The organism is Ruminococcus flavefaciens (genome assembly GCF_900116855.1).
GTDB classification, from domain to species: domain Bacteria; phylum Bacillota; class Clostridia; order Oscillospirales; family Ruminococcaceae; genus Ruminococcus; species Ruminococcus flavefaciens_R.
Window position 1 is genome coordinate 46,221 of the sequence record NZ_UETD01000016.1, and the last position, 44,192, is coordinate 90,412.

The 44,192-nt window shown below is 39.6% G+C and carries 26 protein-coding genes and 1 pseudogene; 3 read left to right on the forward strand and 24 right to left on the reverse strand.

The annotated features are described in order from the left end of the window. Nucleotides 1-438, forward strand: a pseudogene (locus DSZ37_RS15700) (hypothetical protein); the annotation flags it as partial. A 60-nt stretch (nucleotides 439-498) separates the two neighbouring features. On the opposite strand, the gene aepY reads toward DSZ37_RS15700, so the two are convergent. The 9 genes from aepY to DSZ37_RS15745 form a co-directional block, all read right to left on the reverse strand. Beyond that, nucleotides 499-1,611, reverse strand: a complete 1,113-nt coding sequence (gene aepY, locus DSZ37_RS15705; protein WP_109727811.1) for a phosphonopyruvate decarboxylase — start codon at nucleotides 1,609-1,611, stop codon at nucleotides 499-501. A gap of 1 nt (nucleotide 1,612) precedes the next feature. After that, nucleotides 1,613-3,634: a phosphoenolpyruvate mutase gene (gene aepX / locus DSZ37_RS15710; RefSeq protein ID WP_109727812.1), complete on the reverse strand. Its 2,022-nt coding sequence runs from the start codon at nucleotides 3,632-3,634 to the stop codon at nucleotides 1,613-1,615. 92 nt (nucleotides 3,635-3,726) lie between these two features. Beyond that, complete coding sequence (locus DSZ37_RS15715) at nucleotides 3,727-11,490, reverse strand: SpaA isopeptide-forming pilin-related protein (protein ID WP_181380342.1); 7,764 nt, start codon at nucleotides 11,488-11,490, stop codon at nucleotides 3,727-3,729. Nucleotides 11,491-11,522: 32 nt separating this feature from the next. Continuing rightward, nucleotides 11,523-12,191 carry a hypothetical protein gene (locus DSZ37_RS15720; protein ID WP_109727814.1) on the reverse strand — a complete coding sequence of 223 codons (669 nt, stop codon included), beginning with the start codon at nucleotides 12,189-12,191 and terminating at the stop codon, nucleotides 11,523-11,525. Between the two features lie 13 nt (nucleotides 12,192-12,204). Further along, a complete protein-coding gene (locus DSZ37_RS15725; protein WP_109727815.1) occupies nucleotides 12,205-12,900 on the reverse strand; it encodes a SipW-dependent-type signal peptide-containing protein in 696 nt (231 codons plus the stop codon). A gap of 17 nt (nucleotides 12,901-12,917) precedes the next feature. Next, nucleotides 12,918-13,430 (reverse strand): signal peptidase I, encoded by a 513-nt coding sequence (locus DSZ37_RS15730; RefSeq protein WP_109727816.1) that lies wholly within the window; start codon nucleotides 13,428-13,430, stop codon nucleotides 12,918-12,920. Beyond that, nucleotides 13,427-14,146, reverse strand: a complete 720-nt coding sequence (locus tag DSZ37_RS15735) for a hypothetical protein (RefSeq protein WP_146198206.1) — start codon at nucleotides 14,144-14,146, stop codon at nucleotides 13,427-13,429. The genes DSZ37_RS15730 and DSZ37_RS15735 overlap by 4 nt, the downstream gene beginning before the upstream one ends. 590 nt (nucleotides 14,147-14,736) lie before the next feature. Next, complete coding sequence (locus DSZ37_RS15740) at nucleotides 14,737-15,267, reverse strand: hypothetical protein (RefSeq protein ID WP_109727818.1); 531 nt, start codon at nucleotides 15,265-15,267, stop codon at nucleotides 14,737-14,739. A gap of 1 nt (nucleotide 15,268) precedes the next feature. Continuing rightward, complete coding sequence (locus tag DSZ37_RS15745) at nucleotides 15,269-15,760, reverse strand: GNAT family N-acetyltransferase (RefSeq protein ID WP_109727819.1); 492 nt, start codon at nucleotides 15,758-15,760, stop codon at nucleotides 15,269-15,271. Between the two features lie 196 nt (nucleotides 15,761-15,956). On the opposite strand from DSZ37_RS15745, the gene DSZ37_RS15750 reads away from it, so the two are divergent. Next, nucleotides 15,957-16,382, forward strand: a complete 426-nt coding sequence (locus DSZ37_RS15750) for a hypothetical protein (RefSeq protein WP_109727820.1) — start codon at nucleotides 15,957-15,959, stop codon at nucleotides 16,380-16,382. Nucleotides 16,383-17,141: 759 nt separating this feature from the next. Here DSZ37_RS15750 and DSZ37_RS15760 read toward each other — a convergent pair. The 14 genes from DSZ37_RS15760 to DSZ37_RS15825 all read right to left on the reverse strand — a co-directional run bounded on the left by DSZ37_RS15760 (nucleotide 17,142) and on the right by DSZ37_RS15825 (nucleotide 39,809). Continuing rightward, nucleotides 17,142-17,333, reverse strand: a complete 192-nt coding sequence (locus DSZ37_RS15760; protein WP_109727821.1) for a hypothetical protein — start codon at nucleotides 17,331-17,333, stop codon at nucleotides 17,142-17,144. Between the two features lie 309 nt (nucleotides 17,334-17,642). Next, nucleotides 17,643-18,269 carry an FAD-dependent thymidylate synthase gene (gene thyX, locus DSZ37_RS15765; RefSeq protein ID WP_109727822.1) on the reverse strand — a complete coding sequence of 209 codons (627 nt, stop codon included), beginning with the start codon at nucleotides 18,267-18,269 and terminating at the stop codon, nucleotides 17,643-17,645. Between the two features lie 216 nt (nucleotides 18,270-18,485). Beyond that, nucleotides 18,486-19,445, reverse strand: coding sequence for a hypothetical protein (locus DSZ37_RS15770; protein WP_109727823.1), 960 nt, complete (start codon nucleotides 19,443-19,445; stop codon nucleotides 18,486-18,488). 1 nt (nucleotide 19,446) lies between these two features. Then, a complete protein-coding gene (locus DSZ37_RS15775) occupies nucleotides 19,447-21,249 on the reverse strand; it encodes a hypothetical protein (protein ID WP_109727824.1) in 1,803 nt (600 codons plus the stop codon). A gap of 3 nt (nucleotides 21,250-21,252) precedes the next feature. Next, on the reverse strand, nucleotides 21,253-22,308 hold the full coding sequence (locus DSZ37_RS15780; protein ID WP_109727825.1) for an HD domain-containing protein: 1,056 nt from the start codon (nucleotides 22,306-22,308) through the stop codon (nucleotides 21,253-21,255). 9 nt (nucleotides 22,309-22,317) lie between these two features. Then, on the reverse strand, nucleotides 22,318-23,376 hold the full coding sequence (locus DSZ37_RS15785) for a DNA cytosine methyltransferase (protein WP_109727826.1): 1,059 nt from the start codon (nucleotides 23,374-23,376) through the stop codon (nucleotides 22,318-22,320). An 828-nt stretch (nucleotides 23,377-24,204) separates the two neighbouring features. Continuing rightward, entirely contained in the window at nucleotides 24,205-24,897 is a 693-nt protein-coding gene (gene tnpA / locus DSZ37_RS15790) for an IS66 family insertion sequence element accessory protein TnpA (RefSeq protein WP_109727827.1), read from the reverse strand. Between the two features lie 550 nt (nucleotides 24,898-25,447). After that, on the reverse strand, nucleotides 25,448-25,918 hold the full coding sequence (locus tag DSZ37_RS15795) for a hypothetical protein (RefSeq protein WP_109727828.1): 471 nt from the start codon (nucleotides 25,916-25,918) through the stop codon (nucleotides 25,448-25,450). After that, nucleotides 25,915-29,565 (reverse strand): cellulose binding domain-containing protein, encoded by a 3,651-nt coding sequence (locus DSZ37_RS15800; RefSeq protein WP_109727829.1) that lies wholly within the window; start codon nucleotides 29,563-29,565, stop codon nucleotides 25,915-25,917. Before DSZ37_RS15800 ends, DSZ37_RS15795 begins: the two co-directional genes overlap by 4 nt. 633 nt (nucleotides 29,566-30,198) lie before the next feature. Next, nucleotides 30,199-30,951, reverse strand: a complete 753-nt coding sequence (locus DSZ37_RS15805) for a hypothetical protein (RefSeq protein ID WP_109727830.1) — start codon at nucleotides 30,949-30,951, stop codon at nucleotides 30,199-30,201. A gap of 16 nt (nucleotides 30,952-30,967) precedes the next feature. Then, a complete protein-coding gene (locus tag DSZ37_RS15810) occupies nucleotides 30,968-33,568 on the reverse strand; it encodes an AAA family ATPase (protein WP_109727831.1) in 2,601 nt (866 codons plus the stop codon). Nucleotides 33,569-33,594: 26 nt separating this feature from the next. After that, nucleotides 33,595-36,186: a DEAD/DEAH box helicase gene (locus tag DSZ37_RS15815; protein WP_109727832.1), complete on the reverse strand. Its 2,592-nt coding sequence runs from the start codon at nucleotides 36,184-36,186 to the stop codon at nucleotides 33,595-33,597. A gap of 1 nt (nucleotide 36,187) precedes the next feature. Next, nucleotides 36,188-37,096 carry a HamA C-terminal domain-containing protein gene (locus DSZ37_RS15820; protein WP_109727833.1) on the reverse strand — a complete coding sequence of 303 codons (909 nt, stop codon included), beginning with the start codon at nucleotides 37,094-37,096 and terminating at the stop codon, nucleotides 36,188-36,190. A gap of 508 nt (nucleotides 37,097-37,604) precedes the next feature. Then, the gene (locus DSZ37_RS15825) at nucleotides 37,605-39,809 is read right to left on the reverse strand and encodes a P-loop ATPase, Sll1717 family (RefSeq protein ID WP_181380343.1); all 2,205 of its coding nucleotides are present in this window, start codon (nucleotides 39,807-39,809) and stop codon (nucleotides 37,605-37,607) included. A gap of 647 nt (nucleotides 39,810-40,456) precedes the next feature. On the opposite strand from DSZ37_RS15825, the gene DSZ37_RS15835 reads away from it, so the two are divergent. Beyond that, nucleotides 40,457-43,882 carry an AAA domain-containing protein gene (locus DSZ37_RS15835; protein WP_109727836.1) on the forward strand — a complete coding sequence of 1,142 codons (3,426 nt, stop codon included), beginning with the start codon at nucleotides 40,457-40,459 and terminating at the stop codon, nucleotides 43,880-43,882. Between the two features lie 104 nt (nucleotides 43,883-43,986). Here DSZ37_RS15835 and DSZ37_RS15840 read toward each other — a convergent pair. Continuing rightward, on the reverse strand, nucleotides 43,987-44,192 hold a 206-nt coding region (locus tag DSZ37_RS15840; protein ID WP_146198208.1), incomplete at its 5' end, for a winged helix-turn-helix domain-containing protein.

Below are 44,192 nucleotides of genomic sequence, written 5' to 3' on the forward strand. Positions count from 1 at the left end.
TGGGCAACAGGTGCAGGCGGACCTCCCCCTTGGGCAACAGGCGCAGGTGGACCTCCCCCCTGGGCACAGCCCGGTCCTAACGGCGAGCCTCCTATTGGACCTCCTCCCGGAGCTCCTATCATGAGATGGATGGAAAAGCTCAAGCCCGAGGCTATGATGAGATACGGCAGAACTATGCACCTGCCCAAGCTCTATGTTGACAACAAGAAGCTGGACGGCTTCCTTGAGCACTTCATCAATAACAACAACTGTGCAAATTCACTCTGTGTTAACGACATCCTCGAAGAGGGTCAGACCGCTCCCAATGCTTGTGCACACTGCAGCACATGGGCTAAGAAGGTCATCTCCTACGATGAGGCTGAGGTAGCACAGTGGAAGGAGCTCTGTGCGACCGTACTCCAGAGCCTTGAAGACGGCTCTATCTACTACGACGCCTGATAATAAATGTACATACGAATAAAGCGCTGCACTGCGGTAATCCGCGGTGCAGCGCTTTTTTTACAAATACGACATGAAGCTCTGCTTATTTTCCATGGCGGTGGTGGTAGGTCTGCCCAGCTCCGGACGGGCTCCCACATCGCATATGACCTCTATGAAACTGAGCTGTCCGCGGTCCCTTGCGGCGGCAAGCTCTCTGTCAAGCCCCTCAGGACTGTCCACGGTGACGGTGTAGGGATAGCCGCAGGCGGCGGCTATATCCGCAAGCCTGAGCTTTGCCGCCGCAGTGGGCATATCGCCCACGGACTCGTGGGCTCCGTTGTTTATGACTATATGCACCAGATTTGGCGGAGCTGTGGTGCCTATGACCGCCAGTGCTCCCATGTGCATGAGAGCTGCTCCGTCGCCGTCAATGCACCAGAAGCGCTTATGGGGCTGCTGCAAGGCTGCTCCGAGAGCTATTGAGGAGCTGTGCCCCATGGAGCCTACGGTGAGGAAATCGCGATGGTGTCCCTGATGAGCGCCCTCGCGGAGCTCGAACAGCTCGCGGCTTGCCTTGCCTGTAGTGGAGATGACAGGGTCATCGCCCGACACTGCTGTGATACGGCGTATAGCCTCCTCGCGGAGCATGGCAGCCTTTCTGCGGCGTTTACTTCCGCCCTCATAGGAAAGAGCTCCCTTGCGAACCACTATGGCAGCCTGTCTGCCCTGTGCGAACACCTCGCGGAAGCCCTCCAAAGCTGCACCGAGCTCCTCGGCAGCGGTGGAGCTGTCCATGATGAAATAGTCTATATCCATGACCTCAAGGAGCTTCAGAGTGACTCTGCCCTGATATATGTGCTGAGGCTCGTCGTGAACCCCGGGCTCTCCCCTCCAGCCTATAATGAACAGCACGGGTATGCCATAGACCTCCCTGCTCAGCAGCGAAGCCGCAGGGTTTATCATGTTGCCCTCACCCGAGTTCTGCATATACACCACGGGCACCTTTCCCGTTGCAAGGTGATAGCCTGCCGCCAGAGCCGCACAGCAGCCCTCATTTGCCGCGATAAGGTGGTGGTGAGGGTCGTTGCCCCATCTGTCCTCAAGGCAGCTGCAAAGGGGCTTTAAAAGGCTGTCAGGGACTCCTGTGTAGAAGTCCGCGCCTATGATATCCATAAATGCTTTTGCGTCCATGTCAATCCTCCTCGGGTATGAGCCTGATTATCTCGCGGAATGGCAAACATATGTCGTCGCACTCCCTTGCACGGTGGTTTTCCAGTATGAGCTGCGCCGCCCTCTGCATTGCAGGAAAGCCCGACCGTGTCAGCTGATTTGCGTATATCACCACGTTTATGCCGCAGGCGCTCAGCTCCTCCTCGGTAACACTGCTGTATGATGTGGGAACTGCCACAAGGGGCGTGGTGCTGTCCTTTTCACGGAAGCGCCCTGCGAACTCCATGACCTCCTCGGGACTCTTGCTGCGGCTGTGTATCATTATGGCATCGGCACCTGCCTCCGTATAGGCGAAAGCTCGCTCAAGAGCGTCCTCCATGCCCTTTTCGAGGATAAGGCTCTCTATTCTGGCGCAAATCATCAGGTCGGCAGTCTTCTGCGCCTTCTTGCCTGCCCTTATCTTCTCGCAGAATGACGATATATCCGCTTGTGTCTGCTTCACCTCGTTGCCGAAAAGGCTGTTCTTTTTCAGTCCCGTCTTGTCCTCGATTATCACCATGGAAACGCCAATTCGTTCAAGTGTCCTTACGGTGTAGACGAAATGCTCCGTAAGTCCGCCCGTATCCCCGTCGAAAATGATAGGCTTGGTAGTGACCTCCATTATATCATCGATGGTCCTGTATCGGCTGGTCATGTCCACAAGCTCTATATCGGGCTTTCCCTTGGCTGTGGAGTCGCAGAGGGAGCTTATCCACATGGCGTCGAACTGCCGTGCTCCGCCATTCTGATATACCACGGTATTCTCGGCGATAAGTCCCGTAAGTCCGCTGTGTGCTTCTATGGCTGTGACCGGCTTCTTCATGCCGAGGAGCTTTTTCAGCCTGCCCCGTCGGAAGTTGGGGAGAGACAGCTCCGCCCTTGCTCTCTTGTCAAGCTCTCTGTACTTCTTGTCATTGGAGTATGGGTACTCCACCAGTCTGCCGCCGTAGCTGCCGAGAAGCTTTTTTACCTCGTCACGGATGGGCTTCTGGAAGCCCTCTGTCCAGTCATCGCCGTGTACCACTATATCGGGACGGTATTTCAGTATATTCTCTCTGTAGCTCAGCTGTCTCTGCTCAACAGCCCGTTCAACTCCCTTGATATTGGCGAACATGGTCCTGCGCTCCTCAAAGGGCAGCAGCGGATAGCGCTTGTAGCTTGCTACGGCTTCATCGGAAAGCACTCCAATGGTTAGCTTTCCCAGCCTTGATGCGCGCTTCACCATAGCTATGTGGGCACTGTGTATGATATCCGTGGAAAAGCACATATATACCGTTCTCTCCTCTGCCTTTCGCAGCGCTTCCTTTACGGCTGCAAGATCCTCGGGAGTATCTATCTCCGCGCAGAGCAGCTCTCCCGTATCAAGGGGAGCAATGTCCTTTATAACTATTTCATTAAGGGCATTCTCCGCGTAACAGCGGCGCTTTTCGGAGTCACCGCTCTGACAGTATGCACATATCCTGTCAAGCCACCGCTCCCACTCACGGGCGGTGAGCCTGTACAGCGGCTGCGCCGCTGCAGCTCCCTTGCCAAAGAACTCGATCCCCACTTTTTTCACTCTGCCGTCAGCTATGACCGCCTTGAAATCTTTCTCGGGGAGCTGTGCCGACAGGCTCACCGCCATGCAGCTGCCGTCGCAGGAGACGACCTCATCGAAAACCGCTCTCTCAAAAACAAGGTCGCCGTGCATAAGTATGACATCATCGCCGCGGAGAAGCTTCTCCGCAAGAAAGATCGAATATATGTAATTGGTCTGTGCAAAATCGGGATTATGTACGAATTTTATATCAAGAGGAAGTCCCAGATCATCGCAATAGCTGATCAGCTCGCCGCTGAAAGCCCCCGTAGTTATTACAACATCTGTGATACCTGCTTCTGCCAGCATTGTGAGCTGACGGCTGAGTATAGTCTCGCTGTCAGATATCTCCGTCATGCATTTCGGCTGTGCGGCAGTAAGGCTGCCCATGCGGCTGCCTCTGCCCGAATTAAGTATAATAGCTCTCATATCCTTTACCTCCTACTATATAATAATATATATCCTCGCAAAAATCAAGCCAAAAGAAAAACACCCCCTCGGTTTCCCGAGGGGGTAAGTGATCAGTAATTGCTGAAACTCATCTGACCGCTGCTGTTTATTGTTACCGTAACACCGTCAGCTGTCGTATAAGTACCTGCAATATCCGTTTTGCCTGTGCTTCTGGCGGTATTGCCCTGAGTCAGCAGTCTTGAACCCTTAAGCTTCCATGTGCTTATGAGAGCAGCTGCATCGACCTGCCCCTGAACACCACTAAATATGTTCTGCATGGTCTGAACATTGGTAAGCTCTCCGCCGAACATGATCTCAGAAAGATGTGTATTGTAACTGCCTCTGAACATATCATTCATTTTCGTTACATTTGAAAGATCCCAGTTGCTCAGATCAAACCCTGTATAGTAAACTCTTTGGCTATTAGAGTTATAGAACATTCCTTCCATATCTGTAACGCTGGAAGTATCCCAGTTCTGTATGGGAGTCATATCTATAGGAGTATCTGCCGTAGTATTTGAATACAATGCCAAATCCTTGAACATTTGCTTCATATTGGTCACCTGTGAGGTATCCCAGTATTCAAGTCCCGAAAGATCCTTGATCTTTCTTACCTTTATGAACATGTTGTAACAATTTGAAGGCAACAGTATCTTTGAATCTATTCCTTCTGTAAAGATATACAGTGTATACATATCCGTTGCGGGATCAAGTACTGTATAACCCTTTACTGGAACAGGATACTCGGGATCGTAGTCTGCCGCTCCCTCAGCAGGCGACAGATATACTTCTCTGTAAATAAGACCATTAGCAAGGTCTCTCTGATAATCGCTCTCAGTGCAGTGCTGTATAGAAGCAAGGCGCCAGTCTATAGCATAACCCTTTCTTACACCTGACTGCTCAGGATCAAGACTGGAAGTATAAGTAGAATCATCGTCTCTTGCACAGAGCCAGCTCATCCTGCTCTTTATATCTGCACCGTTCTGGTTCTTTGACTTGTTGTCAAATCCGTTATTGCTTCCCACAAGGAACTTTGCCATAGTTCTCGGAACGTATTCCAGCTGAGCCACAAAGGTGAAAGTGGAGACACCCTCGTTTTCGCTGCTGAATATGAAGTCCTGTATCTCCTGCTCATTATTGAATATCATGTCGGTGAGCTGTCCGTCCTCGTCCTCGTACTGCCAGTACATGAACTTGTATCCCGGAGCGATGATATTCAGCTTGTTCCCGGGATCGGACATATTGCTTGTGATATCTCCCGTATCAGCGCTCTTTGTGAATATAACGTCAGCTGAGGTCTCATCCTCACCGAATACGGAACAGTTGTCACTGTCCTGTCTCAGAGTCACATACTTCTTTATATCGGACTTTGCGCCCTCGTAGCTTATCTGGAGCTCCGCGGCTATGCCGTTTGTTCCGTCAGTGACCGTTATGCTCCTGCCTGCAAGGCTGTAGTCCTTGGTGTTGGGCACCTCAAGATAATATGTGCCGCCGTCATTCACCAGCTGAACGCTGTATCCGTCATTGCCCGTATAGGTCAGGGCAGCCTTCTGCGCGGCGGTGAGTATCTCTGTCTCGTCCTTGCTGTCCGTGCGGCTGATGACGATATCATCAAGAGGTATTCTGTATGTTGATGTTTCGGCGCCCGAAACGGGTACAAATCCGTCGTAAACAGCTCTCAGTCCCGTGATGTACCTGTTTGCCGCAGGGAAGCGGTTCTGCGCCGCCGTAACGTGGCTGAGGGTGTCATAGCGCTCTATCTTGTTGCTGTATTCAGCTCTGTACTGTGGGACAGTATCGCTGCCGGGCTCCTCACGCAGGTCGCAATAGGCGATCTTTGAGTCTGTCTGAGCAGTTCCCGCAGCAGGTGAATAGCTGCTGATATTGGTGTCGCTGTCCACTGTCCTGAGCTGCATGAATTCATAGCGTGAAACGCTTACCTCCTCGATCATATAGACGCCCTGTGCAACAGATACCGATGTATGTCCCTCGGTATCACCTTCGGCAAAGCTCATGAACTCGGTATAGGTCATTCCGTTCGCCTTCGGAGTATGATCTGTCATACTGTTGATCTCGGTTATCCTGAATATGAATGTGGGAGTTCCGAATGCGTCGGAGTAGTCCACGCCCTCGGGAAGCACCTTGTCTATGAGGATATTCGCCTTTGCTCTGGGCTCCTCGCACTTGCGGTATATCTGCGAACCGCAGCTGTCTCTGTCAACAGTGAAGCTGTCAACTACCGCTGCCGCATAGCCCTGAGGAGGCTCTGTCTCGATGAACTCATAGGTGCCCCACTCAAGCCCCTCAACGCTGATCTTTCCGTCAGCATCTGTGATAAGCTCTGTGACCGCTCCTGCATCTGTGCTGTCGGCAATTCTGTAAACACCGCCGCTGAGTATGACGCTGCAGCGCTTTGATGTGCCGTCTGCAAGCTTACGGAGCAGTCCGAACTTCGCCCCTGCAAGCTTTACCTCGGGTCTGTCCTTTTCGTACTTCTCAAGCACAGCACTTCCGCTCTTGGGATCGTCGTCCATAAAGAGACGGTTTACCGAGCCTGAGGTCTTTGCGCTTATCCTGAACTCTCTTGTCTCGCTGCTGAGCTCAAAGCCTATGGGAGCACTTATCTCCTTGAAGTAGTATGTGCCCCAGTCCAGATTGTCTATGACCTTTGTCCAGCCGTCGCTGTCTGTGGGGAAGTCGTATGAACCGCTGTGGTAGATGACCGTGTCGTAGCTGTCCTTGTCCGCCAGCTGATCGTAATTGCTCAGCGGAGGAGGATTTTGTGTATCACCCAGCTTTTTCAGCAGTGCGAACCGTGCTCCTGCGAGAGGAGTCCCGTCGGCTGCGCTGAGCTTCTGTATCTGTGCCTTTCCCTTCTTGCGGACGTCGTTATGAGTTACCGAGAAGGTCTTGTCGGCTGCATTGGCGTGGCTCGCAGCGCTCTCTGCGCTGACGGTGAATATGCCCTCATCCACAAAGGCATCGCTGCTGATGTAGCCGTTTCTGTTATTGTTTCTCTTGTATCCCGAGGGAGCGAGCTCCTCATAAAGGAAATATGTGCCGAACAGCACCTCGTCGATAGTGCCTGCTCCGGAAGCGTCTGTAATGAGCTCCTTGTTTGTCTTTGTCCAGTATGTGAGCGTTTTCTTGCCGTCCCAGCCGTATATCTCGGACTTGGCTGCCGCAAGGAAGGCTTCCTCATCGGTGAAGTCGCTGAACTCCGAGATATCTTTAAGCTGATACAGCGAATATCTTGCGCCCGCAAGATTTTTCTCCTGATCGGGTTCGTTCTCGTCGTGCTTTACCAGTCTGAGCTCCGAGCGTATCTCTTTGTTGCCTATAACGGAAACATCCCTGAGCTGTCCCTCGTCTGTAAGATCAACCATACCGTCTGCGCCGATGTTGCCCAGTCTCACCTGAAAAGCCGTAAAGCTGTCAGGCTCGGAATAACCTGTGGGCACCTTTGTCTCCTCAAGGGCATATGTGCCCACCGTGAGACCTGAGACAGCAAATCTGCCATCCTCGTCGGAGGTTATGGTATCCGTGCCGTTCTCGTCGCAGTGATACGATCTGTCAGAATTATCGTATCTGACACCCACTGTCTGGAGCTCGCCGTTGTCGTCATAGCGCATGAGTCTGAACTCCGCGCCCTCAAGCGCCTTGCCTGAGTCTGAGTCTTCTTTGGTAAATTCCGCCTTGCCAAATGTATTCGCTCTGTTTCTTACGCTTATAAGTCCCTGAACGCCGTCTGTGTCGTCCACCAGCATTGCACCGCTGCTGAACTCCTCCAGCATATCGTCCTCGGTGATGTCATAAGTATTCTTCAGTGTTGCTCTCCCCTTATCGTCAAAATAGATAAGGTAGTAGAGCTCACAGTCTCCGTCATAGCCCTTGGGAGTCTCTGTCTCCCTGATGAAGTAAAATCCGGGAGGGAGATTGAGCTCAATGATGCCCTTGGGGTCAACCTCAAGCTCTGAAATCACCTTTCTGCTGTAAGTATAGGTATTCTCATCGAACACCGTATATTGAACAGCCCCTATCTCGTCGAGTCTGAAGCTGTCATTGTCGGCGTTATACTCCGCCATAGTCTTTGGAGTATTGAATGTCAGCACCTCAAACTTGGCACCGCTCAGACCCTTGCTGCGGTTGTCATAGTCCACCTTCTTGATCTTCAATGAATTAAGAAGGGTGACATAAGTCTCGTTGCTGTCGTCATAGCCGTAATCATCGGAGGTGCCCTCCTCGAAAGCATCGATGGTAGTCATAGCCGAGAAGCTGTTTACAGCCATACGGCTGATGGTCTCATCAGACGCCTCGGGTGCCTCCATATTTACATAAACAGCCGAGTTGAACACATATCCGCCGCCTATGCTGTCCATGGAAGCCTTGGTGTCAGCCGAGGTTATGAGCACAGCAGCTATGGCGTAAACGTCCTCTGTCTCGCTGTCGGGAACAGTCCATATCCTGCTGTCGCTGCTCTCCATGAGCTTCCAGCCGTTTGCAGCGTCAAGGTGAGCTGTCATATCAGCTGCCTGCTCCGAGGTCATTGCTCTGTCGGTGATATATGCATTCTCGTCCGTGGTATAGTATACTCTTGCATTTTCGGGCATTCCCATCTTATCGTATGCCTCTCCGATATCCACATATCTGAGAGTACCGCGCCACTGGGTATTGTATCCCGAATCGGGATCACCGTTTTTCCTGTGATCCTCGAGCCTGTCTATGAGCACAGCTTCTTTCAGTGAGCCGTTCTCGCTTCCGTAAATATGGAATCCCAGTCTGTATGTATAATCCGACGGGTTTTCCTCAGTGCTTCCGCGCACCATTGAGCTGTGTACATAGAGTCCGCTGCTGAATTCAGTGAGCACTCTCTTGTCAAGCTCTGTACGCATTACGATATCGGTAGTACCGATGTAGCTGTCGGCGCGAGAGGTGACTGTCCTGCTGTCAAGAAGGCTTCCGTTGTTCCAGCCTGAGCCCACTGTGACCTTTCTGCCCTGATCTCCCAGCCTTGTGAACGAATTGACTCTGAACGGATTTCCCCTGTTTATATAAGGATTATCGTCCTCTGCGTAAACGTCATAGCTGAACTCCACTGATGTCAGTGCGCTTGCAAGGAGAGGATTTCCCGTAAAGTCAAAGTCCACCTCTATGGTCTTGGTGCCGTCGGCATTCTCCACCAGCCTGAATGTGGTATTCTCGCTGGTGAGTATGTCTGCGCTGAATGCAGCCTTGTTGCCGAAGTCGGTACCCGAGAATACCATGGACTCCCTGACGGAAGCCAGAGTCGGGTCCCTCAGCTCAAGGTACTTTGGCAGCGCTGCGCTGACAGTGAACTTCTTCAGTGTACCGGGATTCTCGGAAACAAGAGTGCCCTTGGTGGTGACTGTACCGTACCATCTGTCCATGCTGCCTGCTGTATCATCGTCCCAGTGTCTTCCTCTTGCAAGAGGAGTTGTGAACTCGGTGCGCGAGGTAAGCTCGGTAACGTCCGTCCTCAGATAGACGTTGGAATAGCTCCTGCGGAGATAGGCTCCGCTTTCAAGGTCGCCTGTGCGGCTGTTGACCGTATCCTCAATGACAGAATTGCCGTTTACGCTGTTGCTGTAACGTTCTGTTCCTGCCGCAAGGTCATAGAGCCTTCCGTCCTTCTCGTATATCATCTGCATATAGCCGTAGTTGACTACTCTTGCAGCCGACTCCTCAAAGGTGCTGTCGCTTCTGAGGAGTATCTGATTTTCTTCCTTGTCGGGATCGAGAGTGAATTTTATATTGGTCCTGAACTTCTTGTTGTCCACTACCTTGTCGAGGTCCTTTATGACGAGATAGAATGCATCGCCGCCCACACTGACGGTCTGGGCTGCGGTCTTTGATGTGACGCCCTCCGCAGTCTTTGCAAAGGTCTCGCCGCCGTCATTGCTGACGTAAAGCTCATAGTCATAGCCGTCGCCCTCGCTGTATTCGCCGTCGGGAGCATCACTTGCATGGAATATGCCGGCAGGTATGACTACATTGAGTATGGTGTACTCGCCCTTGTCCAGCACTCTCGGCTCCTCGCCCGAAGCGTATGCCAGTCCGAGAGTATCATCGCCCACAACAAGGTCATATCTTGTGCTGTCGGGAATGGTCTCGCCGCCATAGCTTATGTCTCCGCTGACAGCCTTCCTTACCATATCGGCTGAGGTCACCGCCATTGCGGGAGCGCCCTTTCTCGCGGTGGTCTTCTTCACGGAAACTCCCAGATCGTAGGTCACTACCTGTCCGTTGAAAAGATTTCCCGAAAGGAGCTTCTTTGCCGTATTTGTACCGGGGTCTGTATGATTGCCGTTTTCATACTTTGAGCCGTTGCTCTTGTCAAATGCTATATGCTCGGGGTCATAGAACTGATCGCCGTAATCGGGTACGGAAATAACAGTTCCCTCGTCGATATCCCCCGACTCAAATGCAGTCTTGGCGGTATCGTCCTTGTACTCCGACTCCTTCTCGTCATTGTAGAGAACTCTTGATACGCCTGTGAACCTGAGGATATTGTCCTCGGGCTCGTCGGTTATCTTGCTCCTGAGTACGCCAACGCGATAGTTTGCGGAATAACTGTTTATATCGCCTTTTCTGTTCTTGTATTCGTAGAAGCCCAGCCGCTCCACGCCGTTTATCACCTGAGTTGTCAGGGTAACGGGATTGCCGTTCCTGTCAAGAACAGACACATCGGAGGGAGTAACTCCCTCGGGAAGATCAAGGGCTATGAACAGATCGGAGTCATGAACTCCTCTTGCGTTCTTCTCCTGATTGAGCTTTACATTGAAGTTGTACCATGAGTACTTATTGTTAAGGTCCTCAGCCTCGAGAGCTGTGACCTCCCTGCCGCTTACTTCTATATCGACTTCGTCATGCTTTGAGAAGTACTCGAAGTCGAGGGTATTTGTAGCCACAGGCTCTCCGTCATAAGCCAGCACGGGAACTCCGTACTGTGCTGAACCGGAAACGGGCGTACCCATAACGGGCCCGTCCAGAGGCTCTCCGTTTTCGTCAACTCTTATGTAATCGCCGTCTGAGTTTTTGAAAAGTCTGTTGCCGCTGCTGTCGCGGTAGTAGCCGTCGCTGTCTATGAGGAGACCGTTCCGCGGATCGTCCTCATTATCGGGAATGATCCCAAGCAGCACGCCGTTTTCGTCCTTGCGTGCATATCTTCCGTCGGCGTCTCTTAGATAGCCGTCCTCGTCTATGACATTTCCGTCCTCGTCAAGGAGCTGACCGTAGGAGTCTCTGCTATACCTGTTTATCTCATAGTCAGCGCTTATAGTCCTCATGAAGTGCTGCAAGGTCTCGTCGTCGCCCTCCTCAAGAGCCACTGCGTCACGGGAATTTATCTCCCAGTGGAGAGTCGAGAGCACCTGCTTGGTTATAGGTCTCTTGTTCACAAGAACGTAGCTGCTGCCGTCAGCAGCCATGCTTACGACCTCCCAGTTCTCGGCGAAAACAGGGTCATCGACCGCAAGGAACAGTCTGCCGTCACGCCTGAGCCCTGCAAGGCTGGAGATATTCAGCGTGAATTCTCCCGGCATAAGGCTCATTGAATTGGCGTTCTTTATATTTATTCCCAGATAGATATAATCGCGCCTGCTCTCCTCATCATAGATGACATAAGGGTTCTCGGCGTTGCCCGAGTTGTCCTCCTTACGCCATGTCAGTGATGCGGAATACTTCTCTCCCTCATCGGAAAGCTCCTCTGCAAAGCCGTTTACAGCCTCCATGACGGAGCTGCTCCCCAGCATCACAGCAATGCTCAGCATAAGCGCTATAAATCTGAAAAATACATTTCTTCTGTTAGCAGTCAATCTTCTCCCTCCCTTCGAGAGATAATTCACCTTCAATTCAGGAAGGCATTCCATGCGGAGGCATAGTCCGCGTAAGTCTTTGCCTGACCGCTTTCCTCATATACGCAGTCCACCGATTCCGCATAGACCACAAGGTCAAGGGACTCGGGAGCCTCCCCTGTCTTTATCATTACATTCGTGAACAGGTCGGGAGTACTCTCCCCTACCTTCACGGGTTCCTTATAATAGAAATATCCTCTGAGCTTTTCGCTGCTGTCGTCATCGGGGACGAATATCCATTCTCCGTCCCGACTGTTGAGCATATTCACAAAGCTCTGCGTGTGGAGCGTCCTGCCGTTGTCATCGGTCTGTGTATCCCCTGAAAGCTCCGCGTCCCTTACGGCGCTGTAATAGTTCACGCCGTCTGCGGAGTAATATGACTCTGCTGCTGTGCGGGAGTCGGGAAAGTCCGCGTAAACTCTCACATAGCAGTCCACATTGCCCGTATTGGCGACAGCGACCTCCTTGGTATAATAGTTGTTGGAATTGCTTGAAAGGTCGGAAGGCTTCGGAAAGTTCTCCGTGACCGTTATCTTGTCGTGGGCGACCTCCACGGTATTCTCGGCATCGTCGGAAGCTCCGAGATATGCCATAATGCCCCCTGCCGCCGCAAGCACGGCGAGCAGAACAGCCGAGCCCGTTAAGACTTTTCTTTTTTTCATATCCCGCCTCCGCTCAGTTCTGTTTGTTTCTGCATATCTCAAATATGTCCCTGAGATTTTGTTCCGAAAGGCTGCCGCTCTCGGGAAGTCCGCTGACTCCGTCGAGACTGTCTGCCTGTATCCCGTAGGCATTTACGGGTATCTTCAGCTTTGTACCGCCCTCTATCTCCTCCTCGATGAACTTTCTGAGTGCGAATTTATCGAAAAGGCTTATGGTCTCATCTCCCGATGAGAGCGCGGAGCTGTATCCGAAAACGTAAGTGTCCTCCTTTTCGGCTGAGGTCTTTTCAAGGAATACCCAGCCGTCGGATGAGGAGGTGCTGCTGTTATATGCGAAATTATCACTGCCGCTGACAGTCTGTGCTCCGCTGCCGCCGAAGAAGCTGAAAAGCTCCTGCAAGGACTTAGCCGCCGAGGGCTTTCCGTCGCTGCCAAGCAGGGTTATCTCCCCCTTAGGCACCTTTACCTCAAGGAAAACGAACTCGTCGTTTACTCCCGTATTCTTCACGGTGGGGTCCTTATCCAGCTTCACGTCTGCACGGGCAAGCTGTCCGTCGGTGAAGTGCTCCTCATTGAGCTCCAGTGAAACGTTACCCACAGTGAAAACGTTGTTTTTAGTATCGTAATCGGTGAAGTAGGCAACGGCAAGGCTGCACAGCACCAGCAAAGAACCTGCTGCGGCAGCAGCTATGAGCTTTTTCTTATCCATATGCCTTTCACCCCCTGTTATTTCTTCTTTTTCTCCTTTTTTTCGGAGACAGCGGCACCGAAAAGTATGAATGCCGCCAGTACTGCCGCCGCTGTTATCAGTCCTCGGCGAGTGTGTACAAATCTGATAATATAACCAATCTTTGGTATGGAGAACACTGTCCTCCCCACAAAGTTTTCATCTGTGACGAGAGCTGAGTCCTCGGTGTTGTTGGCGTCGCCCTTGGTGACTATGCCATCGGGCGTTATACTGACAGCCCTGTGTGTCACGAGTGTATCGCTGCCTGCTTTAAAAGCGATTATGTCGTTCTTTGCCACATCCTTGAAGGAAGCGTGCTGATCGACTATACAAACGCTGCCCACATGGATAGCAGGCTCCATCGAGCCCGAAATCACAGCGTAGGGACGTATGCCGCATATCCACAGCACAGCGACTATAGCCGCAAGAGCTATGATCAGTGTAGCTATAATGTCATATATACGCCTTATGATGCTCATAAGGGAAAGCCCCTGCTTTTTTTCCTCCATCATGTTCCATCACCGAGTCCGTTGAGCACCTGCCAGACCTTTTCGGGATCGGTCTCTGTTTCTGAATCGGACTTCAGGTATTCCGTCTGTATCCCACGAGCGGAAACCATTACATTTACAGACCTGTTCTCGATAAAGGGCTCTGTGTCGGAAATGCTCTCACGGGCATTGCAGAACTTTATGCTGTCAAAGAGCTGACCCGTTACCGCCTCGGGAGGAACAGCCTCCATGGAATCCGGGTCGGCTCCCACATAGGCGTAGGTATAAGTGAAGGTTTTGTTCTCCTCGTCCTTCGAGGGACTTCCGCTTAGCTCCAGCCAGCCGTCGCTGACTGTCTGTGCAGGTGTTGCGGTGCTGTCGAAAGCAGGCTCTTTGCCGCTGCACACGAATTTCACCACAGGGAGAGAAAGTTTAGCTGCACCCGTACCGTCAAGGCTCTCGGTAATTAGCTCGTCATAGTACGGCACAGTCACCTCAACGAAAACAAATGCGTCAACTTCGCCCTTGTTGCGGACCTGCGGGTCTTTAGGGAGCTCCTCATTGGGAACGACGCTGTCATGGTCGGGAGTCCAGTGAGGCTCCTCAAGAACTATATCGAACCTGCCGGGCTGAAATCGGTTCGTTATATCATCGGACGAGGAAAGCATTGCGGACATAGCCGCTATAAGCAGCAGAACACCTGCGGAGAGCATTAGAAGAATACGTTTTTTCGGTGTCATTTTCCTCCTCCTTTCTATATACAAAAGAGACCAAAATCGCATGGTTATCCAATGATATTATATCACTTTTCCGCTGGCTTTTCAAGAAAAAACAGTGGTTTAGAATAAAGAATTACCTTTTGTACAACCATGGGCAGCACAGTTTATGGAAGTCGCACAATTATTGCTCCTAACGCATGGGGCGACAAGAAAAATTTGTGGAACAAACTGTATTGCTAAGAAAAAAGCTCCGGGAGCGCATACAGCCATCCGGTAGCTTTAAGCAAAAGGTATTGAACTAAAGTAAAAAACAGACCCGCGGCAGAGTCTGTTTTTCAAGTGAGGAAACACAAAGGAGAGGAGTCCCCTTTGTGGAAGCAGAAATACAATAGTCATACAAGGGGATAGATTGGTTAGGATGTTACTGTTTTTATTTCTGAGATTTTTTATTAAGGGGGTACAACTAAAGTATTTTCTTTTGCTGCTCATCACAAGCAACGTATAATATGATAATATATTATCAAAGAAAATGCAATAGTTTGTGCATGAAATGTAGTTTTTTAGCGTGAAATGCATGGATTTGTTCATGTTTTGTTCATATTCGCGGACTATCAAACCGTATTTTCAGCCCTGTAATAACCGACTGCTCCGGACTCTCTAAATTTTTGCAAAAAGCGATATTCAGCCATCTGCTCATCGAAAGAATATGTATGCAGATCCTTCTGACCGAGAGGAAATTCCGAGAACCAGACCTCCATAACCTTTTTATCAACGACTCTTGCAGCCCAGTAGGTGGAAGGCTCGCTATAGGGCTCACCGAAAATCAGCATATCCTTCGCTATAAAGGCTCCCTGATATGCGACATAAGAACCATCAACAGATCGGTCACCGTAAATGAAACGGTCCACACCTTCTTCAGTACCGTTTAAAATAACAGTAAATTCATCTGATAGCTCCATGGCCTTGAAAGCGCTGGCAGCCCCCGCGTTTAACGAGTGGACGTAGGAACTAAACTGCTTCCTATAGATAGAATTCAGCACTGCAAGCGCCATCGCAGAAACAGCCACCGCTCCGATAAGCAGAAGAATTATAAGAAACTTATGCGTCTTTCTTGCGTTTTTCTCATTCCCGTTAGCTGCCATGTCACTTTCTCCTCAGATACATGACTTCGCGGAGCTCCTTGCCCCCGATAACGTCGTTCATATACTCTTCGGTCTTTATAAAGCCATGCTTCTCGTAAAATCTGCGGGCTCTGAAGTTGTCCTCGAGGACCCATATAAGTATAGTTGTAAAGCCCAGCAGCTCAAGCTCATCGATGCACTCTTTCAGAAGCATTGCCCCAATACCCTTGCCCATATACTCGGGAAGCAGATAGATGGTAACGATCTCGCCGCAGCTGGCAAACTTCTCCCAACGTGACGAACAAAAGCTTGCAGTACCAACAGCCCTGCCGTTATCAAATGCAGCTATCTCCGTTCTGCCGTTTTTAAGTATATTTCCGCCCCATTTGGACTTTGGTATATTATCAAGGTAGTCCTGCGGTATAATGCCCTTATACGCGAACTGCCAGCTCTTTTCGTATATTTCTCTTATTTCCTGAAAGTTATCGTTTCCGTTAATGTGTCTGATCTCCATTTCATCACCTCATTAATTTTTTATATATATTGTTATATTTATTATATCATAGTTGATCAGAAAAATCAACAGCTTCTGAAAATAATACAGAAAACTATTTATTACAACATATTTTGTCATCAAAGTCAACATATTATACTTGATTTTTTTCTGAGACTGTGTTAATATAAAAGAATACACGAAAGGAGTGGTGACTATGGGTACATCATATAAGTATAAATGCGATGAATGCGGCTTTGAGGAAGAATACTTCGTAGGCGGCAGGCTAATGACCAAGGACTACAAAAAACGTACCGAAGAAGCAGAAGAAGAGCTCAGAAGCGCCGCTCTCTACGGCAAATACGGCGAAAGCATACGCCAGCTCGTCAGAAACGAGAGGGACAAAATATACATAAACTGCGATACAGAGCTGTATCAGTGCATGGATTGCAGGCAGTTCTCCGTGCAGATCGCCAAGGAGATGTTCATGAACAGGAAGGAATTTACCATGTCGGTGGAGTTCCGCCACGAGTGCCCCTCCTGCCACTCCTCTATGCTGAGAAAAACAAGAGGCTCCATCACATTCTGTCCCAAATGCAAGATGTTCACCGCAAGACTGGTAACGATGGGAAAATTTGAATAACAAAACAGGCAGCTCTTTGAAGCTGCCTTTTATATATCAAAACAAAAGCGCCCGCTATTGCAGACGCTTTTTTGGCTCCCCCTGCCCGGCTCGAACGGGCGACAACTCGGTTAACAGCCGAGTGCTCTACCACTGTTAGTGTTTTATACCAAATGAAGTCTGTTTGTCGATAACACAATTGAATCTAATCTTGTTTATCAAACTACTAATACATAGCTCAAACTATATTCCACGAATAAGCTTGATAATACTTTCACTTGACCACACATCATTTAGTTGTATTATATCTCCGTGATGCTTTTTATAAATACAAAATGGTTCATCTAACGAATTATCATAGCTAGAGCAAACATCACAAACATTTACAAACCGAGGGAGCAACTTAAGACATCTATCATAGCGTTCTCTAATTTTATTCTCTGGAACATCATGACCACCTATAGCCTTTCTAGAAGCTACTCTCATAACATTGATATCAGTCGAACAAGTTAAAACATAATAACCACGTACGAATTATCCTTATTCTTTTGCTCTTTTAGTAATTTCAAGTTTCTATCATTCGAAAGAACAGCTTCAAAGGTGAAATCATTTTTTCTATTCAATTCAAACTCTCATAATCGTTTGGCTTCAAAAGCTGCCTCAGCGTTGTTGAATTATTTCTCTTATGAATATCATAAGCGTTTATATTTACCACAAATGGTCGTGCTTCCTGTAATTGTTGATTTTCCCGAACTATTCGGTCCTGCAAATACTATAATTTTAGGTTGCATATACTCTTCTCCCATTAGGATATTCAAGATATGCCTTTTTCTTTATAACATCATATTTGACAATAGCTGCTTTCAAATCAATTCGTTTTTTATTCCTTTTCATCGATTTCTTAAATTGAACTTTAATAGGACATTCACTATCTATCAACTTAAGCAATTCAGCCTTTTCTATCCTCATCATTTTACTGCTCTTTTTTTACCAAATCTAGCATTCACTAAATTATGCCGAACAATTAATTTGATCTTTTGGCATTTCATAATATATTGCCACCTGTTTCAATATAATCAACGAGTAAAGCCTTGTAAGTCAGTAAAGGTTTACACGTACTTTGTTAATCAAGCTATACTGAAAGCAGTAATTGAACTATCAAATTTTTCCTTTGGACAAATCACCGGTACAAAAACGACCATCCACGCTTCATTATAGCGTTCGTTTTTTCATTATGCAGGCATCGCTACAAACAAAGCCTATTGATAATCCCGTATAAAATCAGTCAACCATAATATCCTGAATAAACAAGGGATATTTTTCTTTAAACAAATCAAAAATCATATTTGCAATCTGTTGCATTTGAGGATGTGCAGCTTTGCTACATCTCAGCGAAAAAAAATGCCGCCATTCCCTAAAATTCATTGTAATAAATATTTCTGTTTTTAAAGAGTTAGGTAATACAGATCTCGCTTCTTGTGGCGATGCGCCAGCATTAATCAATGAAAAATATGCTTTTTCGCATTCCTCCATTCCTTTTTGCCATGCATTAAATTGTGATGACCCTTTATTCCAAAATATCGGTCGAATAACAGTAATCTCTTTACTAAACTTGTCGCTTGTATAATTACAATATCGTGTGCTTTCCTGGCTATAGCTTGCAATTCTATGCCTAACAATTTCGTGTGTTACTCCTCTATCACAAACAACTCTTACAGTTATAGAAACATGCTCTATAACCGATTCATGTCCACGAGATAAAATTCCTTTAATAAATTTCTCCGCAGAGTCTCCATTAATTTTGTCTTCACTTTTATAACATACTCTTCCCGCACTTTCAATAAGATCCAGTGCCTCTTTTTGTGTAATTTTACTTTCTAAAGTTACATATGGTTCAATGATTCTCATTATAATCCTCCTCTTCAAATATTTTTCACTAACACTTTATTGACTATCTTTATCACTTCAAACAGTGATTTGGCAAGTATGAAGCGCAATTTACTTGATGCTTTTATATCTCGTTCTAGTTCGACCATATAACAAATATGCATCGGTAAAGGATTGAAGTCTAAATGTCTTTTAGCTTCCAGTCCACTAAGCTTATTTTGTCACGTTTCTTTATATTTAGACTAATGACACCACCGTAACATTTGAGCTTGGAGAAGAATAATTATTTATATTATATGTTTCCGGTATTGAATAACAAACTTGTATATTTTTATTTTGAATTGCAACGATGCCAGCCGCTATTGTTGAAAGTTTTGTATTCAATGGAACAATTATACAATTTTCTTCCTTATTCGAATTTATTATATCAGTTAAAATATTAATTGTCTTTTCTACATCTTTACAAGAAAAATCGAAAGACGAACAATTAATACTATTATAATTGTTCTTCCAAACTTCAAACTTATTTTTAAAATGTTGCATCAACTCAGCATTATTAGAGCTTATAGGATCTTCTGCGTTTCCAAGTAAAAGTCTATCTGGCTCAATAAGCTCAATTAATCTTGTTGCTCTTTCTAATTCAAAACCAGTTAATAATATTAGACAGTTTTTAGCAACTGGACGCATTAATCCAGGATAGCCAATAACATTTCTTACATCTTTACATCCTTTGCTAAGCCACGCTTTATCCAATTCTTCACTAACTGAATATTTATCAGCACCATTATACAAGTAATACACGCTATTAAACTTTTCTTTATTTGACATTATTAACTTGAGCAATATCAATAATGTTTCATGAGTAAATGTTGTTATATCAACTACAAGAAATATGTTATTATCTAATAAAATTTTTTTTACAGTCTTTGTTATTTCTCTCGCAGTACTAATGGAATCGCTAATTTCAAGCTCTATAAAATCAACACAATCATTAAGATATACATTTATGCTTTTAGCAGCTTCTTTATCGCAATTGCCCTTACTACGAAATACATAGGCTTGTTTTATACGTTCCTTTTCAATAGCCAAAGGAATAACAGAACTTCTTTCCTCAAAACTCGCATATCCGATAAACACAAATTTTTCTGGGAGATACCGTCCAAATTCACTTTTGGTTGTGTGAATAGTCCTTATCATCTTACTCCTCCAAAATATCATCAAAAGTTAGTTGTCTCATATCATCATCACACTCTGAAAGCGTCCTTAAAGGTTTAGCTGTTTTAATAGCTTCATGCAAAGCCTTATTTGTTACAAATAAATAACCTTGGAATCCTGTTGGATCAAGTGTAAACAGTGGAGCAAGACAGCGATTCATAATATATAACAATGTACGACCATTACCTTCTTTATTGCCAATTCGAGTTTCATGAAAAAAACCTAATCTCACTCCAAGCTTAAAAATTTCACTCAATTCTTGATCTGGGACATTAGATAACGCTATCGAAAAAACCTTTCTTTCTGATCGATCCGATATTAAAATATCGTGAAATGTTTTTCCCATCGAACAGATAAGGTTTTGCAGCTTTTCAACATCATTAGCAGGCGAATTGATTGGTGTCAATTGATAATTATTATTTAATTTTAGCAATTCGCTATACAAGAATGTGTCCGCTTGATTTCTCAGAACTCTATCTTGGATATCCGAACTTATCTCTGTAATATTATCATCTTTATTTTTAACAATCGCTGTTTCATACATATCTGAAACGGCATCTAATAAATATCTAATAATCCCAGATGATAAATGAACAATATTTTCAAGTCCAGCATACCTATACGTTGAACGCGACTTTCTTCTGCCACCTAACTTAGAAATATAATTAGGGACTGCATATCTTCTCACATCATCATCAAGACGATTACCTCTTCCTTTTATTGGATACTCTTTTTTTATAAGTTCAATTTCTTTTTGTATTCCCTCGACTTGTTTATCGTAGTTGGGAAAGAATTCCTCTGGCTTAATATCAATTCCAGATAATTTCAATCTTTTTTCAAGTATCTCCGATGCTTTATCAAAATACTTGTCTTCTGCATTTGTAGTATATCTATTAGAGATATTAATTTCTTTATAATCATGCGGTGATTCTATCAACACTCCAGCTGTGGTCAAATGCGTTTTATAAAGCCCTAATTGAGTCGATATTTTCAAACTAATCGAAGGTTGAGTCCTATATGCAATCCATGTATTTATTATCTCTGTTTGAATTTTACTTAAATTATCAGCATCATCAACGAAAATAATAATATTCTTATTTTTGGGGAAGCCTGGTAGATTTGTCATTTCCTTAAACACAGGAACAATAAACCTTAAAAAAGAAAGCAAGGGCATATTATAGGTATAATCCTCGCCTTCAATATTTAGTGCAAACTGAGAAGGATATATTATTAAATCGGATTGCATTTTTTCAGTATGCCTGTATAACGACAAAAAGAAACTATTAGAAGATGTATAATCCGGATTAATATCATCAAGGCATCGACTTAATCGCATATATCGTTTGTATACATCTTCGAAAAAGTTTTGATACTTCTTTTTATCAAAATTTTCAATTTGTATTTTTGACAATTGAAAAAGAGCGGACATTAACACATGTAGCGCCAAAAAATGCTCATTAATTAGATATGGTGTATGTTTATCATCTAATCCTTCAAATTCCTTTATATTCGGATATGTCTTTTCGCAAGAAACACTAAATGCAAGATAATCCAAATCACTAAATTTAATCTTTTTTCCATCAGACTTATTTTCTTTTTGCATCAATACATCAGGCAAAGAGCAACGAATAAACATACTTTTTCCGCACCCTCTAGCCCCTGAAATAATGGAATTTCCAGGTCGCCTTATTTGAGGAAAATCGGAGTACATTTCTACAAATAATCGATCTGCCTGTTCAGCAGTCATTTCTTCTGGTGTTACGACTGCAAATGGATTATTATTCATATACTAACTCCTTTCTTCTATAGCTTTTTTTAGTGCTTCGCCATCAGAATACTTTAGTCTTTTCCGATTATCTAAACAATCATTATCAACTATGTAATTTTCCAACTTAAAAGTTCTTTCATCTGGATAGCCAGATAATGACACTCTAAACGAATCGCTGTCACATACTTTTATAGGGTTATTTGGATCGCTTATTTTTATCGTAACACTCATAGTAGTTATGCCAATAAAACCATCTGCATATTTACGACAGTACTCTAATTCTCTCAAGCATTTTGACAAGCGATTCATTATTTCATCGTATAAATAAATCTCTTTATCTCCTTTTTTCAATTTTACCTTAACCATGCTATAGGGAATTCTATATATAAAGACAATCGTATTTCCATTAAATCCTAATGGTTCCAGTGATTTGGAATATTCATGATATATTTTATTCTCATCTGGAATCTCAACCTTGCTTCTAGATCTGCTAAAATCATCAGATAATTCATCAGCAAATCTAAGAATAGATGCAAGCAATAAAGACCTCACAGATATACCATTACAAAATGTTTCACGCTGAATTGGTTTCAATGTATCTTTATCACAACTAGTTTTATCAACAAATCCACCATGTGCAGTAGCAATTGAAGAAACAATTTCTTGTTCTGGAATATCCAATGGAAGGACATCCTTCATATCATTCATTACATCAAGTATTTTCTTTTCGTGATCTTGTCTTCCAGTTATATTTCCCAAATCATGAAAATGAATAGCTACTAAAAGCAAAAAGATTTCATATCCTTTTAGTTCATCCACTTTTGCTCCTAAAATAGAATTTGCTTTTTCCATAACCATTTTAATATGAGCAACTCCATGATCTGTCAACAAGCCATCGCCAGATATGGCAGCTCCTAAATTCACATCAGGATGATATTTCTGATTAAGGTAATCTTCTATCTGACGGAATTTTTCTATATATTCTTCATTAGAATTAGGGAATTGATCATTTTGCTTATCCTCCCAGCGTTGCTCCATAACATATTTTAAACCATCGTTTTTATTATATATTGACATTCTAAGACCTCACATTTGTTCAATTATTTTTTCAAAAACATACTTTGCCAATAAAGGTGGAACAGCATTACCGACCTGCTGTTGCTGATATCCTAATGGTCCTTTAAATTCATAACTATCTGGAAAGGACTGTAGCCTAGCTGCCTCTCTTACAGACAAGCCCCGATCACTCCAAGGATGAATAATCATATTTTTTCTATAATTCCCTATTACCACTGATGCATCATCTTCCCTTAATCTGTAATAAATTCCTGTATGGCATCTATTTGGATTTGAATAATTCTGCATTAAATTAATTGGTATAGACTTCCAGTTTTGACCTTGGGAGATGTATTTATATCTTTCAAGAACATACTTCGAATTTTTTGAAACTAAATGCCCCGAACACTTCTTATATCCATTTCGCATTAAACACGCATATTCATTATCTGGCTCACAATTATATGCTAAGACATCAATATTGGCACCGTTTCTAAGTTCTGGCAAATCAAACAATGCATCTCTAACTTTTACAATCTTAGCGTTCGCTTTCGGCTCAAGATTAATCTTTCTCCCGTTTTTTGATCCGATCAAAAACAATCTATTTCTCCTTTGAGGCACACCAAAATCAGCAGCATTCAAAATACTATATGTACATGTATATCCTGCATTAATAAAATCACTAACAATCCCCTGCCAAAATACCCCTGATTCCATTTCAACAATTCCGGTAACATTCTCAAAAACAGTCCAATCAGGTTTAACTAAATTTAAAACACGTATAAATTCTTTATATAACCAGTTTTCTGAATTATTCCTATTATTTGTACGCCTATTAGAAGTTGAAAAGCCCTGACACGGTGCACCACCAAATAATACACTTTTACCATTAATCAATTCTTGTGGTATAGTATCAATGTCACGAATATCTATATTTTTCATAATGGTACTTGGATGATTATAGCTATAAGTTTGAGCTGCATAAGCGTCCTTTTCTATAGCATATTTAACATTAATCCCTGCCATTTCAGCACCAAGTGACATACCTCCAGCACCTGAAAACAAGTCAATACCAATGACATTTTGCATTTCAATACGCCCTCCAAAATATTATGAAACGATAAAAAAACATTTACGCTCTAATTTAAAACTCAGTGTAAAGCAAAGCAGCCATCTACTTAAAGTATTCAGCTAAAAAGGATGCAAAACAAGCACACAAGTGACTAATCATATTTCTCAAATACAGCTTTTCCGCCCATACTAAAAAGTGCATTATAAATCAATTAAACTGTACCTGATTGTCAATTAATCCGTCACAAACACTGTACAAAATCAAAATATTGTCTTTTTAAAACAAGGAAGCCAGATATTGGTGCCAACTCAAAAAAGTACATATGCGGTTCACATTTTCCGTTCACAATATAGTTTTTTGAGTCCACCTCCAATATTACTTACAGTGTTGAAAGAATACAGATGTCCCTGTGCAATAAAGCACTTATGCTGGTCTTAATCGCACTGTGAGTTAATCAGAACTTATCCGCATACTCCACAGCCCCCATGGCACCACTAAGTCGACCACAGTCACTTAGACGCTCAAAATCTAATAATATTATACACCTTTTCAAGCCAAATTTCAATACTTTCGGCAAAAAAGCAATAGTTATTTGTACCAAAAAAGAACTTTTATCATCGTTGCTATATGTACTGTTTTCACCATGCTAAAGCTTGTTATGTTTTACTCAAAGTAAAATTCGCGTAGCAATCGCAAATCACTTCATATCTTTTATTATTCTTTGTGGCACCTGTCTGTCAATTATGTTATATATTTTATGAATCTATAGTGTACATACCTCATGCATATAAAGATTTTATTGGCTTTGAAATAAGTCAAAGGAGACCGAAGTCTCCTTTAAATCATCATATTATTTCCCAATAACCTTTATGCGTAGTCCCAACTCTCCTTATTATCTTTTCATCCTTCAATCGCTTAACATAATACTTTCCCCTATCCCGCTTCCAATCAAGCTGTTCTGCAATCTGCTTTTGAGAATACTCGGGATGCTCCCTTATTACTGCTAAAACCAATTCGGATAACTCAGTTTGGGTAGGAGTTTGGGTAGTCTTCCCTGCAAAGAATGTGATCATAAAGTCCTCATGATGAATAAGATACTCCGGCTGTGGATTTTTTGATGCTTCACATGATTCCTTTATCTTTTCAATTCCACGTCCCCATGATTCGATATATCCTGCACGATAGAATGTACTTGCTATCAATGGATTATAAGGTCTGGATTTGTGGGGCTTCATAAGATTCTCGACTGTCCAGTCCTCTGTGAATACGCAATCATTGGCAATCATTATCTTATCATCGTATACCCTGATCTGTATAGGCGTAAGGGTTGCGTAATTCTTATGAGCAATGGCATTCAATACCGCTTCTCTCAAGCCTTCCTTACGAAGGCGGTAGTAATATGTCTTAATATTGATTCCATTCTGAGCACAGAAGGCTGTTACGGTCATACCGCTTTCCTTCTGTGCTTTGATCTGCTCCGTCCATTCCTGCAGCTGTACATCTCGCTTGACAGTGGTAATAGCTGTCGTTGTTTTCATCTCCGTATTCCCCCTATGTCTAATTTAGGCCAGTTTACTCCATAGACTATTTTAGCTTATCTAATTTAGTCTATGGAGCTGCTTAGACTTTATTATACACCAGATTCTTTTTTAGAGGAATACGTCGTTTATTTTACGCTTACTTTTAAACCATCTCTTCATTGTTTGTAGAACAAAAGTAAAAGGCTCTGCATTTCTGCAAAGCCTTTGTGCTAATTATTCGTCCTCGTCCGAACACTCCGACAAGCCGTGCGTGAGCTGAATATAAACGCCCCCTGCTCGGCCACGCTCCTCTCCCTCTTTGGACATCATGAGTTCAAGGAAATACACCATTGCATATTAGTATTATGATACGCACCATACAAATGATTTAGACTTATACAGGACAGAAAACGCTAATGCTAATAGACTTTAGTTTATTAATTATTAGCCAGTAACAGAAACATCAATAATACCAGTATTTCAATTACCAATATTGGGGATTAAGCCTTAACCAAGTTTGAAAATAGATGTTACAGAAATCAAAAAATCAGTTTCTTTTTTATTTAAATTAGCCCTTCCAATCTGGATTGTCTATGTCAAAAACGCTCGCATCTAAATCAACAATCTTCGGAGTGAAGAACCAACCCGGTTTAAAAACAATTGTTACAGAAATTATATATTCTTTATTTTCTATAGTTATTCTTTGCGCCAAATCATTTCTACCAATTTGATTTGTTGAATATACACTATTTGGATTTCCTTCATACTCATAGTCTAAACTGCTAACCAAACTGCAAAACTTATATTTTTCTTCGGCATTCGAAAAGCTGAATTTGTCTTTCGATATAAGTTTTTTTAGGTCACTGCTTAACATATTGTAGTCAATATAATTGTTTAAATCACTTATACCTTTGCAATTATAATTAAGTTTTTCTACAAAGTGATAGCAATGTCGATGATTTGCAGAGTACAAAATTACAACAAATAAAACCGTAGACAACAATGATATAAGCACTTTTTTTATTATTTTAACTTTCATATTAATTCCTCTACAGTGTCTGTTTCAGGGCAATATCGTACAAGTTTGCTGATTGAAGTATTGCTTTTTTTTACCATTTTTTTACTTGTTGAATTATTATCTACTGAGACATTAAATATGTATTCGTCAATATTAGATGCTATGAACTCACCAGTGTTTGAAAAGCATTCTCTATCAATTGCCATTATTTCATCAGATATACTATTATCATCAATTGCTGAACCATAATATCTTCGAATAGCATTTACCGCATTTGGAATGATCATTTCATCATCATAAGAAACATAACCTATGTCTTTATCAGATATGCTCGCAACTACTACATACCTTGCAGTGTATCTATAGATATAATCACAACTTACTTCATCTGTGCTAATCAAAGAATCATACAGAAAATCCTCATCGTAATGTTCTTTAACAATCAAGCCACATGGTAAAGTATCCGGAAGAATTTTTGAATAAAAAGCATTTGCTTTTATCCATGCATCGTGAATAGTACTACGTTCGGAATCTGAATGCTCTGGCGAACAATAATATAAAAAATCATCAATTACTTGATAATCAGGCTTTGCCGCATCTGCACTTGGTGCCTGTCCGTGATATCCTAATACGCCTTTTAGATTTTTATTATTTACAAGAACATCTACCCATCTATCAGTACTGGATGCAGATAAAGCTTTTCTTTCACTTGTATCTACAATTGGATCACCTTCCTTTTGCTTATTGACTTGGCTACATGCACCTGTAATGATCCATTGTAAGTTTTCGGTAATTCCGTCATTAACATGATCTTTCATATTAATGCTAAAAATATTATTATCATTAATGCCATTTCTGCCATTATAGAAATTAGATATAAACTCACCATTGTTTATATTGAGTTTTCTTGCAGAATCAAACAATCCAAAGTTCTGAAAATCTATTCCAACATTTTTATCGGTTGTAATTATCTGACTATATAGCATTTCATATATATCATTATCAATCTCTTTATCTCCAGAACTGTAAACGGATCTAATTCCATTTGGATAAATTGGAATTACGCCGCCACGTGAACCATGGCCGCTAATATATGCTATATCAGAAGCAAGAAGAGCTTTAAGATTCTCATTATTGAAATTAAAATCATCAAGTGAACTATTAGGATTATTATTTGTTATGTTTTCAGCAGTTGCGTATTCATTGTATGGAACACCTCCAAAATCAGTTGAGAAGTGATTTATAAAGTTGTTGTAATCATCAAGTGTGTTAACGCCCGCCTTTCCTTCACCAATTTTAAAAGCAGAGAAAGTAGGATGATAATCACCTATAGGTTCACCATATTCATACCCTGCATATTCTCCATTGTTGTTTAAATAATTTGCTGTAAATAGAATGTTATTAGCTATATAATTCGTATCTGTTATTCCAGAGTACGAATAATCATTCTCCAAATTGAAATTTCCTTGTGCCCAGTTTTGGTTTGATAATTGTAGATGAATGTCTATACTTTCATTGTAACATAAAGCTCCACTTATCGAAGAAAACAATAACTTGATTTTTGAGTTTGCTCTATCTTTCTTTGTTTCAAGAAGTGTAGCTTCACCACTAATCTTATCAGTTATTGAAATCCAATCATCATTTATTTTGCCACCAGCATAGTAAATATAAACATTTTGTACATAATCATTATCATTCATGTAATAATATGTAAGCTCAGAATTAGATAAATAAATAGGAGTAGTTGAGGTATTTTTGAGAGTTATTATCATATCTACAATACTATCATTATTAATCGTGTTTGCCAAACAAGAGATACTCATAGTTGGAACAGATACTTCAGAAGCATCTTTAGGTTCTGTGCCCCATACTTTTTTACCGCTACTGATTTCATATATAGGCATTTTAGTCCATAATATTAAGCCGTTTTCATCATTATAATTACTATCAATTGCTGAGAAATCGTTCAGAATATTTATAGAACTCCAATTACTTGAATGCATTGCACTGTATACGCGTAAGTCTTCAGCCATGTCTAATGTAATATTTGATTTAGAAAAATCAAATTCCAAATAAGCGTTTGCATTATTTTTATAAGGTGCTGGAATGCTGTGATATGAAACATTAACATTTACAGAATTATTATATTGGTTTCCACAGTAATATATATCAATTATTTTATTTGAATCAGGCGTTTCATCAATAAAATAGTACCGCGCTATATAATTATTCAAATCTATTGTGGCGTTACTGCTATTTACCAGTTTGAAATCAAGTTCCAAATTATTAGAATTATTGTTAATTCTGTTTCTATTAAAATAGAGTTTTAAAGGACCATTTGTTTGTAACGCTGGTACTTCTATATTTCTTTGAAGAGTCTTAGTGTCAGCATTGGCAGCCGCTACAGTAACGCTGTACGATTTTATAGAAGAGATAGAATTTGGTTCCACCCATACCTTCCATGACACCTGCCTTTGATTGCTATTCACTGCCAAATCACCCAAATCAACAGTTTCTTTACCTTCAACAATAGACATATTACTCGGAAGATTTAAACGAGCAGTAACATCATGCGCATCACCATCACCGATATTTTGAATATAAGCGGTTACAGTAAAGGGATTAGGATTATAGGTATCCGATTCAATTTCATTATGCTCAACCTCTAACTTAGTTGCTCCTGTCAGTGCAACTGCTAAAGGCGGTGTTCCGTCTTGTTGAAGAGAACTTAAGCCATAGAAAGTTTTACAATTATAATTATCTCCACTTGAAAGTTTTTTTGGATTCCAATAAATACATACAGCACTGTCACCATTTGCTGCACCTGCTGCCCTGGAATAATCCCAATAATTATTATATGCGCTCCTCCAATTTGTAAATCTCACTCGATCTGGTATCATTGAACTGCTACTTTTTATCGTACCTTGAGCAATTACATTTGGTTTTGTTAAGGAGTCAAAGGACTGCCAAAACTCTGGAACGTCATCTCCTGATAAATCCGTTTCTAAAGATGTATCTCCAACATTAGGAATTCTAAACGGAGAACTATCATTCCCACCTAACATAGTATCAAACATTATTCGTACGCCAACATTATGAGATGCTGTTCCAATATTTTTTACATTATATGAGAATTCAGCAACATCCTCTCTGCCTGTATACTGATTAGTAATCAAACTAAAATTTAGTGTTACGCTTACATCATCATATACAGCAGAGGCACTTATAATATTTTCAGTATAAGATACATTAGCTGGAGTGAACTTATAATTTTCACCATCTATCCGAATTGTTGTAAATGATGTTCCACCTTCAGGGAATCCATAAAGTAATCTTTTATTGTTGTCAGTTGATAGAGTTGGATCGCCTTCAACTGTGCCCAAGGAATAAATTCCGTTTTTATAATATAATTCTAAAAATTCGTTTTTTATTCCATTAGTTGTAATAGTGCTTCTTAACTTGGTTTTGGGCGCAGTCTCTTGATTTGACGCAATTTGAGTTTTCCATTCTTGATATGTATCGCTATTCGCATCAAAAGTGGAATAGTATTCAACATCAGCAGGGGTGTCATCTGCAAACGAAATCATCTGACTTGATGGAAAAGAGCAAATAAACGTAAGACAAGATATAGTACTTACAATGCACTTAAAAAACCGATATTTCTTCATATTATTCTCCTTTGCTTATAATATTCAGCTATATTATTTGCAGTTAACATATCTATAGTAATAATACTATTTATTACTCCAATTGTAACGAATGTCAATCAATTGAAATTTATTCAGAAATTTTCAAACATTAAAGAAATATTATGGATGCCATATAATGATTTTTCTAACAGTATGCAGAGCTTGTAAAACTCATCAGTAATATCATCGGCATAAACATCTCCCATATGCGAATTGTAAATCATGTCAACAACCGCAAGTACCATTTCAGTAATTATTTTACTTTCTTACAATGTTTAAAAGCTTCAATATACCTACTATCCTAATAATTTAGTCTTGTGATTAACATCATGATAGCCATAATTAAATGAAGTAAAAGCAACAACAGTCGCTACCCAAGAGTTAAAATTTTTTAATATCATATATTCAACCAGATTTCATTTTTTAGCAATTGTTCTTAATTGATACTCACATTTTTACAATCAACAAACGATTATAACTATATAATATCACAGTTGATTTAATATTACAATTGTCTAAAACTGCCATTCAGGGCAAGATTTTACAGTTTCAGGACAAAAGTCAGATTTAAAAGTAATATGTAAACCGATAATTACATAAATACATATTTCATCACTGTTTTACAATTATCACTTTTATATCATCTTTAGCATTTTCTATATCACGTTTAAATTCTATTTCATCTCGTACAACACCAAGATCATATATAACAAACAACTGACGTTTATATATTTTGTTGTAAGCAGTTATATCCGCATTGATTTCTTCAATTATTCGCGACTTTCTTCCATCTTTCAACAATTTCACTTCGATACATAAGTTTAATTTGGGTACAATAAAATCAGGAATATACTCTTTACCTGAAAAAAGAAACTTTCCGGTCTCTCTATCGTAATCAATACCTTTATTCCATCCCTTTCCTACAAATAAAGTTTCAATAGCATTCTGTACTTCTTTCTCGTTCTCAGGTGGCGTAAAAATAATGCTGCGTAATTTATTCTTTATAAAATTTTCCAAATTTGAATACTCATCATTTATAAAATCAATTTCCCTTTCCAAAAAAGCAATCAATGTATCTGTGTATACAACCAAACTATCAATAATTTCTTTTTGCTGAGGCCAGAATGTATCAGCCCAGCCTTTCATTTTTGTTGTATCATAACACGGAATTCTTTCATTACTTAATTCTAATGCTTCATAGACTTCACGGGCTAAATAACCATATTCCTCAGCATATTTTTTAAAAGATGCATATCTTCCCGTTGCAATTGTTGAGCTATCATTGAGTGTCCTAATCATGTTTTCTTTTAGCGATTTACATCTTAGAAGTAGGAACTTAATTTGCTTTGTTCTTTCAATATCCAAACAAACACCCCCATTTTTATTTTGGGCACTTATTACAACGATTCTTAAAATCTTCTGACCAAGCTAAGACTCTATCAATATCCTTTTCGACTTCCTCCAACGCTGGTAAGCTAACTGGACGTTCCACTGATTGTGAATGATCAAAATGCGAATACCGAGTCATCATCTCTTCAAAAAGACTAATATCATCATCTGTTATAACGTGGAGATATCGTAGACACATTGTTTTTATGGAATAATCAAATCGTGTAACAACTTTTGACAGCAACTCCATCTCGATGCCTTGTTCTATAAGGTTGCGAAATCTTGCACAAATTGCCTGTAAATAATTATCAGCAATACTATACTCTTGATTGGCATATAGTTTTTTAATTTTTGTAAGTTCTTCTTGTTTCATGTTTTTCAGTGCAGAACTCATCTTAATAGTTCCGTTATAAGTCGGAGGAGAAACAGGCTCACCTAATGGTTCATTTCTTAATTCAACTTCATGTGAAGTGACTTTATTTAAGGAGCCTAATCTAGCCTGCTCTTTATTGTATTCGTCTTTACAAGAAACTAATAATTGAACAAATGCAAGTCTATGCGTAAAAACGATTACCTGGCGCTCATTTGATAACGATACTAATCTTTGGGCAACCATCTTTTCATATTTATGATCAAGCGAAGTAATAGGATCATCAAAAATAAAGGGTAATATTTTGTTCCATGAAGACAAATCAGCAAGAAAGGCTGCTAAAGAGACTACTCTAAATTCACCTTCACTTAGGACTTCGCCTGTTTTCTTCTTTTGAACAGCCCCTCTTAATGCAACTTGATGATACGCTTTTCCTTTTTCAGCTTTTGAAACAAGTTCAACTTTAATCTTGTGATTACAATCCATAGCACTCATCTCATTATCAAATCTTGAAATATATGTATTTGTAATCAAAATCTGGGTTAAATCTTTTTTGGTTGTAGTAAGAGCATTTGTTTTACAGCTTGATATAGCTGCGTTTATTTGAATATCTTTTTTTCTTATCAGCTTATTTTCATTTATCCATTTTCTTGCAAGGAGATCATTTACTTTAATAATCTGTTCATCTCGATTTGTTATGATATCTTGCAACGATTTTATTCTTGTCGCATAATCATTTAGTAGCTTTTCTTTTGCATCTTGTAAGACTTTTATTTCCGATGATACAGGAATAGTTGTTTCAATATCATCTGTATACTCCAAAAGCCATTTACACCTTGCTTTAATGTTCTTATATTGCTCAATGATATATTGAATTGTATTATCTTCAATACTACTTGATCTTAGTATCGATTCAACTTGTTCAATATTGATACCGGAATAAATATTTTTCAGTTTTTCTACAGTAGTTTCAAATGTAGAATGTGCCTTTTCAGACGCCTTTATTGCATTTGAGGTCATGTATTTATAAAATTCAGCAATTCTTCTATTTGCCGCGTCGGATATGTCTTGCTGACAAAGAATACATTTTCCATCTGCTATGATTGTATTTGAGACATCTGATGTTGATTCCTGAGAAAATTTAACAGCAGCATCCCACATTTTCTTCCATTTATCGGAACCTGTTTTATTTAATACAGATACTTTATTAAGTCCTTCTATCAAATTATCGGCTTCTCGCTTTGTTTCAATCTGTGCTTTACGTTGCAATAAGTATTCTTCACTAAAGCTATTGCCAGTTTTAGTAATAAGGTCAATCAGTATTTGGTATTGTTTATCCACAACACCTTTTTGAGCTTGTAACGCCTTTAATTGTTTGGAAGGATCTTGATCTTGTAATCCTTCCTGTAATGAACTAAGCTGCTTTTGTTGGTTTTCATCCCAGATATTATCTGATATAAATTTATCATATGCTTTAATCGTTTTTAAGGCTAAAAAGTCGGTTATAGATTTGTGGCTACTTACATCCTTACCCAGAGCTGTCTGTTGAGCTAAATTCTCGCTGCTTATTTCGTCAAATTTAGCTTTTACCCCTTCATATACCGTTGTCATTATAGAAAGTATGGATAATATATGTGGTTCATATATCACCTCATTTTTTTCTTCTGCAAACCGCTTGGCAATAGAAGAGTCATAAATATTCAAGGGGCAAGTACTTTTCATACTTGGTTTCCAATGAATTTGTTGTTCATTCCCATCATCACTATATGTAAGCAATGCTTGAGGACTTGGGCAATCAGTTTTATAAATATCACCTATTATGGCATTCGAATTCTTAGGAGATACAGCACTTTTTAATATCCTCACATACGACGATTTTCCACAGCCATTTTCTCCGTACACAATCGTAAGATTGTCACCGAACTCCAAAGGTCTCGTTGGTGATAAAGCACCAACACCTTGGACTTCGGAAATACTCTTTAATATAACAGGACAATTACTGGTATTTGAAAACTCCACTGCCGAGGGGAATGTAGTCGAAGGAGCAAACTTGCTATTTTCTCCGAGATATTCAACTTTTGCTAAAGCAAAAGCCCTGACAGTCAGCTTCTCAATATCTTCATTTCCTTGCCAAATCTGACAGAATAAATCTTTTTGCCAGTCTTCTGCTTTTTCAAACCATTTTTTTATTATAGATAATGCATCTGTATGAATTCCATTCATACGCTCACCTTCTCATTCATATATTATTACAAAACATAGTTATCAATAAGCACTTCGAGCAATTCCTTATATTCCTCTTTCTTGCCCTTCTTTAGCTTTTCATGTATTTGCTGCCTTTTCATTTCTATTAATTCCTGATCATCATTATAAATAAAATACTCATGGAAATCATCATAGAAAAGTTTTGAGAGATGTCTCGGAACGCCTATTTTCTGTATTTCAATTAATTCTTTCCTTAATGTACCATGCTCCATAAACAATGCCCAGTCTTCTCCGCCTCCGCCTTTACCATCACGTTTTTCCAAAATACAATAATAGTTTTCAAAATAATTCTTTAAATCAAATCTTATTACCTTATCAATTTCACTTATTGTATTATTAATGATAATGTTTATATGTCTTTGGTTATTCGGATCAAACTTAACTATGTTCATTTGACCTGAAGACAAATATCCATCTATTATTGTTTTTCCGCGAGAAGTAAAAATAGTTTTTTTAATAATCTCATTGATTGACTTACTATTCATCCAATCAGACATCAAACTTGCATAATGTTTTATAAAATTCTTATTTTCCTTGGGAAATAGTGGCTTTTTCCCTTTACTTTCTTCTTTTTCCCATCCATACAGTTCCCAAAGATGACTAAGCATATTTAAACAGTTTTCATATGTAGGTTCCAATAGTTGCGGTGTATACATAGGCGACATATTCCATATTTTGTCTTGATATTCAGCCTTTATTAACGGGAATCTACATATTATTTCAGATGGAACCGAGAGATTCTTACCTATCTCGGCTATTTTCTTCACACTTTCAGGTTCCCTTTTTTGAAATTCATTTCTTAATAAACTCGGCTGATTATCCGTAAAATGCGATATTAAGACATTTGAAAACGCATTATAAACACGGCGCTGTGTTTCGGAAACATTTTCTCTTGTAAACTTTGTTCCCTCGGCAGCACGGAATACATTTTTATAAAAGTGTGATTTCCCAGTAACAATGTCTGAACTTATAGGTCCTATCTTCTTGTTTTTTATCAGGTCGATATTCTCTTTTTTATTCCATCTTCCCTCTTTATTGATCCATCTGACACATATTACGTTTCCACATAACTCTTTTGTCAATCTACCTGCTCGTCCCGCTAAATTCCAGAAATCAATACTCTTAAAATTCTTATCTCCAATCTGATTATTTAGAATGAATATATTTTGTGCTGGAAGATTAACTCCTTCTAATAGTGTCGAGGTACAGAATAAATAATGCAACTCTCCTTTTTCATAAAGTCTTTCAATTATATCTCGAACTCTCTGAGGTAATTTTCCAAAATGAAATCCTACGCCATACCTGATAAGGCTAACTAAATAATAATCAGGATGAATAAAATCGGCTATTTCTTTTGCTGCTTTATTCAATTCATCTGATTTTTCCAAATCAAGGACCTCTATCATTTTCTTAGCACAATTAATTGTATCCTCAATTGTGTTACAGTAAATAAGACTCTTAGGATTTTTGTTATCGACTCTTATTGAAATATCTCTGATCAACGCATAAAGATTATCAGGAAAATCATAATCGGCATCGATAAGCTTTTCATTTAAATCTGAGAAGATTATATTCTTCTTTTCAAGCATATCTATAAATAGTCTGCTCTGACATACCGGTGATTCTGATATTGTTTCTGTTTCATCTGATGTTTTATTAAACAACTTCAGGAAAACATCTACATTACTAATATTAGGCGAAGAGAAGAACAGCTTACAGCTTTTCCTTTCCGCTAATGATATTGCATGATAATATACAACAGCTCTTGTATCCTCAGATAAGATTTTCTGTGCCTCATCCACAAAGACATACTCTATTGAAGGATTATTAGCAGCAGAAAAATAATGAAGTAATCTCTCCGGGGTGAACACAAAGATGTAATGGGCATTACTTGAACAAAATAATGCAGGTATATCTGGGCTTGAACTCAGATAATATCCATCAATTCCATCAAATATGCTCTTAAATTTCTTTAATGTCTGAGATACGAGAGCTCTTGTAGGTACTACGAAAGCTATGTTCAATCCCCTTTTATTATTCATCATCAGATATTTAATGTAAGAGGTAAGTATAAATGATTTACCAAATGAAGTCGGTCCGGAAAAGCTAAAATGATTCTTATCCAAAAGTTCCTCAAGTAGTTGAAACTGAGCATCCGTAAACACCTTGTCGCTATACGGATCCTTATTAATTATCTCTTTAAAGCTCTTTTCGAGAGCGATATCAAATGGTAATTCGGTATTTTCGCTATTATTAAGAAGAGTAAATCCTGGGAAATTCCCTAACCTAACCATTATTCCCTGAGAATAGTACATATATCTCGGATCATTCTCATAAAAGCACTTTAAACAACTAATTATCTTAAGTGCAAAATTTTTATGCTGCGCATCAGATGATAAAGATAGAATATCAGCAAATGTTAAAATGTCGACATATTCGCTTGGGGATAGTTTATTAACCGATATTTGCTCATCAGATAAAAGCTTATCCCAATACATTTTTTCTAAGGTTTGAAATAGTCTCAAAAAATATTTATCAACTACCGCATCATTAGCCATTTCATCAATAATATTCATCTTATCCAACTACTTCCTTTAATATTTGCTCCCGGTTCTCATCCAATTTTTCCATAGGTAACAGATAGAAATAAATAGAATGTCCACTTAATTCTTTTTCTTCAATCAACTTTAAAATAGACGGTATCATTTTTGTTATCTGCTGTGTTAATATATCAAACAGCCACTTTCTAAAATCATCGCTACTTCTTTTTTTCTCTTTCTGATCAATATCAATATTAAATAAGACAAAAATAGCAAAAGCAGTATCAACATTATATTTGGAAGATGCCTTAGGATATATTAAGCTTTTTACAAATTCGCAATCCTCCGGAGTAAATGCTTCATTCGTAATAAAAGCGTTCAAAAGGCCTTTTTCAAATCTAATGCCTCTTAATTCACCTGATTCATCATCTTTTATTTTTTCATACTTAAAATCGTGAATACTATTTACTGCTTCTTTAATACCATTTTTTAAATCAGAATAAACTTTTGATTCACCATATATCAATTGATAATTTTCATCTGATACCTTCAGATAATGAACTCCATCTGCGCCATTAAAATAATTATTAGGATTCGTCTTAAGCTCCATTTTACTTAGCAATTTTGGGGCATTTAAATCGCTTTCCAAAAACGAAAACATCAACAATTCTCCAAGCTCACCTTTATTACTGCTTAACTTACGGAACTTCTCTCTAACTAAACGAGATAAACGCATCGGTTTATTCTTATACTCTTCCCATGTTCGACGTGATAAACAATAATGTCCCGCTGCTTCCATTAATGAGTTGATCAAACTTTCAAAACTCATTGAATTTGCATCTATGTATGGACAATAGAACTTCAAAGTATTGTTATCATGTTTTTCATTATATAAGAGATAAAAATTCTCTAAAAAATCATTTTCCACGGAAGTATCGATACCCATAATATTTCCTCTTTACACTTACTGAAATATAATAAATACACTTTGAATATAAAACACTCATTGGCCAAAAGCATCATAAGTTTATGCCAACTATATCACTATAACAATTATACACCTTTTAGAGTTGAATTTCAATACTTTTTGTCGATAATATCACTTCGGTTTATCAATTTCATAAAACAAAGACTTAGAAATTTTAAAATGCACATCCAGACTATTTGTAAAGTCATTAACAAAATCGGAATAAACGGATGTACACTATTTCGAGTTTCCGCTTATTATTTTCATGTACAGTTTTTTACATAATAATGTTAGTGCGACAAAGAATATGTAAGGGGACCTTAGTCCCCTTACAACAGTTTAATATTTTTCCAAAGCATTATCGAACTATTTAATGCCTGGCGAGACAATTATTACTATACTCTTAATAGGTTACTCAAATTCATCACCATATTTATAATATTTTTTGAACAAAGCTTATTACCTAATCAGTAATTTTCATTTCATATCAAATGCTTGGTATATTGAATTGTTTAATAATATATTGCTTTAAATCATCTATGTCATTATATGTATCATACCAAGTTCCATTTAATAAGCTATTAAAATAACCGAGTTGTTCAAAAACTCTATTATCTTGCACTACCTTTGATTTGAATTTCTCACTACAATCATTTGCAATATACTCCCCTCTAGCAATATCAACATCCTTCAATACATATACCTTAACATTTTTATGGTTTTCCTTTGCAACAAGATATTCCATAAAACTAACACTAGGCGTTATTTTAATTACTTGTTCCTTTTCATAATAACACCGATATTTTTCGCCAACATATCTCCCACCAAATGTTTTATCAAATAAATACACAATATGTTTGCATCTAAGCATAACATCGATACAGTGATCTTGAGTTTTCCCCTTTTGCCTATCTGAATATTCTTCATTATCCATAGATGGAAAATCAGGATCCTCATATGCAAACACAGTGTACCCCATTGATTCAAGCAGCCTTTTTATTTCCTTTCTCTTATCTCCTATATCCCGGCCAGTAGAAGACAGAAAAACATTTTTGTCAGATCGATTCCCCAATAATGAATTAGCTGAATCAATCATATACCTAATCTTATCCTTTGGAATCGTTTGATCCAAGTCATTAGAATTAAAAGGACAAAGCAAAAAATTTTTACCAGATATTTCACGTTCGGATTTAGCTATATTTGCTAATCCAGGATGAAGATAGTACAGTTGCTCTTTAGGAAGTGAAGAAGAGTTAGTTAAAAATTCACTCTGCCCCATATGTTTAATCTTGCATGAATACTCCAATGTATGAGTGCTTTTATGTATTCTTCCAATTAAACCTACATTGTATAAAGAAGAAAAATAATGAATATTCTCACATTCGCCACATTCATCATCTAATTTTTGATCATTCTTGCTACAGCAATGTTCTTTAATTAACTCATAATTTAAAACATCCGTTGGCAGTTCTTTTATAAAATCGATTATTTGCTCTTTATAAGAGATATCTCCCTGGCACTTCATAAAAGGGTCTAAGAAAAACAAATACGAATTGCACTCCATTTTTGACAATTCATTTATCCAATCACGCAGCACTCGGGTTCTATCCTTAATATTGTTTTTCACATCAGCATTCTTTACTATATGATCATGAATAGATTTACACATTTCCATTATGTCTCTTGGTCTCTGAAAAGTGTGCCTATATAAATAATTCCAAATCGGTTCAGATTCACCAGAATTATGTGAAATCCTATCCACCCCAATTAAAGCCTTTATGGGATTTTCAATAACATCGATAGGGGAACATAAATTTTCAGGATCCTCATTTTTTATATAACCATGAAACATTTTATATAAATCTTCTCGTGTATACTCTAGACTTATAATATTATCTCTAATTTTAGAATAATCTACAGCTATTTCTTCTCCACGATACAACGCTTCTTTTCTAATGCTATAATATATTTTAATATGATTTCGACTGGCAAATAGAGTATTTACCGCGTCAGCAAAAGCCAGTTGAGCATAAGCCCAAATAGAATAATTATACTTACCTTGTGTAGAATTATTTGCTCCTGGTATTCTAAAAAAGTCAGCATTAAATGGCTCTTCAAGTTTATCAATAAACATTGCAACTTGGCTCTGTATTTTTTGAACAATGTCAAACAGAATGGTTGAATCTTTAACTATTAATCTCAGAATCGCTTTATCGTTTATTGCTATTATTTTATGTAAAACTGAAAAAACACCAATATGTTTTTCTTCTAAAAGATTAAGCGTGAAATCCGATAAATACTTTTTACAATTATTTACCTCCAGTTCGTTTCTCCGCAAATCCTCAAATTCTTCCTGTGATAAGAGATATATCGCAATGCAAGAAATCCATAAGGATCTCCAGTTGCCATAGCTTGATAAAAAACTAATATGAACATTATCCAAAGGCAAAGAACCAGAGGCATCGACCATCCTATCTTTAGGAAGAATTAAAACTGAATTGTTTGATTCGTTTTGAAGTTTTATTCTTTTGGCTTTCAGCAAGAAAGTCTTTCCCATCCCTTTACAACCAGCAATGCCTTTTGAAGAATTCGAGTTCATAAACGTAGCAACTTGATTGTTATAGTATAACAGATTCATAATGGTTTCATCAGAAAAAGAAATATTATCAGCAGACACTCTCCATATACACATATTATACATCTCCATTCAAACTATTAATGATGTTTATTTGCTTGAATATTCACATCACTGTTTACATAATAATGCTGTAAAACGCAATAAACATTATTTTGTCGATACGCACAAAATAATAGCCACATTTTCAACAGATTTTACAAGGTAACATTACAATCTTATCGGAAATAGAACATTTCCTTTATATCCCCTTGTCGACTATACAGTATACTTCTCTGCATACATATTCAACGTCATTCTTCCGCCGTAATGTGTGCAGAACCTTAATAACGATTGCATCGCTTATCTTTTGGTGATCAATATCATCGCCTTTCATCATTATTTTATGGTTTGTTGTTAGAGTATTTATATTAGCAGGTGCCAATATAAGATTCCTGCACACAACTAATAATTCTAAGGATGATTACTGTATTTATTATACAACATTTTACAAGATTATACTGGAAATTGTAACAATTTACAGTTTTCTTGTAATTTTCTAAGAATTAGTTACATAATCCGAAACTGAAAAAATTATAATTATTATTTTGTTATTTAAATCCATAGTGATATTACAATATTAAAGATAATACTTATATTTAAAATTGACTGTTTTAAATTACTGTGTTATAATAAGTAATAGTATACAATAAGGAGAAAAGGCGATGATCCCAAAAGAAAATATATTGAATGCCTGGATAATGTGTGAACATCTATCAGAAGGCAACATGAATTTAAAAGATAAGAAAATCAGATCATTCACAGAACTTATTAATAATAATTACTATGATTTCTTCCTTCGCCTTATAAACGAAGAACTCGATCGGATTCGATCAAGTTCTAAAAAGGCTGGGATAGTTGTATATTTTAATATATTTGAATTCAGTGAGGTAGCGGATATTCTCCGAACTGAATACCATCTTGCCCCCACAGAAGAAGAAATAGAAATGGGAATCAAGTTTGGACTTGCTGTAAGCTTTGATCAGTATCTTAACCTTAATAAAGATGCTACTTATCTGACAGGAAGTGAATATATCAGAAGCAATAAATGTATCCCTGACGAAAAAATTTTTCACGAATATGAGGATGCTCTAAAACTCGAAATAGAGCAGCTGTTAGATTACGGTGAAATACCAGAAAACGAACACAAATCCTTTTTTAATAATGCTATGCTAAAGCTAATGGAAAAAACAGGAGCTTCTCCTGATAAATGCCGCATAGAATTCATGAAAGACCTTGAAGATGGCACGAATAATCTGCACTCATTCTTTATCAGTGATCTGGCAAAGGCAAAAAAGATAGACACCTCCAATCTGATTGAATATCTCTACGGATTTAACGGACGTCGTTCAAACCTTGATAGCAAAAAAGGTTCTCAGAATTTTAATGCCAAATTATTTGAGGATATCCTTTCTCCTGCGAATTATCCTATTGGAAGATTTCCAAGCAACACTGACTACGCCCTTAGCTTTATGCAGCAGGTCGCAGTTAACCTCGCAACAGGCTATGATCACAGAACTATCCGCAGTGTCAATGGTCCTCCCGGCTCAGGCAAAACCACGCTCTTAAAGGATATTTTTGCAGAACTAATTGTGAAACAAGCCTATGATCTTGCAAATCTTAGTGAATATACTATCCGAGGAGGAGAAGCCACCAGATACTATAAAAAGTTGTCTATCGGTGAGCTTCCTGACAGTATCGCTGAAAACAATATAGTCGTAGCAAGTTCGAATAACGGAGCTGTTCAGAATATCGTCAACGAATTACCGCTTATCTCAAAAATCGATGACGATCTGGTGTGTGCAGTTAAAGAAGCCGATTATTTTTATGAGCTTTCCAACTGTAAATTCTATACTAAATGGGAAAAAGACGACAGCGGAAAATCAAGAGAAAAATGTTTATATGAAGAACTTTCCGAACCTGACAGAAACTGGGGGCTTTTCTCTATGGAAGGCGGAAGAGCAGAAAACATGAATGCGATCCGCTCTGCAATAAATCATATATTTGAATATCTAAACGAAGAATATATCCCCGATCCTGACATATATAAGGAATTCCTCAAAGAGTATCAGGATGTAGTGGCGCTGAGAAAAAAAGCTGCGGACTACGCTGAAAAATGCAAGGCTATAATTTCTTATCGAAAGGACTATGAAGAAAGTTCTGTCCTTCTCACAAACAATCGCAGCATAAAAGAAAACGAAGTCACAGGCAATATTTCAAAGCTTGATGCAGAAATATCATCTTATACTCAAAAGCAAGAACTCATAAATTCACAATTAGAAGACATAATAAACAATCGAAAAGAAATACAGGATCATAAAGAACAGTATGAATCGGTACTTGCTTCAATAAATAATCAGAAACCCGGTATTTTTTCATTCGGAGCAAAAAAACGGGAATATAACGAAATGTTAAATAAAGCCAATCAGAAGCTCCTTGAATCTATCGATGAAGATAAATGTCTTGCTGATAAAGAGCGTGAACTTAAAAGAGAGCTTGATATTATCACTAAGAATATATCGCAGTTCAATGAAAAGATATCCGCTGAAAAAAACGAATTCAATGAATGGCTCAGCCGAAAAGAACATGAACTCAGCAAATTGAAAGCTATAATAGATAAGCTTCAATGTGAGATCACTTCATATTCAGGTGTTCCGCTTGATATGTCACTCGAATATGTTGAGCTCCAAATGTCAGCTCCTTGGTTCAATAAAGAGTATCGTATCGCACAGTCAAAACTTTTCATTACTGCTCTCCGTGCCAGAAAACAATTCTTATTCGACAATAAAGATAATATCAGAGCAGCATTTATGATCTGGACACTTCAGAAAAACTATCTTGAAAACAAACGTCTCATAAGTGCAGCATGGAACTGGATAAACTTTGCTATTCCGGTTATCGGCTCAACTTTTGCAAGTTTCGGACGTATGTGTCAAAACCTTGATGAGAACACTATAGGTCAACTGTTCGTTGATGAAGCAGGACAAGCATTGCCTTGTGCAGCAGTAGGTGCAGTATTCAGAAGCCGCAATATCATGATGGTCGGAGACCCTTCACAGATTCAGCCTGTCCAGACGTTAGATTCTAATATAATGGCTTTGCTCAGTAAACACTTTGAAGTCGATGAGAAATACCTTTCAAAAGAAGCCTCCGCTCAGACACTGGCAGATTCAGCAAGCCAATACGGCTACTATTTCGATAAAGACAGATCTGAAAACTCATGGATAGGCATTCCTCTCTGGGTCCACAGAAGATGCGATTATCCTATGTTTACCATTGCAAATCAGATATCATACTTTAATATGATGGTTCAAGGAAACAAAAAGAACGGTAAGGCCGGATGGTTTGATATAAAGGGCAGAGCTAATAATAAGTATGTTAAGGAACAAGGCGATTTCCTTGCCATGAAACTGGAGGAAATGATAAAAAAAGATCCTGAGATCATTGACAAAACCAAACCTGACAAGGTATATGTTATCACACCGTTCAGGTATGTTGCATTAATGCTGGCAAAACGTCTTGAAAAAATTGGTTTTACCAGATATGATGATAAGAAAAAAGCAGCTAACATAGGCACAATACATACGTTTCAAGGTAAGGAAGCTCCTATAGTATTTATGGTTATGGGAGCAGATGAAACCAGCAAGGGTGCTGCCAGCTGGGCTGTCAGCGAACCCAATATGATGAATGTTGCGGCTACCAGAGCAAAAAACGCCTTTTACATCATCGGCGACAAAAGCCTATACAAAAGTCTTCGCAGTGAAGTTGCTGACGACACTATCGCCATAATTAACAAGTATAGTAATGAGCATCCAGATCTTGTGGATAATAACATAACGCTTGAAAGCTCCATAAAACTTAAACATTCTGATAATGTCATTATCTCAGGAAAGATAATAAAAGTTAGCAAAGGGCATCAAACTAATTATGCATATATAAAGGGATCCGACGGCAAAAGGTATACTGTAAACGAAAAAATGTATGATAAAATCGTCAACGCAGATAAAATCATTATTGAAGGCAATAGAGTGAAATTCACACCAATCACCTCACATGGTACTTCTTATGCAACAAACATTTCTGTAGAATGAACAATAGACTCTTTTTTATGTAACTCTTAAGATATTAAGGCAGTGCCCCTTATGATAAATAAGGGGCACTGCCTATTCATTTCATCTTTATATACGACTTCTGCTCAATCTATTATTTTCCAATAACCTTTATGCGTAGTCCCCACTCTCCTTATTATCTTTTCATCCTTTAATCGCTTAACATAATACTTTACCCTATCCCGCTTCCAATCAAGCTGTTCTGCAATCTGCTTTTGAGAATACTCGGGATGCTCCCTTATTACTGCTAAAACCAATTCGGATAACTCAGTTTGGGTAGGAGTTTGGGTAG

Bases quoted from the DNA above. Each gene is read 5' to 3' on its own strand.
- DSZ37_RS15745 (WP_109727819.1), bottom strand. From the start codon at position 15,760: ATGGAGATCAGACACATTAACGGAAACGATAACTTTCAGGAAATAAGA.
- aepY (WP_109727811.1), bottom strand. From the start codon at position 1,611: ATGGACGCAAAAGCATTTATGGATATCATAGGCGCGGACTTCTACACA.
- DSZ37_RS15835 (WP_109727836.1), top strand. From the start codon at position 40,457: ATGATCCCAAAAGAAAATATATTGAATGCCTGGATAATGTGTGAACAT.
- thyX (WP_109727822.1), bottom strand. From the start codon at position 18,269: ATGAGAATCATTGAACCATATGTAACTTTAGAAAGTAAAATTACACAA.
- DSZ37_RS15780 (WP_109727825.1), bottom strand. From the start codon at position 22,308: ATGTCAATATATAATAAAAACGATGGTTTAAAATATGTTATGGAGCAA.
- DSZ37_RS15775 (WP_109727824.1), bottom strand. From the start codon at position 21,249: ATGAATAATAATCCATTTGCAGTCGTAACACCAGAAGAAATGACTGCT.
- DSZ37_RS15730 (WP_109727816.1), bottom strand. From the start codon at position 13,430: ATGATGGAGGAAAAAAAGCAGGGGCTTTCCCTTATGAGCATCATAAGG.
- DSZ37_RS15750 (WP_109727820.1), top strand. From the start codon at position 15,957: ATGGGTACATCATATAAGTATAAATGCGATGAATGCGGCTTTGAGGAA.
- tnpA (WP_109727827.1), bottom strand. From the start codon at position 24,897: ATGAAAACAACGACAGCTATTACCACTGTCAAGCGAGATGTACAGCTG.
- DSZ37_RS15815 (WP_109727832.1), bottom strand. From the start codon at position 36,186: ATGAATATTATTGATGAAATGGCTAATGATGCGGTAGTTGATAAATAT.
- DSZ37_RS15720 (WP_109727814.1), bottom strand. From the start codon at position 12,191: ATGAAAAAAAGAAAAGTCTTAACGGGCTCGGCTGTTCTGCTCGCCGTG.
- DSZ37_RS15735 (WP_146198206.1), bottom strand. From the start codon at position 14,146: ATGACACCGAAAAAACGTATTCTTCTAATGCTCTCCGCAGGTGTTCTG.
- DSZ37_RS15810 (WP_109727831.1), bottom strand. From the start codon at position 33,568: ATGAATGGAATTCATACAGATGCATTATCTATAATAAAAAAATGGTTT.
- DSZ37_RS15785 (WP_109727826.1), bottom strand. From the start codon at position 23,376: ATGCAAAATGTCATTGGTATTGACTTGTTTTCAGGTGCTGGAGGTATG.
- DSZ37_RS15825 (WP_181380343.1), bottom strand. From the start codon at position 39,809: ATGTGTATATGGAGAGTGTCTGCTGATAATATTTCTTTTTCTGATGAA.
- DSZ37_RS15760 (WP_109727821.1), bottom strand. From the start codon at position 17,333: ATGATGAGGATAGAAAAGGCTGAATTGCTTAAGTTGATAGATAGTGAA.
- DSZ37_RS15770 (WP_109727823.1), bottom strand. From the start codon at position 19,445: ATGATAAGGACTATTCACACAACCAAAAGTGAATTTGGACGGTATCTC.
- aepX (WP_109727812.1), bottom strand. From the start codon at position 3,634: ATGAGAGCTATTATACTTAATTCGGGCAGAGGCAGCCGCATGGGCAGC.
- DSZ37_RS15740 (WP_109727818.1), bottom strand. From the start codon at position 15,267: ATGGCAGCTAACGGGAATGAGAAAAACGCAAGAAAGACGCATAAGTTT.
- DSZ37_RS15820 (WP_109727833.1), bottom strand. From the start codon at position 37,096: ATGGGTATCGATACTTCCGTGGAAAATGATTTTTTAGAGAATTTTTAT.
- DSZ37_RS15795 (WP_109727828.1), bottom strand. From the start codon at position 25,918: ATGAAAGTTAAAATAATAAAAAAAGTGCTTATATCATTGTTGTCTACG.
- DSZ37_RS15800 (WP_109727829.1), bottom strand. From the start codon at position 29,565: ATGAAGAAATATCGGTTTTTTAAGTGCATTGTAAGTACTATATCTTGT.
- DSZ37_RS15725 (WP_109727815.1), bottom strand. From the start codon at position 12,900: ATGGATAAGAAAAAGCTCATAGCTGCTGCCGCAGCAGGTTCTTTGCTG.